The organism is Kribbella sp. NPDC056345 (genome assembly GCF_042262745.1).
Classification (GTDB): Bacteria; Actinomycetota; Actinomycetes; order Propionibacteriales; family Kribbellaceae; genus Kribbella.
In genome coordinates this window covers 803,234-860,904 of record NZ_JBHJQQ010000003.1, presented here as the reverse complement: position 1 = coordinate 860,904, position 57,671 = coordinate 803,234, and the positions used below count along the sequence as shown (strand labels likewise).

Annotated in this window: 48 protein-coding genes (2 of these 48 running past the window's edge); 39 read left to right on the top strand and 9 right to left on the bottom strand. The window is 68.5% G+C overall.

Annotated features, from left to right (window positions below; all coding sequences use genetic code 11):
- The 14 genes from ACFCV3_RS14690 to ACFCV3_RS14625 all read left to right on the top strand — a co-directional run.
- A protein-coding gene (locus ACFCV3_RS14690; RefSeq protein WP_376030308.1) for an amino acid adenylation domain-containing protein crosses the window boundary here: on the top strand, nt 1-9,938 show its 3' portion. It extends 8,428 nt beyond the left edge of the window; only the last 9,938 of its 18,366 coding nucleotides appear in the window; its start codon lies beyond the left edge, outside the window; the stop codon is at nt 9,936-9,938.
- Nucleotides 9,935-10,135, top strand: a complete 201-nt coding sequence (locus ACFCV3_RS14685; RefSeq protein WP_376030306.1) for an MbtH family protein — start codon at nt 9,935-9,937, stop codon at nt 10,133-10,135. Before ACFCV3_RS14690 ends, ACFCV3_RS14685 begins: the two co-directional genes overlap by 4 nt.
- Nucleotides 10,136-10,229: 94 nt before the next feature.
- Nucleotides 10,230-12,905, top strand: a complete 2,676-nt coding sequence (locus ACFCV3_RS14680) for a glycoside hydrolase N-terminal domain-containing protein (protein WP_376030305.1) — start codon at nt 10,230-10,232, stop codon at nt 12,903-12,905.
- Between the two features lie 34 nt (nt 12,906-12,939).
- Nucleotides 12,940-13,401, top strand: coding sequence for a hotdog fold domain-containing protein (locus tag ACFCV3_RS14675; protein ID WP_376030303.1), 462 nt, complete (start codon nt 12,940-12,942; stop codon nt 13,399-13,401).
- Between the two features lie 54 nt (nt 13,402-13,455).
- Nucleotides 13,456-14,619: an enhanced intracellular survival protein Eis gene (gene eis / locus ACFCV3_RS14670; protein ID WP_376030301.1), complete on the top strand. Its 1,164-nt coding sequence runs from the start codon at nt 13,456-13,458 to the stop codon at nt 14,617-14,619.
- A gap of 74 nt (nt 14,620-14,693) precedes the next feature.
- Complete coding sequence (gene ruvC, locus ACFCV3_RS14665) at nt 14,694-15,290, top strand: crossover junction endodeoxyribonuclease RuvC (protein WP_376030300.1); 597 nt, start codon at nt 14,694-14,696, stop codon at nt 15,288-15,290.
- A gap of 13 nt (nt 15,291-15,303) precedes the next feature.
- Entirely contained in the window at nt 15,304-15,906 is a 603-nt protein-coding gene (gene ruvA / locus ACFCV3_RS14660; protein ID WP_376030298.1) for a Holliday junction branch migration protein RuvA, read from the top strand.
- A gap of 3 nt (nt 15,907-15,909) precedes the next feature.
- A complete protein-coding gene (ruvB, locus tag ACFCV3_RS14655) occupies nt 15,910-16,965 on the top strand; it encodes a Holliday junction branch migration DNA helicase RuvB (RefSeq protein WP_376030297.1) in 1,056 nt (351 codons plus the stop codon).
- Between the two features lie 154 nt (nt 16,966-17,119).
- Entirely contained in the window at nt 17,120-17,581 is a 462-nt protein-coding gene (yajC, locus tag ACFCV3_RS14650) for a preprotein translocase subunit YajC (RefSeq protein ID WP_376030296.1), read from the top strand.
- Between the two features lie 80 nt (nt 17,582-17,661).
- A complete protein-coding gene (gene secD, locus ACFCV3_RS14645; RefSeq protein WP_376030294.1) occupies nt 17,662-19,383 on the top strand; it encodes a protein translocase subunit SecD in 1,722 nt (573 codons plus the stop codon).
- A complete protein-coding gene (gene secF / locus ACFCV3_RS14640; RefSeq protein ID WP_376030292.1) occupies nt 19,383-20,552 on the top strand; it encodes a protein translocase subunit SecF in 1,170 nt (389 codons plus the stop codon). The genes secD and secF overlap by 1 nt, the downstream gene beginning before the upstream one ends.
- On the top strand, nt 20,552-21,094 hold the full coding sequence (locus ACFCV3_RS14635) for an adenine phosphoribosyltransferase (protein ID WP_376030290.1): 543 nt from the start codon (nt 20,552-20,554) through the stop codon (nt 21,092-21,094). The genes secF and ACFCV3_RS14635 overlap by 1 nt, the downstream gene beginning before the upstream one ends.
- A 132-nt stretch (nt 21,095-21,226) precedes the next feature.
- Complete coding sequence (locus tag ACFCV3_RS14630) at nt 21,227-23,599, top strand: RelA/SpoT family protein (protein ID WP_376030289.1); 2,373 nt, start codon at nt 21,227-21,229, stop codon at nt 23,597-23,599.
- Between the two features lie 47 nt (nt 23,600-23,646).
- The gene (locus tag ACFCV3_RS14625; RefSeq protein ID WP_376030287.1) at nt 23,647-24,534 is read left to right on the top strand and encodes a hypothetical protein; all 888 of its coding nucleotides are present in this window, start codon (nt 23,647-23,649) and stop codon (nt 24,532-24,534) included.
- Here the strand turns inward: ACFCV3_RS14625 and ACFCV3_RS14620 are convergent.
- Nucleotides 24,531-25,430 carry a hypothetical protein gene (locus ACFCV3_RS14620; RefSeq protein WP_376030285.1) on the bottom strand — a complete coding sequence of 300 codons (900 nt, stop codon included), beginning with the start codon at nt 25,428-25,430 and terminating at the stop codon, nt 24,531-24,533. The two genes, ACFCV3_RS14625 and ACFCV3_RS14620, sit on opposite strands and share 4 nt — an antisense overlap.
- 165 nt (nt 25,431-25,595) lie before the next feature.
- On the opposite strand from ACFCV3_RS14620, the gene ACFCV3_RS14615 reads away from it, so the two are divergent.
- Genes ACFCV3_RS14615 through ACFCV3_RS14605 form a run of 3 tightly spaced genes read left to right on the top strand, consistent with a single transcriptional unit; the run spans nt 25,596 to nt 27,468 of the window.
- Nucleotides 25,596-26,177 (top strand): papain-like cysteine protease family protein, encoded by a 582-nt coding sequence (locus ACFCV3_RS14615; protein WP_376030283.1) that lies wholly within the window; start codon nt 25,596-25,598, stop codon nt 26,175-26,177.
- A 1-nt stretch (nt 26,178) separates the two neighbouring features.
- A complete protein-coding gene (locus ACFCV3_RS14610) occupies nt 26,179-26,934 on the top strand; it encodes a hypothetical protein (RefSeq protein ID WP_376030281.1) in 756 nt (251 codons plus the stop codon).
- An 18-nt stretch (nt 26,935-26,952) separates the two neighbouring features.
- On the top strand, nt 26,953-27,468 hold the full coding sequence (locus ACFCV3_RS14605) for a GNAT family N-acetyltransferase (RefSeq protein ID WP_376030279.1): 516 nt from the start codon (nt 26,953-26,955) through the stop codon (nt 27,466-27,468).
- Here the strand turns inward: ACFCV3_RS14605 and ACFCV3_RS14600 are convergent.
- Together ACFCV3_RS14600 and ACFCV3_RS14595 are read right to left on the bottom strand one after the other, a co-directional pair.
- Nucleotides 27,415-28,266: an endonuclease domain-containing protein gene (locus tag ACFCV3_RS14600; protein ID WP_376030278.1), complete on the bottom strand. Its 852-nt coding sequence runs from the start codon at nt 28,264-28,266 to the stop codon at nt 27,415-27,417. The two genes, ACFCV3_RS14605 and ACFCV3_RS14600, sit on opposite strands and share 54 nt — an antisense overlap.
- A 50-nt stretch (nt 28,267-28,316) precedes the next feature.
- On the bottom strand, nt 28,317-29,543 hold the full coding sequence (locus tag ACFCV3_RS14595) for a DUF349 domain-containing protein (protein ID WP_376030277.1): 1,227 nt from the start codon (nt 29,541-29,543) through the stop codon (nt 28,317-28,319).
- 237 nt (nt 29,544-29,780) lie between these two features.
- Between ACFCV3_RS14595 and ACFCV3_RS14590 the strand changes: the two genes are divergently transcribed.
- The 5 genes from ACFCV3_RS14590 to ACFCV3_RS14570 all read left to right on the top strand — a co-directional run bounded on the left by ACFCV3_RS14590 (nt 29,781) and on the right by ACFCV3_RS14570 (nt 35,696).
- Nucleotides 29,781-30,470 carry an MBL fold metallo-hydrolase gene (locus ACFCV3_RS14590; RefSeq protein WP_376030275.1) on the top strand — a complete coding sequence of 230 codons (690 nt, stop codon included), beginning with the start codon at nt 29,781-29,783 and terminating at the stop codon, nt 30,468-30,470.
- A 13-nt stretch (nt 30,471-30,483) separates the two neighbouring features.
- On the top strand, nt 30,484-31,812 hold the full coding sequence (gene hisS, locus ACFCV3_RS14585; RefSeq protein WP_376030273.1) for a histidine--tRNA ligase: 1,329 nt from the start codon (nt 30,484-30,486) through the stop codon (nt 31,810-31,812).
- Entirely contained in the window at nt 31,809-33,587 is a 1,779-nt protein-coding gene (aspS, locus tag ACFCV3_RS14580) for an aspartate--tRNA ligase (RefSeq protein ID WP_376030271.1), read from the top strand. The genes hisS and aspS overlap by 4 nt, the downstream gene beginning before the upstream one ends.
- A gap of 102 nt (nt 33,588-33,689) precedes the next feature.
- The gene (locus ACFCV3_RS14575; RefSeq protein WP_376030270.1) at nt 33,690-34,637 is read left to right on the top strand and encodes a glycoside hydrolase family 19 protein; all 948 of its coding nucleotides are present in this window, start codon (nt 33,690-33,692) and stop codon (nt 34,635-34,637) included.
- Nucleotides 34,638-34,742: 105 nt separating this feature from the next.
- On the top strand, nt 34,743-35,696 hold the full coding sequence (locus tag ACFCV3_RS14570) for a glycoside hydrolase family 19 protein (protein WP_376030268.1): 954 nt from the start codon (nt 34,743-34,745) through the stop codon (nt 35,694-35,696).
- A gap of 60 nt (nt 35,697-35,756) precedes the next feature.
- Here ACFCV3_RS14570 and ACFCV3_RS14565 read toward each other — a convergent pair whose 3' ends face one another.
- Genes ACFCV3_RS14565 through ACFCV3_RS14555 form a run of 3 tightly spaced genes read right to left on the bottom strand, consistent with a single transcriptional unit; the run spans nt 35,757 to nt 37,904 of the window.
- Nucleotides 35,757-36,599 carry a hypothetical protein gene (locus ACFCV3_RS14565; protein ID WP_376030267.1) on the bottom strand — a complete coding sequence of 281 codons (843 nt, stop codon included), beginning with the start codon at nt 36,597-36,599 and terminating at the stop codon, nt 35,757-35,759.
- The gene (locus tag ACFCV3_RS14560; protein ID WP_376030265.1) at nt 36,596-37,192 is read right to left on the bottom strand and encodes an RNA polymerase sigma factor; all 597 of its coding nucleotides are present in this window, start codon (nt 37,190-37,192) and stop codon (nt 36,596-36,598) included. The genes ACFCV3_RS14565 and ACFCV3_RS14560 overlap by 4 nt, the downstream gene beginning before the upstream one ends.
- Before the next feature lie 40 nt (nt 37,193-37,232).
- Nucleotides 37,233-37,904 (bottom strand): class I SAM-dependent methyltransferase, encoded by a 672-nt coding sequence (locus ACFCV3_RS14555; RefSeq protein WP_376030264.1) that lies wholly within the window; start codon nt 37,902-37,904, stop codon nt 37,233-37,235.
- A gap of 71 nt (nt 37,905-37,975) precedes the next feature.
- Here ACFCV3_RS14555 and ACFCV3_RS14550 point away from each other — a divergent pair, with 71 nt between their 5' ends.
- From ACFCV3_RS14550 to ACFCV3_RS14530, 5 genes are all read left to right on the top strand, one after another.
- Nucleotides 37,976-38,440 carry a helix-turn-helix transcriptional regulator gene (locus tag ACFCV3_RS14550; RefSeq protein WP_376030262.1) on the top strand — a complete coding sequence of 155 codons (465 nt, stop codon included), beginning with the start codon at nt 37,976-37,978 and terminating at the stop codon, nt 38,438-38,440.
- Complete coding sequence (locus tag ACFCV3_RS14545) at nt 38,437-38,865, top strand: VOC family protein (RefSeq protein WP_376030260.1); 429 nt, start codon at nt 38,437-38,439, stop codon at nt 38,863-38,865. The genes ACFCV3_RS14550 and ACFCV3_RS14545 overlap by 4 nt, the downstream gene beginning before the upstream one ends.
- 94 nt (nt 38,866-38,959) lie before the next feature.
- Nucleotides 38,960-39,829 (top strand): hypothetical protein, encoded by an 870-nt coding sequence (locus tag ACFCV3_RS14540; RefSeq protein WP_376030259.1) that lies wholly within the window; start codon nt 38,960-38,962, stop codon nt 39,827-39,829.
- Nucleotides 39,826-40,179, top strand: a complete 354-nt coding sequence (locus ACFCV3_RS14535) for a GntR family transcriptional regulator (protein WP_376030257.1) — start codon at nt 39,826-39,828, stop codon at nt 40,177-40,179. Before ACFCV3_RS14540 ends, ACFCV3_RS14535 begins: the two co-directional genes overlap by 4 nt.
- A gap of 130 nt (nt 40,180-40,309) precedes the next feature.
- Nucleotides 40,310-42,328: a GxGYxYP domain-containing protein gene (locus tag ACFCV3_RS14530; RefSeq protein ID WP_376030255.1), complete on the top strand. Its 2,019-nt coding sequence runs from the start codon at nt 40,310-40,312 to the stop codon at nt 42,326-42,328.
- A gap of 44 nt (nt 42,329-42,372) precedes the next feature.
- Here the strand turns inward: ACFCV3_RS14530 and ACFCV3_RS14525 are convergent, their stop codons facing one another.
- Entirely contained in the window at nt 42,373-43,599 is a 1,227-nt protein-coding gene (locus ACFCV3_RS14525) for a vanadium-dependent haloperoxidase (protein WP_376030253.1), read from the bottom strand.
- A 75-nt stretch (nt 43,600-43,674) separates the two neighbouring features.
- Entirely contained in the window at nt 43,675-44,208 is a 534-nt protein-coding gene (locus ACFCV3_RS14520) for a hypothetical protein (protein ID WP_376030251.1), read from the bottom strand.
- Between the two features lie 64 nt (nt 44,209-44,272).
- Here ACFCV3_RS14520 and ACFCV3_RS14515 point away from each other — a divergent pair, with 64 nt between their 5' ends.
- Genes ACFCV3_RS14515 through ACFCV3_RS14500 form a run of 4 tightly spaced genes read left to right on the top strand, consistent with a single transcriptional unit; the run spans nt 44,273 to nt 49,504 of the window.
- Nucleotides 44,273-45,079 carry a GNAT family N-acetyltransferase gene (locus ACFCV3_RS14515; protein WP_376030249.1) on the top strand — a complete coding sequence of 269 codons (807 nt, stop codon included), beginning with the start codon at nt 44,273-44,275 and terminating at the stop codon, nt 45,077-45,079.
- A 45-nt stretch (nt 45,080-45,124) separates the two neighbouring features.
- Nucleotides 45,125-47,764 carry an accessory Sec system translocase SecA2 gene (locus tag ACFCV3_RS14510; protein ID WP_376030248.1) on the top strand — a complete coding sequence of 880 codons (2,640 nt, stop codon included), beginning with the start codon at nt 45,125-45,127 and terminating at the stop codon, nt 47,762-47,764.
- 31 nt (nt 47,765-47,795) lie between these two features.
- Nucleotides 47,796-49,205, top strand: a complete 1,410-nt coding sequence (locus ACFCV3_RS14505) for a replication-associated recombination protein A (protein ID WP_376030246.1) — start codon at nt 47,796-47,798, stop codon at nt 49,203-49,205.
- On the top strand, nt 49,202-49,504 hold the full coding sequence (locus ACFCV3_RS14500) for a nuclear transport factor 2 family protein (protein ID WP_376030244.1): 303 nt from the start codon (nt 49,202-49,204) through the stop codon (nt 49,502-49,504). The genes ACFCV3_RS14505 and ACFCV3_RS14500 overlap by 4 nt, the downstream gene beginning before the upstream one ends.
- Here ACFCV3_RS14500 and ACFCV3_RS14495 read toward each other — a convergent pair.
- Entirely contained in the window at nt 49,501-49,911 is a 411-nt protein-coding gene (locus tag ACFCV3_RS14495; protein WP_376030243.1) for a SitI3 family protein, read from the bottom strand. The two genes, ACFCV3_RS14500 and ACFCV3_RS14495, sit on opposite strands and share 4 nt — an antisense overlap.
- Before the next feature lie 130 nt (nt 49,912-50,041).
- Between ACFCV3_RS14495 and ACFCV3_RS14490 the strand changes: the two genes are divergently transcribed.
- The 8 genes in view from ACFCV3_RS14490 to ACFCV3_RS14455 are tightly spaced (at most 13 nt apart) and all read left to right on the top strand, a layout consistent with a single transcriptional unit that may run on beyond the window.
- A complete protein-coding gene (locus ACFCV3_RS14490; RefSeq protein WP_132402025.1) occupies nt 50,042-50,452 on the top strand; it encodes a DUF948 domain-containing protein in 411 nt (136 codons plus the stop codon).
- On the top strand, nt 50,449-50,694 hold the full coding sequence (locus ACFCV3_RS14485; RefSeq protein ID WP_376030241.1) for a DUF6167 family protein: 246 nt from the start codon (nt 50,449-50,451) through the stop codon (nt 50,692-50,694). Before ACFCV3_RS14490 ends, ACFCV3_RS14485 begins: the two co-directional genes overlap by 4 nt.
- A 4-nt stretch (nt 50,695-50,698) precedes the next feature.
- The gene (gene alaS / locus ACFCV3_RS14480; protein ID WP_376030240.1) at nt 50,699-53,368 is read left to right on the top strand and encodes an alanine--tRNA ligase; all 2,670 of its coding nucleotides are present in this window, start codon (nt 50,699-50,701) and stop codon (nt 53,366-53,368) included.
- Between the two features lie 3 nt (nt 53,369-53,371).
- Complete coding sequence (gene ruvX / locus ACFCV3_RS14475) at nt 53,372-53,830, top strand: Holliday junction resolvase RuvX (RefSeq protein ID WP_376030238.1); 459 nt, start codon at nt 53,372-53,374, stop codon at nt 53,828-53,830.
- A complete protein-coding gene (mltG, locus tag ACFCV3_RS14470; protein WP_376030236.1) occupies nt 53,827-54,999 on the top strand; it encodes an endolytic transglycosylase MltG in 1,173 nt (390 codons plus the stop codon). Before ruvX ends, mltG begins: the two co-directional genes overlap by 4 nt.
- The gene (locus ACFCV3_RS14465) at nt 54,969-55,820 is read left to right on the top strand and encodes a shikimate dehydrogenase (RefSeq protein ID WP_376030234.1); all 852 of its coding nucleotides are present in this window, start codon (nt 54,969-54,971) and stop codon (nt 55,818-55,820) included. The genes mltG and ACFCV3_RS14465 overlap by 31 nt, the downstream gene beginning before the upstream one ends.
- Nucleotides 55,807-57,258, top strand: coding sequence for an FAD-binding oxidoreductase (locus ACFCV3_RS14460; RefSeq protein WP_376030233.1), 1,452 nt, complete (start codon nt 55,807-55,809; stop codon nt 57,256-57,258). The genes ACFCV3_RS14465 and ACFCV3_RS14460 overlap by 14 nt, the downstream gene beginning before the upstream one ends.
- Nucleotides 57,259-57,271: 13 nt before the next feature.
- A protein-coding gene (locus ACFCV3_RS14455; RefSeq protein WP_376030231.1) for a DUF2330 domain-containing protein crosses the window boundary here: on the top strand, nt 57,272-57,671 show its 5' end (the start). Its footprint extends 644 nt past the window's final position; the window shows 400 of its 1,044 coding nt (coding positions 1-400); its start codon is at nt 57,272-57,274; the stop codon falls past the right edge of the window.

Below are 57,671 nucleotides of genomic sequence, written 5' to 3'. Positions count from 1 at the left end.
TGGTCACGCCGTACCGGGGTCTCACGAACATGCAGCTCAACCACCAGAAGGAGATCTTCGACCCGGCAGTCGCCTCGGCCGGCGGACGGCAGCTGCGCATTGCGCACACCGTGTCGTTCGCTTTCGACATGTCGTGGGAAGAGCTGCTGTGGCTGGTCGAAGGCCATGAGGTGCACGTCTGTGACGAGGAGCTGCGTCGTGACGCCGAGGCGCTCGTTGCGTACTGCGAGCAGCACCGCATCGACGTCGTCAACGTCACTCCGACGTACGCGCGGCTGCTGATCGAGCAGGGTCTGTTGGAGGGCCACGTCCCGCCGCTGGTGCTGCTCGGTGGTGAGGCGGTCTCCGACACGGTGTGGAGCGTTCTGCGCGACACCGAGGGGACGTACGGCTACAACCTCTACGGTCCGACCGAGTACACCATCAACACCCTTGGTGGTGGCACGTTCGACAGCGCTACACCGACGGTCGGCAAGCCGATCCGCGGTACCCGGGCGCACATCCTGGACAGCTGGCTGCGGCCGGTACCGGACGGCGTACCGGGGGAGCTGTACATCGCCGGTATCGGTCTGGCGCGGGGCTACCTCGACCAGCCCGGTCTGACCGCAGAGCGCTTCGTAGCTGACCCATTCGGCGTGTCAGGTGAGCGCATGTACCGCACCGGCGACCTGGTGCGCCGGAACCCCGACGGCAACCTCGACTTCCTCGGCCGCACCGACGACCAGGTGAAGATTCGCGGCTACCGGATCGAGCCCGGCGAGATCGAGACCGTGCTCAGCCGGCACCCGCTCGTCGCCCAGGCCGCGGTGGTCGTCCGGGACGACCGCCTCGTGGGCTACGTCGTACCGGCTGCGGCCGACTCCGCGGAGCGGCAGGCTGCCGAGGCAGCGCAGGTCGACGAGTGGCAGGAGATCTACTCCGACGAGTACGAGGAGATCGGCACCGCTGTCTTCACCGAGCAGTACGACGGCTGGGACAGCTCGTACGACGGACAGCCGATCCCGTTCGAGCAGATGCACGAGTGGCGCGAGGCCACGCTCGCCCGGATCGAGTCGCTGCAGCCCCGCCGCGTACTGGAGATCGGTATCGGCTCCGGCCTGCTGCTGTCCCGGCTCGCACCAGCTGCCGAGTCGTATTGGGGTACTGACTTCGCAGCGCCCGTCATCCGCAAGATCGGCGCCGAACTGCGTGCCCACGACCCGGAGCTCGCGGACCGCGTGGAGCTGCGCTGCCGGCCCGCCGACGACCTGTCCGACCTGCCAACCGGCTTCTTCGACACGATCGTCATCAACTCGGTCATCCAGTACTTCCCGAGCATCGAGTACCTGACCACCGTCATCAACGGTGCGATGGACCTGCTGGCTCCTGGCGGCGCACTGTTCGTCGGCGACGTCCGCAACCTGCGCCTGGCCCGCACCTTCCACACCGAGATCCAGCAGGCCCGCGGAACCGCGGAGACCGAGCTGGAGCGCGCCGTCGAGCGTGGACTGCAGCTGGAGAAGGAACTGCTCGTCGACCCGGACTACTTCACGACTCTGGGCTATGAGATCGACCTGCGCACCAAACGCGCCCTGCACCACAACGAACTGAGCCGCCACCGGTACGACGTCGTCCTGTACGCCGGTGACCCGGATCTGCGCCTGTCGGACGTACCGACCGTCGAGTGGTCCACGGTTGAGACTCTGCGGGAACTCCTGTCCGACGGGAGAGCTCTGCGCGTCACCGGCATCCCCGACGGCCGGATCGGCGACGGGGTCGACCCGGAGGACCTGCACACACTGGGCCATCAGGTCCTGACCACCTGGTGCGGCCCGGCCGGAACGTACGACGCGGTATTCACGCCGGAGGCTCCCCGGCTGACCAGTGGGCTCTACCGCGCGGGTGGTGGCGCGGCGCCGTACGCGAATGACCCGACGGCCGCCAGGGAAGCGAGCGCGCTGGTACGGCGGTTGCGCGACGACCTGGGGAAGGAGCTGCCGGAGTACATGGTTCCGGCCGCATTCGTCACGGTCGACGGTCTACCGATGAACTCGAACGGCAAGCTCGACGTGCGTGCTCTGCCGGATGCTGAGCCCGCAGTCGCGCTGGGCGGTGGACGTGGTCCGCGCACTCCGCAGGAAGAGGTGCTGTGCCGCCTGTTCGCGGAGGTGCTCGGACTGCCCGAAGTAGGGGCCGAGGACAACTTCTTCGATCTCGGCGGGCACTCGCTGCTCGCCACTCGGCTGGTCAGCCGTGCGCGCACCGAGCTCGGTGCTGAGCTCGCCATCCGCGACCTGTTCGAGGCACCGACCCCGGCATTGCTTGCGGGACGCGCCGACAACGGCAAGCCCGCACGCCCGGCTCTGACGACGTACGGCGAGCGCCCGGAGTACGTCCCGTTGTCCGCAGCGCAGCGGCGGCTGTGGCTGGTGGAGCAGTTGGAGAGCGCTGGGGCGGCGTACAACTTCCCGTTGGTGTTCCGTCTGCGCGGGGCGCTCGACGTACCGGCATTGCAGACAGCGTTGCAGGATGTGGCTGCGCGGCATGAGTCGCTGCGGACTCTGGTTGGTGAGCACGACGGAGTGCCGTTCCAGTGGATTCGTGACCAGGCACAGCTGTCGTTCAGTGTTGTGGACTGTGCCGAGGGCGATCTGCCTGGGCTGGTCGAGTCGGCGCAGCGGCGAACCTTCGATCTGACGCGTGAGTTCCCCTTGCGGGCAGAGGTGTTCCGGGTCGGTGCGGAAGACCATGTCGTGGCTGTGGTCCTGCACCACATCACCACCGACGAGTGGTCCGACCGTCCGTTCCTGGCCGACCTCAACACGGCGTACGCCGCCCGCAGCGCTGGTAGCGAACCGGTGTGGGACGCGCTGCCGGTGCAGTACGCCGACTACACGCTCTGGCAGGAAGAGCTCTTCGAGCAGCTGGGTGAGCGTCAGCTCGCGTACTGGAGTGAGGCGCTACGCGGCGCCCCGGACGAGCTCACCCTGCCGCTGGACCGCCCGCGTCCGGCCGAGCCCAGCGGCGGCGGCGCCATCGTGCGCTGCGAACTGCCCGTCGAGACGGGGCGTGCGTTGCGTGAGCTGTCGACCAGCTCCGGCACCAGCATGTGGATGGTCGTGCAGGCTGCTACCGCCGCCCTGCTGCATCGGTTGGGGGCGGGCGACGACATTCCGCTGGGTGCGCCGATCGCGGGTCGGACCGACAGCGGTCTGGACGACCTGGTCGGCTTCTTCGTCAACACCCTGGTACTGCGGACCGACCTGTCCGGTGCACCGACGGTCCAGGAGTTGCTGGCGCGGGTCCGTGAGTCGTCGCTGGCTGCGTTCGAGCACCAGGACGTCCCGTTCGACCGTGTCGTCGAGGCGCTGAACCCGCCGCGGATCACCGGTCGTAATCCGCTCTTCCAGGTGATGCTCGGGTACCACCACCGGCCGGAGGGTGATCCGGAGGCTCTGCTCGGGCTGCCGGCGGAGTGGTACGAGATGGAGACCGGTGCGGCCAAGTTCGATCTGAACTTCACCTTCGTGGACGAGTCGGACGTGTCCGGCCGCCTCACGCTCCTGCTCGAGTACGCGACCGACCTAACCGATGCGGCTACCGCAGAGCTCCTGTGCCGCCGGATGGCGTCACTGCTCGAACAGGTCGTCGCTGACCCAAGCCGTCGTGTCGGCACGTTGGACGTGCTCTACGACGATGAGCGCGCCCTTGTCCTCCAAGGTTTCAACGACACCGCGCGTGCGGTCGTCGACACGACGCTGCCGGAGTTGTTCCGTGCGCAGGTGGCTCGTACGCCAGCGGCGACGGCGCTCGTCTATGAGGGCGAGGCACTGACGTATGCCGAGCTCGATGCGCGAGTGGAGACTTTGGCTCGCACGCTCACCGCGAACGGTGCACAAGCCGACACCATCGTTGCTGTGGCGTTGCCACGTTCGCTTGCGCTGGTGATCACCCTGCTCGCGGTACAGCGTGCTGGTGCTGCGTATCTGCCTCTGGACACCAGCTACCCGGCTGATCGGCTCGCCTACATGCTCGGAGACGCCGAGCCGGTCTGTCTGGTCACGGCTGATCTTCCAGCTACCGACATCGCTACGGTGCTGGTCGCGCTGGACGGCATGCCTGACCAGCCGGCTGACGCGCCGCTACCGCAGTCCTACGACCCGTTGCAGGCGGCGTACGTCATCTACACATCCGGTTCGACCGGACGGCCCAAGGGCGTCTCCGTCCCGCACCAGGCAATCGTCAACCGCCTGCTGTGGATGCAGGACACCTACCGGCTCGAGTCCACTGACCGGGTGCTGCAGAAGACACCTGCCGGGTTCGACGTGTCGGTGTGGGAATTCTTCTGGCCGCTCATCACAGGGGCCGCTCTGGTGGTTGCCCGGCCGGAGGGACACCAGGATCCGCTCTACCTTGCCGACCTGATCCAGCAGGAGCAGATCACTACCACCCACTTCGTTCCGTCGATGCTGCGCGCGTTCCTCGACGAGCCGGCGGCGGCGCACTGCGCTTCGCTGCGTCAGGTGATGTGTAGTGGTGAGGCTCTGCCTGCCCCGTTCGCCGCGCGCTTTGCCGAGGTCCTGCCCACCAGCAAGCTGCACAACCTCTACGGCCCCACCGAGGCCGCAGTCGACGTCACCTCCTACGAGGTCCCTGCTGCACCGACCACCGTCCCGATCGGCCACCCGGTCTGGAACACCCGCACCTACGTGCTCGACGCCGAGCTGAACCCGGTCCCGCCGGGTGTCGCCGGTGAGCTCTACCTCGCCGGTGTGCAGTTGGCACGCGGCTACCTCGGTCGCCCAGCCCTCACCGCCGAGCGCTTCGTCGCCAACCCCTTCGCCACCGGTGAGCGCATGTACCGCACCGGCGACCTCGCCCGCTGGCGCCAGGACGGCGAGCTGGAGTACCTCGGTCGTGCCGACGACCAGGTGAAGCTCCGCGGCTTCCGCATCGAACTGGGCGAGATCGAGACCGCGCTCACGGCTCACCCTGCAGTCGCACACGCCGCCGTCATCCTGCGAGACGAGCAGCTGGTCGCGTACGTCGTACTGTCCGCACCAGCCACGTCGTCAGAACTGCGGGCGCACGTCGCGGTGTCGCTGCCCGATCACATGGTCCCGGCCGCCGTGGTCACTCTCGACTCGCTGCCGTTGACTCCGAACGGGAAGCTGGATCGGCGGGCGCTGCCGGCACCGGACTTCGCGGCTGAGGTGGGGGACGCGCGACCGCGTACTCCGTTGGAGGAGACGCTGTGTGCGTTGGTGGCCGAGGTACTCGGCCTTGAGCGGGTGGGGGTCGATGACGACTTCTTCGCGTTGGGTGGGCACTCGCTGAGTGCGATGCGGCTGGTCAGCCGGCTTCGGGCGAGTGTCGGGGCAGAGGCGTCGCTGCGCACGATCTTCGACGCACCGACGCCGGCCAAGCTCGCCAAGCACCTTGGGACGGCTCACAGCGTCGTACGGCCTGCGCTCGACGCCGCGCGGTCGGTGCCGGAGCGGTTGCCGCTCGTGTCTGCACAGCAAGGGCTGTGGCTGCTGCACCAGGTGGAGGGGCCCAACCCGACGTACAACCTCCCGTCGGTCTGGCGGCTCACTGGTCGCCTCGACCGGGCCGCACTCGAGGCCGCACTGAACGACGTCGTCGCACGGCACGCACCGCTGCGCACGGTGTTCCCGGCCGTTGACGGCATGCCGTTCCAACAGGTCCTCGACCACGCCGAGCTCCCGCTCACCGTGGCGGACTACGGGGACCTGGCGACCGAGGCGGCGTACGCGTTCGACCTGGGCCAGGAGATCCCGGTGCGGGCGGTCCTGTTCGAGGTGGGACGGGACGAGCATGTGCTGTTGCTTCTGCTGCACCACATCGCCACCGACGAGTGGTCGGACCGCCCGCTGCTCGGTGACCTGTCCAGCGCCTATGCGGCGCGCGTCGAAGGCCGCAGTCCCGAGTGGGCGCCACTCCCCGCGAGCTACGCCGACTACACGTTGTGGCAGCAGGAGCTGCTGGAGGCGACCGAGAGCAGCCTGGTCGAGCACTGGACCCGGACGCTCGCCGGGCTGCCGGTCGAGCTGAACCTGCCCGTCGACCGTCCGCGTCCGGCAGAGTCGAGCGGACGAGGTGGCACGGTCGACTTCGCCGTCTCACCGGCTGTGGAGCGTGCACTGCGCGAGCTGGCACGTGAGCACGGCGTCAGCATGTTCATGGTGGCTCAAACTGCTGTCGCGGCGCTGCTGCACCGACTCGGGGCCGGGACGGACATCCCCCTCGGCGCCCCGGTGTCGGGCCGTGGCGACAAGGCGCTTGAAGACCTCGTCGGCTTCTTCGTGAACTCGCTCGTCCTGCGAACGGATCTGTCCGGCAACCCCACCTTCACCGAGCTGCTGACGCGGGTCCGCGAGACCGACCTGACGGCGTACGAGCACCAGGACCTGCCGTTCGAACGGCTCGTGAAGGCGATCAAGCCGGAGCGCTCGCTCGCCCGGCACCCGCTGTTCCAGGTGATGGTGGCCCACCTCACCAACCAGACCGAAGGCATGGAGCTGCCCGGCCTGTCCGTACGGCGCGAGTCGGTCGGCCAGGAGACCGCCAAGTTCGACCTCAGCTTCGACTTCGTCGAACAGGGCGAGGGCGACGGTATCCAGGGCTGGATCGAGTACAGCGCCGACCTGTTCGACCAGTCGACCGCAGAACTCCTCGGCCGTCGGCTGGAGTCCCTGCTGGAACAGGTCGTCGCCGATCCCACCTGCAGGATCAGCTCTCTCGACGTCCTCAGCACTGCCGAGCGGCAGACTGTTCTGGAGACCTGGAACGACACTGCGCTCCCGCCGGCCGAGCGGCTCGAGACCGTGCCCGCTCTGTTCGCCGCACAGGTCGCGGCGAGTCCAGACGCGGTTGCCGTCACCGACGACCACAACACCTGGACCTTCGCCGAGCTGGATGCGCGCACCGAGCAACTGGCCCGTGTGCTCGCCGGACAGGGCGCAGGCCCGGAGCGGCTCGTCGCACTGGCGTTGCCGCGCACAGCCGACTACATCGCCGCGATCCTCGCGGTGATGAAGGCCGGTGCCGGCTACCTGCCGCTCGATCCTGACCTGCCCGAGTCACGTCTCACCAGCATGCTCGCGGATGCCAGTCCGGTCCTGGTCCTGTCCACCACGGACACCGCCCTGCCTGCCACGGACATCCCTGTACTGCGTCTCGACGCGTTGGCCGGACTCCCGGAAGCGACGCCGACCGCCCCCGGCCCGGACCATCCGGCGTACGTCATCTACACGTCCGGATCGACTGGCCGGCCCAAGGGCGTTGTCGTCACCCAGCGCGGTGTCGCGAACCTCTTCCACAGCCATCGCCACGACCTGCACGATCTGGCGAAGGAACGGACCGGTCGCCAGCACCTGCGGGTGGCACATGCCTGGTCGTTCTCGTTCGACGCGTCGTGGCAGCCGCAGTTGTGGCTGCTGGACGGGCACGCCCTGCACATCGCGGACGACGAGACGCGACGCGATCCTGAACTGCTCACCGCATTCATCCGCGACCGTGGTATCGACTTCATCGAGGTCACTCCGTCGCTCCTGACCCAGCTGGCCGACAGCGGGCTGATCGGTCCGGACGGCGAGTGTCCGCTCGCCGTGGTGGGCTTCGGGGGCGAGGCGGTTCCGGAGTCGCTGTGGAGCCGGCTGGCTGCACTGCCGAACACCGAGGGCTTCAACCTGTACGGGCCGACCGAAGCGACCGTGGACGCACTGGTCGGACGGCTCAGCGACAGCACACGTCCGGTCGTCGGGCGGCCGGTCCACGGCTCTCGCGCCTACGTGCTCGACGCAGCGCTGAGTCCGGTTCCGCCGGGTGTCACCGGTGAGCTGTACCTGTCCGGCCCGGGTCTCGCTCGTGGCTACCTGGGCCGGCCGGAGCTGACCGCTGAGCGGTTCGTCGCCGACCCGTTCGGTACGCCGGGCGCCCGCATGTACCGCACGGGTGACCTAGCTCGCTGGACGCGGAACGGGCTGCTGGAATTCGCCGGACGTACCGACGACCAGGTCAAGATCCGCGGCTACCGGATCGAGCTGGCCGAGATCGAGGCTGTGCTCGACAGTCACCCGGCGGTCAGCCAGACCGTCGTGATCGCTCGCGACCAGCGGCAGCTCGTCGCCTACGTGGTCTCCGATGCGGACCCGGCCGAGCTCCGCGCGCACACCGCGGCAGCGCTGCCCGACTACATGGTTCCGGCGGCGGTCGTCGTACTGGATCGGCTGCCGGTGCTGTCTAACGGCAAGCTCGACCGGGCGGCCCTGCCGGCGCCTGACTTCACCCTGGCCGGTGGTGGGCGGACTCCGGAGAACGAGACCGAGTTCGTCCTGCGTGAGCTGTTCGGTGAGGCGCTGGGGTTGCCGGCCGAGGCGGTAGGGACTGAGGGCGACTTCTTCGCGTTCGGTGGCGACAGCATCATCGCCATGCAGCTGGTCGCACGGGCCCGCGCCCGGGGGCTGCGATTCACCCCGCGGCAGCTGTTCCAGCACCGCACAGTGGTCGCACTGGCCGCAGTGGCGGCGGTCGCCGACCACGAGACGGTCCACGACGACGACGGCGTGGGTCCGGTTCCGCTCACGCCGATCATGCGTGCCCTGCTGGAGCGCGGTGGCCCGATCGCGGGCTACCACCAGGCCGCCCTACTCCGCACTCCGGCAGAGCTCACTCAGGAAGGGCTGCAGGCCGTTCTGCAGGCTGTGGCCGATCGGCACGACATGCTGCGTGCCCGCCTGATTCGCGAGCCGGAGCCCGCGCTGTCGGTGCCGACGCACGCAGACGTCAGCACGTGGCTCACCCGAACCGACGTGCGCGGCGCCGACGAGGCAGCAATGTGTACGGCGATCTCTCAGCACGCGCTGACTGCGCAGGCGGGGCTTGATCCCGAGGCAGGCGCCATGGTCCGGGCAGTGTGGTTCGACGCCGGCCCCGAGACGCCGGGCCGGCTGCTGATCCTCGCGCACCACCTGGTGACCGACGGCGTGTCCTGGCGGGTACTACTGCCCGACCTCGCGACAGCCTGGTCCGCCGTACGAGAAGGCCGTACGCCGGAGCTGGCGCCGGTGGAGCTGTCGTTCGGCCGCTGGTCCCGTCGGCTCGCGGCACGGGCCGTGGAGCCGGCGGCTGAGGACGAGCTGCCGCTGTGGGCCTCGATCCTCGCCGAGGGCGCTGGTCTACCGCTCGCACGCCCACTCGACTCAGTACGAGACACCGTCCGCACCGCTGGCCACCTGTCACTGACGCTGCCCGCGGCCGTCACCGGTCCGCTGCTGAGTCGGGCCCCGGCCTCTTTCGGCGCCGGTGTGAACGATGTGCTGCTGACCGCGTTCGCGCTGGCCGTGGCTGAGTGGCGAGCGCGTCACTTCGGTACGGCGGCCGGTGCGCCCGTGCTGGTCGATATCGAAGGACACGGGCGCGAGGCGGAACTCGCGGGCGACGCCGATCTGTCGCGGACTGTCGGCTGGTTCACCAGCGTCGTACCGGTGCGGCTCGACCCTGCCGGGCAGGACGTAGAGGTGGCTCTGGGCCGCGTCCGGGACCAGCTGGCCGCACTGCCCACGGCTGGTATCGGCCACGGGCTCCTGCGCCACCTCAACCCGAAGACCGCACCCGTGCTGGCCGAGCTCGGCGAGCCGCAGATCGAGTTCAACTACATGGGTCGCTTCGACCTCCCGGAAGCGGCCGACTGGTCGCCGGCGCCAGCGGCCGAGGACAGCGCTGCGGAGCTGGACGCGGATCCGGACATGCCGATGTCACATGCGCTCACTGTGAACGCTCTGACCGCGGACCGTCCCGACGGCCCCGAGCTGATCGCGGAGTGGGCCTACGCCTCCGAACTTCTCACCGACGACGCAGTACGGGACCTGGCCGAGACCTGGTTCCGCGCATTGGAAACAGTTGTGCAGCTGGCAACGGAAAGGCAAGGACAGTGAGCAACCCCTTCGAGAACGCCGACGGCGTCTACCTCGTGCTGGTCAACGAGGAGGGCCAGTACAGCCTGTGGCCCGAGTTCGCGGAGACTCCGGCGGGCTGGACGGTCGCGCACGGGCCCGCCGGTCGCCAGGAGTGCCTGGACCACATCGAGACGCACTGGACGGATCTACGCCCGAAGAGTCTTGCCGAAGGGTAGACATCGGACCTTTCGTTCGGCATTCTCGCTCGGGAACTCGTGACTCCGCGCTGAAATGCGCGGAGTCGCCCGATCTCTTCGAGAGGCCCCGCCCATGCCTGAGCTGAGTCGTCGTGCTGTTCTCGCCGCTGGAGGTCTGGGGACCGCAGCCTGGGTGAGTGGGGTGAGCGTCGCGTCGGCCGGCCCGGCGTTGCCGACCGTCCGGCCGGGGCGGCTCGAGTACGGCGAGCCGGCCCATGCGTGGGAGTCGGGCGCGCTACCGATCGGCAACGGCCGTCTGGGCGCCATGGTGTTCGGCGGCGTCGGCCGGGATCGCATCCAGCTCAGCGAGCAGAGCCTCTGGGGCGGAGTCAACGACTACGACAACGGTCTGGCCGGAGTGGACGACAACGCGTTCGACACCTCGATGACCGGCTTCGGCTCGTTCCGGAACTTCGGTGACCTGTACGTCGAGTTCGGCGGCGGAGCGACCGAGCTGACCGCACCCGGTGGTCCCTACGAGACGTCCGCCGCGGAGACGGTGCAGCAGACGATCGACGGCCGCAACGACACCAAGTGGTGCGTGATCTCACCACCAGCCGCAGTCGTGTGGCAACTAGCCCTGCGGACCGCGGCCAGTGTCCGCGGCTATGCGCTGACCAGCGCGAACGACGTGCCGGCACGGGATCCGCAGGCGTGGGTGCTTGAGGGGTCGAACGACGGGCAGACGTGGACGGTGCTCGACAGACAGCAGTTGGCGGGACCGTTCACCGCCCGACTCGAGACCCGGCACTTCGACATCGCCACACCGGCGTCGTACCGGCACTATCGCTTCACGTTCACGCCGGTCGCCGGGGTGAGCCACTTCCAGGTCGCAGAGATCGCACTGGACGGTGTGGATCCACACGACGCTCCGCAGTTCACGGAGTACCGTCGTTCGCTCGACCTGGTGAGTGGAGTGCACAGCAGCGAGTACGTCGACGAGCGGGGCGTGCACATCCGCAGTACTGCCTTTGCCGGTGACGTGCTTGTTCTGCGGTACGTCGGACAGCTGTCGGGACGAGTGTCGTTGCTGGCCGGCCAAGGCGCGAAGACGGTCGCGGACCGGACCACGCTGAGGTTCAACGGTGCCATGGGCAACGGACTGCGGTATGCCGCTGAGGCCCGTGTCGTCACCCGAGGCGGATCGGTGACAACCGACGGCACGTCGATCGAGGTGAAGGACTGCCGCGAGCTGGTGGTCTATCTGGACGGCCGGACCGACTACGCGATGTCGGCGGCAGACGGGTGGCGCGGTAGCGCGCCAGCGCCCGCCGTACGAGGGTCTGTCGCGACCGCTGTCCGTCAGGGGGCGGATGCGTCGCTGAGCAAGCACCAGAAGGACTTCAGCGCTCGCATGCGTCGTGTTGCGGTGGACTGGGGGAGCACGGCTCCCGAGGTTGCTGCACTCCCAACAGGCCAACGACTTGCGCGGTATGCCGACGGTGGTGCGGACCCGTCACTCGAGCAGACCCTGTTCACGTACAGCCGTTACCTGCTGGCGTCGTCGTCGCGACCTGACGGGCTCCCGGCGAATCTGCAGGGACTGTGGAACGACCAGGACCAGCCTGCGTGGGCCTCGGACTATCACACGAACATCAATGTGCAGATGAACTACTGGGGCGCGGAGACGGCTGACCTGCCGGACTCGCATGAGGCCCTCACGCGTTTCATCGAGCAGGTCGCAGTCCCGAGCCGGGTGGCTACGCGGCACGCCTTCGGTGCCGACACCCGTGGCTGGACCGCGCGCACCAGTCAGAGCGTCTTCGGCGGCAACTCTTGGCAGTGGAACACCGTCGCGAGCGCCTGGTACGCGCAGCACCTCTGGGAGCACTACGCCTTCACGCAGGACCGCGAGTACCTACGCAAGCACGCGTACCCGCTGATCAAGGAGATCTGCGAGTTCTGGGAAGACCGTCTCGTCGAGGACGCCGACGGCCGGCTGGTGTCGCCCGACGGCTGGTCGCCGGAGCACGGTCCGCGCGAAGACGGCGTGATGTACGACCAGCAGATCATCTGGGACCTCTTCCAGAACTACCTCGACGCTGCGACCGTTCTGAACGTCGATGCGCAGTACCGCCGGACTGTCGCGGACCTGCAAGCTCGCCTGGCGCCCAACAAGATCGGTCGCTGGGGACAACTGCAGGAATGGCAGACCGACCGAGACGATCCGGCCGACATCCACCGGCACACCTCACACCTGTTCGCCGTCTACCCAGGCCGGCAGATCACCCCAGCCGGTACGCCGGAACTCGCAGCCGCGGCCCTGGTGTCGTTGAAGGCGCGCTGCGGTGAGAAGGAAGGTGAGCCGTTCACAGCGGCCACCGTGTCGGGCGACAGTCGCCGTTCGTGGACCTGGCCCTGGCGGTGCGCGCTGTTCGCCCGCCTCGGCGACGGTGAGCGCGCAGCGATCATGTTGCGCGGACTGCTGACCTTCAACACCCTCCAGAACCTGTTCACGACGCACCCGCCGTTCCAGATCGACGGCAACCTCGGAGTCTCCGGGGCAATCGTGGAGATGCTCCTGCAGAGCCACGGCGGTGAGATCGCGCTCCTGCCCGCGCTTCCCGCCGCCTGGCCCGACGGCTCCTTCCGCGGTCTCCGAGCACGAGGTGGCTACCGAGTCGACTGCACCTGGACAGCCGGCCAAGTCCGCTCGTTCCGAATCACCGCTGACCGCACCACCGCACGCCGTACCGTCCAGGTCCGAGTCAACGGAACCCTCCGGACGGTCAGACCCGAGGTGCCCTAGCGGCAATGCCTTACTCGTGGGTAACATGACCGGTATGGCGACTCAGGTGGTGGAGATGTGGGGCCGGCTCAAAGCGGTTCCGGGTGGGGACCGGGTGTTCTCGCGGGCCTTCACGTGGAAGGCGCCGTACTTCCGGTCGATTCGGCCACGGTTCGTGCAGGTGGGGGCGAACTACGCCTCGCTGGTGCTGCCGAAGCGGCGGGCGGTGCAGAACCACATCGGTACGGTGCATGCGATCGCGGTGTGCAACGGGCTGGAGGCGGCGATGGGTGCGCTGGCTGAGGCGACCGTCCCGGCCGGCAAGCGCTGGCTGCCGAAGGGGATGGAGGTCGCCTACCTCGCCAAGTCCACCTCCGACCTGACCTGCTCGGCCGAGACCGACCCGGACGACTGGACCAGCGGACCTGACGTACCGGTGCGTGTGAAGGCGACTCGTGACGACGGCACAGTGGTTGTCGAAGGCACCATCCACCTGTGGGTCACCGACCGCAAGTAGCACTGCCCGTATTCCTCTCGCTGGGATGACGTACGGCGTCGTAGGGTCGGGCGTGTGACGGATGCGCTGCGAGTGGTGGATGTTGCCGAGGAGAACCTGGACTCGGCATGGCAGGTACGGCAGAGGTCGTTCGGGCCAGGTGGGGACAAGGACGAGTGGCGGAAGACCGCGCTGGAGTTCGCGCGCGACGGCCGGTACCTCGGAGTTGTTGACGGAGATGAGCTGGTTGCGGCCGCGCGGATCTGGCCGTTCGAGCAGTGGTGGGGCGGCCGGCGGATCCCCATGGCCGGTGTTGCCGGTGTGGTCGTCGCCCCGGAGTACCGCGGTCGTGGAGTTGCCAGCCTGCTGATGCGTGCTGTGCTGAAGCGCAGTGTGGAGAAGGGCTATCCGCTGTCGGCGCTCTACCCGGCGACCACAGTGCTGTACCGGCACCTCGGATACGAGTTCGCTGGCGGGCGGTACCAGTTCACTTTCCCAGCAGCCGATCTGCGCACGCTGGGTGGTCGCGGAGTGCCGGTGCGCAAGGCCGGTAAGGAGGATGCGCAGCTCTTCATCGAGCTCGCCTCGAAGCTGCACGAAACCGACCGGTCGAACGGTCCACTGATCTGGCCGCTCCGTCAGGTCGAGTCGTGGCTGGGCGACGAGGACAACTTCGCGTATGCCGCCGAAGACGGCTTCGTCGTCTACAACTGGTCCGACGGGAACCTGTCCATCGACGAGATCGTGGCCGGCTCCGAAGAGACCGCCCGGGCGCTCTGGGCGACTGTCGGTTCCGGTGCGTCGATCGCGAAGAGCGTGCTGGTCCACACCGCACCGACCGACCCCGTGCACCTGCTCGCCGAGCACGAGGCCGAGGCCGAGTCGCGGGTCCAGCGCTGGATGCTGCGGCTCACCGATGCACCGGCCGCGATCGCACAGCGCGGGTACGCGGCAGGCGCCGTACTGGATCTTCCGCTGCATCTCGAAGATGCCGATCTGCCAGCAAATGCTGGGGATTGGCGGCTGTCGGTTGCGGACGGCACCGGTTCGCTGGTGGCTGCCGAGCCCGCCGCGGACGCGGTCCGGCTGGGTGCCCGTGGGCTTGCCGCGCTCTATGCCGGTACGCCGGTCGCTGCGCTCCGCGGAGCCGGACTGCTGTCCGGAGGATCGGCGGCGGCCGATGCTGCGCTCGACACCGCGTTCAGTGGGTCGACGGCGTACATGATCGACTACTTCTGAGCGGGCGGCGCGTCGATTTCCCGGCTGTCCGGACCGGCCGTTAGGGTTGTCGAACAAACGTTCGGAGGTAGTCCATGCGGGTGCTCGGCGTCGACCCTGGGTTGACCCGGTGCGGTCTCGGCGTCGTCGAGGGCACACCGGGCAGACCGCCCACGATGGTCGCCGTCGGCGTGATCCGGACACCGCCCGAGCTCGACGTCTCGCAACGCCTGGTGCGGATCGAGGCCGAGCTGATCGAGTGGATCACCGAGCACCGGCCGGATGCCGTCGCGGTGGAGCGGGTCTTCGCGCAGCACAACGTGCGGACGGTGATGGGCACGGCCCAGGCCTCCGGGGTGGCGATGGTGGTGGCCGCGCGCAGTGGCCTGCCGGTCGCGCTGCACACCCCGAGTGAGGTCAAGGCCGCGGTCACCGGGTCCGGTCGGGCCGGCAAGGAGCAGGTGACCACGATGGTCACCCGGATCCTGCAGCTGCCCGAGCGGCCGACCCCTGCCGACGCCGCCGATGCGCTGGCGCTGGCGATCTGTCACATCTGGCGTGGTGGGGTGGCGAGCAGACTGCAGCAGGCGGCCGCCTCGCGGTCGAATCTCGAGGCCGCGGCGCAGGCGCAGTCCCGGCTGCAGGTGGCCAGGCTGCGAGCCGCCGTTGCGGCGCAAGAGGGCAAGCGATGAGTGGAGGTGCGCGGTGATCGCGTTCGTGCGGGGCCCGGTGGCGGCCATCGGAGTGGACAGTGCCGTGATCGAGGTCGGGGGAGTGGGCCTGCAGGTGCTCTGTGACCCCGGCACGCTGGCGGGGCTGCGGCCCGGCCAGGAGGCCCGGATCGCGACCTCGATGATCGTGCGCGAGGACTCGCTCACGCTCTACGGTTTCGCCGACGACGACGCGAAGAGTGTGTTCGAGCTGCTGCTGACCGCGACCGGGGTCGGCCCGAAGCTGGCGCAGGCCGCGCTCGCGGTGCTCGAACCGGACCAGTTGCGCCATGCCGTGGCCACCGAGGACCTCGCCGTACTGGTGAAGGTGCCGGGGATCGGGAAGAAGGGCGCCCAGCGGATCGTGCTGGAGCTCAAGGACAAGATCGGTGCGCCGTCGCGGACGGTGACCGGGCGGCCGCTGCAGACCCAGGACGCCTGGCGGGCGCAGGTGCACGCCGGCCTGGTCGGTCTCGGCTGGTCCCCGCGGGATGCCGAGGACGCGGTCACCGCGGTGTCGCCGCTGGCCGCCGACAACCCGAATCCGTCGGTTCCCGACCTGCTGCGCGCTGCCTTGCGCGCGCTCTCCAAGGCGTAGTCGATGGAGGACAACAACGTTCGCCCGCTGGTCTCCGCCGACGCGGTGGATCTCGAGGAACGCAAGATCGAGTCGGCGCTGCGACCGCGCACGCTGGCCGAGTTCGGTGGCCAGCGCCGGGTCAGTGAGCAGCTCGAGCTCGTCCTGCACGCCGCCCGCGGCCGGAACCGGACCCCGGACCACGTGCTGCTGTCCGGTCCGCCCGGCCTGGGGAAGACGACACTGGCGATGATCATCGCCAGTGAGCTGGCGGCTCCGCTGCGGATCACCAGTGGTCCGGCGATCCAGCACGCCGGTGACCTGGCCGCGATCCTGTCCGGGCTCAACGAGGGTGAAGTGCTGTTCCTCGACGAGATCCACCGGATGTCGCGGCCCGCCGAAGAGCTGCTCTACATGGCGATGGAGGACTTCCGGGTCGACGTGATCGTCGGCAAGGGGCCGGGGGCGACCGCGATCCCGCTGGAGATTCCGCCGTTCACGCTGGTCGGGGCGACGACCCGTGCCGGGCTGCTGCCCGGGCCGCTGCGGGACCGGTTCGGCTTCACCGGGCACCTGGAGTTCTACGACGCCTCCGAGCTGGAGAAGATCGTCAACCGGTCGGCCGACCTGCTCGAGGTCGACATCACCCCGGAAGGTGCGGGCGAGATCGCGTCCCGGTCCCGCGGCACACCCCGGATCGCGAACCGGCTGCTCCGCCGGGTGCGCGACTTCGCCGAGGTCCGGGCGGACGGGATCATCACTCTCGCCCTCGCGAAGGCCGCCCTCGAGCTCTACGAGGTCGACAAGATGGGGCTGGACCGGCTGGACCGCTCGGTGCTGGACGCGCTGTGCCGGCGGTTCGGCGGTGGGCCGGTCGGTCTGTCCACGCTCGCCGTCGCCGTCGGTGAGGAGCGCGAAACGGTCGAGGAGGTGGCCGAGCCCTTCCTGGTGCGCTCCGGTTACCTGGCGCGCACGCCGCGGGGCCGGGTGGCGACCCCCGCAGCCTGGCGCCATATCGGGCTCAAGGTGCCGAAAGGTGCAACATTCGCGGACACGCTCTTCGACGACGAAGGCGAGTAACGTAAACGTGACCCGGTGTTGTGACGCACTTGTTGACGCTCAGGGTTAGACTCCCCGTTGGCCTGACCTGAGGTCATTCCGCTGCGACCTGCGCGCTTCTGCAGAGCGTGCCGGTAGCCCGTTTTCCCCGATCGACGAAGGATTCTGAGACCCGATGCAACTCCTCGCCGTACCGATGGCCTCTTCCGGGGGTGGCGGTATCACGCTGCTCATCCCGCTGATCCTGATCGTCGGAATGATCTGGTTCATGAGCCGCACGCAGCGTAAGCAGCGTGAACGCCAGGCCCAGACCGTCGCCTCCCTGGCCCCGGGCACCAAGGTGATCACCACCAGTGGCCTGGTCGGCATCGTGGAGGAGACCGACGACGACTACGTGACGCTGGAGATCTCCGACGGCGTCCTGGTCCAGGTCGTCAAGGCCGCGATCGGCCGGATCATCCCGGACGAGGACGTGACCGCCGACGAGGCCACCGACTCCACCGACGAGGCTGCCGACGCCGTCGAGGAGCCCGCCGCGGACAAGGACCCGGTCGACGTGCCGGACGCGGGCCGTGACAAGGCGGACGGCAAGGTGCAGGACGCACCGAAGACGCCGCCGACGCACACCGAGAACTGACCCCTCACTGACGGCCTGCGGCGCGCCCCGCGTCCACGAGACACCGGGGCGCGCCCAGAAGCACAAAGGTTGAATCTGACGTGGCAACGACGACGACATCCCGCCCCGGTCGGCTCCTGATTGCCCTGGGAGTCATCGTGGTCCTGCTGTTCGGGATCATGGCGCTCACCAAGACCTGGAAGCCCAAGCTCGGTCTGGACCTGCGCGGTGGCACCACCATCACGCTGACCGCCAAGAATCTGGCGGGCGGCGGTGACGTGACCCCGGAGCAGCTCAACGAGGCCAAGAACATCATCTCCCAGCGCGTGAACGGTGCCGGTGTCGCCGAGGCCGACATCACCACCTCGGGCAACGACCACATCACTGTGGCCGTGCCCGGCGCGACGCGGGACTCGTTGGTGGCCCAGGTCGGCCAGACCGCCTTGCTGTACTTCCGGATCGTGTACGACGCGCAGGCGGCGAACCCGATGCCGCAGCCGTCGACGACGCCGACACCCAGCGGGAAGCCGAGTGGCAAGCCGTCCACGACGCCGAAGCCGAGTACGTCGATCAAGCCCAGCGCCACCCCGAACGGCCGGGCCTGGAGCAGTGTGCTCGGCCAGGCCACGCCGACGCCCACCCCGAAGCCCAGCACGCCGGCGCCGAGCACTCCGCCGAGTGCCCCGGGTGCCCACAAGGGCGACCCGCTGACCTACGTCCCGGACGCAGCCGCGCAGGCGGCCTTCGCGGCGTACAAGTGCGGTGACAAGCAGGACGAGGACCCGGCCAAGCCGCAGTTCTCCTGTGACAAGGGCAAGACCTACAAGTACCTGCTCGGCCCCGCGATCCTGAAGGGCACCGACCTGTCGGACGCCTCGGCCGGGATCCCGCAGGGTGGCTTCCAGTGGCAGGTCAACCTGAACTTCACCGGTGAGGGTGGCGACAAGTTCCTCAAGGCCACCCAGAACATCTCCGCGCGCGGCGAGGGCCAGAACCTGTTCGCGATCGTCCTGGACGGCATCGCGATCTCGACCCCGAGCGTCTCGCAGCCGATCCCGGGTGGTTCGGCGCAGATCACCGGAACCTTCACCGAGACCGAGGCCCGCGACCTGGCCAACGTGCTCAAGTACGGCGCCCTGCCGGTCGCGTTCGACACCTCGTCGGTCGAGACGGTGTCGCCGCAGCTCGGTGGCGACCAGCTGACCGCCGGGATCTACGCCGGTCTGGCCGGTCTCGCGCTGGTCGTGCTCTTCTCGTTCCTGTACTACCGCGGTCTCGGCCTGGTGGTGGTGGCCTCGCTGGCCGTCGCCTCGGTGCTCACCTTCGCCCTGGTCGTCCTGCTCGGCAAGGCGATCGGGTTCACCCTGACGCTGGCCGGTATCGCCGGTCTGATCGTGGCCATCGGTATCACCGCGGACTCGTTCGTCATCTACTTCGAGCGGCTCCGTGACGAAGTGCGCGAGGGCCGCAGCCTGCGGTCGTCGGTCGAGACCGGCTGGTCGCGCGCCAAGCACACGATCATCGCGGCCGACTCGATCTCGCTGCTCGCCGCGCTGGTGCTCTACATCCTGGCCGTCGGCAGCGTCCGCGGCTTCGCGTTCACGCTCGGCCTGACCACCCTGATCGACCTGGTTGTGGTCTTCATCTTCACCAAGCCGCTGGTCACGCTGCTCGCCAAGACGAACTTCTTCGGTCACGGCCACAAGCTGTCCGGCCTGGATCCTGAACATCTCGGCGTCGAACGGCTACCGGGGCACTCCGCGGGGCCGGCCCCGCGGAAGAAGACGACCGCGACGCGCAAGCCGGTCGGAGGGGAGGTCTGATGTCGAAGCTCGGACAGCTCGGGAACGCACTGCACCGCGGTGACGTCTCCTACGACTTCATCGGCAAGCGCAAGGTCTGGTTCGTCGTCTCGATCGCCCTGGTGCTGATCTCGCTCGGTGGCCTGTTCGCCCGCGGCCTGGAGCTCGGGATCGAGTTCCGCGGCGGCGTGGAGTACGAGGCGAAGACCCAGATCACCAGCGGTACCGTCCAGAAGTTCACCGACGCGGTGAAGGCGGCGAACATCGAGGGTCTCGGTGACCCGGTCGTCACCACCATCAACAACGAGCGCGTGCGGGTCCAGACCAAGCCGCTCAGCCAGGACGACGTCCCGAAGGTCCGGGCCGTGGTCGCCAAGGAAGCCGGGATCAGCCCGGACCAGGTGACCTCGAACCAGATCGGCGCCTCCTGGGGCAACCAGATCGCGAACAAGGCGATCTGGGCGCTGGCGGTCTTCATCCTGCTGGTGTTCTTCGTGATCTGGGCGTACTTCCGGGAACCCAAGGCCTCCGCGGCCGCGATCATCGCCCTGGTCCACGACGTGCTGATCACGGTCGGCGTCTACGCGCTGATCGGGTTCGACGTCACGCCGGCCACGGTGATCGGCGTACTGACCATCCTTGGTTACTCGCTGTACGACACCGTCGTGGTGTTCGACAAGATCCGGGAGAACACCCGCGGGATCACCGGCTCGAACCGGTTCACCTACTCCGACGCCACCAACCTGGCGGTCAACCAGACCATCGTGCGGTCGATCAACACCACGCTGATCGCGCTGCTGCCGGTCGGGTCGATCCTCGTCGTCGGCACCTGGGTGCTCGGCAGCGGTCCGCTGAAGGACCTCTCGCTGGCCCTGTTCGTCGGTATCGCGGTCGGTGCGTACTCGTCGATCTTCGTCGCTCCGGCGCTGCTGGCCTCCTTCAAGGAGCGCGAGCCGGGGATGCAGGCGCTGAACCGCCGCGTCACCGCGAAGAAGGCCCAGAGCCAGGGCGGTACGGCGAAGAAGGCCGTCGAGAGCGAGCTGGTTCCGGCGGCACCAGGCGCCTCGCCGGTGCAGGACAGGCCGCGGGCGACCGGCTCGGTGCCGGCACCCTCGACGCGGCCGATGAACGCCGGTGGTGCCGGGCGGCCGCAGCCGAGCCGCAAGCCGCGGTCGAAGCGCGGTAAGTGATGTCGCGGACGTTGGAGCAGGTTCTGGCCGACGGCATCCGCGACATCCCGGACTACCCGCAGGAAGGGGTGGTGTTCAAGGACATCACCCCGCTGCTGGCCGACCACACCGGCTTCGGCCAGGTGGTCCAGGCGCTGGCGGCCGCGGGACAGGACGACGACGGTAACCCGGTGGTCGACAAGGTGGTCGGGATCGAGGCGCGCGGGTTCATTCTCGCCGCCCCGGTCGCGCTCGCCCTCGGCGCCGGGTTCGTCCCGGTCCGGAAGAAGGGCAAGTTGCCGGCCGCGACGTACGAGGAGTCGTACGCGCTGGAGTACGGCGAGGCGACCATCGAGGTGCACCAGGACGCGTTCACCCCGGGTGACCGGGTGCTGGTGATCGACGACGTACTGGCCACCGGTGGGACCGTCGAGGCCTGCCTGCGGCTGATCCGGCGCTGTGAGGCCGAGGTCGTCGGTACGGCGGTGCTGCTGGAGCTGTCGTTCCTGCCCTGGCGCGAGAAGCTGGGCTCGGAGCGCATCACTTCGCTGCTATCGGTCTGAATTCAGATAAACTCTGCGTGACGGGTCAATGACCCGGCGTGTTGTCCACAGGGTGTTTCTCTGTCGTTGGCCGGTGACCCCTAGACTGGTGCTCTGTCGGCGGAGGGACACAACGTGGGCGAAGACCCGGCGATGACGTCAGCGGTACCGAACGTAGTACCGCAGGAGCCTCCGCGCGCCCCGGCACCGGTGCGCCCGGCTCCCGTGTCACCGCCGCCGGCCGCCCAACCGCCGCGGATCGCCCCGGCCCGTGTCCGCGCCCGGCTCGCCCGCCTCGGCGGCACCCGGCACCCGAACCGGGCACCGATGCTCGAGCCGCTGTTCCGGGTGGTGCGCGCGACGCACCCCAAGGCCGACCTGGCGATGATCGAGCGCGCCTACCGGACCGCGGAGAAGTACCACACCGGCCAGCTGCGCAAGAGCGGTGACGCCTACATCACGCACCCGCTCGCCGTGGCCACCATCCTGGCCGAGCTCGGTATGACGGCTCCCACGCTCTGCGCCGCGCTGCTGCACGACACGGTCGAGGACACGCCGTACACGGTGGCCGAGCTGACCAAGGACTTCGGCCAAGAGATCGCCATGCTCGTCGACGGCGTGACCAAGCTGGACAAGGTCAAGTACGGCGAGTCCGCGCAGGCCGAGACGATCCGCAAGATGGTCGTCGCGATGGCCAAGGACATCCGGGTGCTGGTGATCAAGCTCGCCGACCGGCTGCACAACATGCGCACCCTGGGCTTCCTGCGCCAGGAGAAGCAGGAGCGGATCGCCCGCGAGACGCTGGAGATCTACGCCCCGCTGGCGCACCGGCTCGGTATGAACACCATCAAGTGGGAGCTCGAGGACCTGTCGTTCTCGACCCTGCACCCGAAGGTGTACGACGAGATCGTCCGGCTGGTGGCCGAGCGAGCTCCGTCCCGCGACGAGTACCTGGCGTCGGTGATCGACCAGGTCCACGAGGACCTGCGCGCCGCCAAGGTGAAGGCGACCGTCACCGGCCGACCGAAGCACTACTACTCGATCTACCAGAAGATGATCGTCCGCGGCCGCGAGTTCGGCGACATCTACGACCTGGTCGGTATCCGGGTCCTGGTCGAGTCCGTCCGCGACTGCTACGCGGCCCTCGGCATCCTGCACGCGCGGTGGAATCCGGTTCCGGGCCGGTTCAAGGACTACATCGCGATGCCGAAGTTCAACATGTACCAGTCGTTGCACACCACCGTGATCGGCCCGCAGGGCAAGCCGGTGGAGCTGCAGATCCGGTCCTTCTCGATGCACCGCCGCGCCGAGTACGGCATCGCCGCGCACTGGAAGTACAAGGAAGACCCGAACGCCCCGTCCCCCGAGGTCGGTGCACCGCCGACCACCGAGGTCGGCGCACCGAACGACATGCCCTGGGTGCGGCAGCTCGTCGACTGGCAGCGCGAGACCTCCGACCCGTCGGAGTTCCTCGACTCGCTGCGGTTCGAGATCAACAACTCCGAGGTCTACGTCTTCACCCCGCGCGGCGACGTGATGTCGCTGCCGACGGGCTCCTCACCGGTCGACTTCGCGTACGCGATCCACACCGAGGTCGGGCACCGCTGTATCGGCGCCCGCGTCAACGGCCGGCTCGTACCGCTGGAGAGCACCCTCGAGAACGGTGACGTCGTCGAGGTCTTCACCTCGAAGGCCCAAGGCGCCGGCCCCTCGCGGGACTGGCTGGCCTTCGTCAAGAGCCCCCGCGCGCGGAACAAGATCAAGCACTGGTTCTCCAAGGAGCGCCGCGACGAGGCGATCGAGCACGGTAAGGACGCGATCGCCAAGCAGCTCCGCAAGGAGGGTCTGCCGCTGCAGCGCCTGCTGTCGCACGAGACCCTGACCGCGGTCGCCAACTCGCTGCGGTACCCCGACGTCACCGGCCTGTACGCCGCGGTCGGCGAGAGCCACGTGAGCGCGCAGGCCGTCGTACGGCGTCTGATCGAGACGTACGGCGGTGAGGAGGGCGCGGCCGAGGACCTGGCCGAGGGCCTGCGGCTGCCGCAGTCGCGGGAGCGGCGGAAGCGGACTGCTCGCGGCGATGCTGGTGTCATCGTCAAGGGTGCGACCGACGTGCTCTCCAAGCTCGCCCGGTGCTGTACGCCGGTTCCCGGTGACGAGATCATCGGCTGGATCACCCGCGGTGCGGGCGTCTCGGTGCACCGGGCCGACTGCGCCAACGTGGAGAACCTGTCGACCCAGCCGGAGCGGATCGTCGAGGTCGAGTGGGCCCCGACCGCGCAGTCGCTCTTCCTGGTCGCGATCCAGGTCGAGGCACTCGACCGGGCCCGCCTGCTCTCGGACATCACCCGGGTGCTGTCGGACTACCACGTCAACATCCTGTCCGCGGCGCTCACCACGACCCGCGACCGGATCGCCAAGTCCCGCTTCACCTTCGAGATGGGCGACCCGACCCACCTCGGCCACGTCCTGAAGGCGGTGCGGTCGGTCGAGGGCGTCTTCGACGTCTACCGGGTGACGCAGTAGCTGCACGGTTTAGCTGCACGGCTTGTGCGGCCGGGGAGACTGCAGTCATGGTCTCCTCGGGTGAGTTCGGGCGGCGCGGACTGCTGATCGCCGGTGCCGGCTTGCTGGTTGGCTGCAGTCCGTCGGGCAACTCTGCACAGCCTTCTGCCCAGCCTCCATCCAGTACGCCGCCTTCCAGCACACCACCGCCTTCTTCCAGCACGCCGTCTGTTCCGGCGCTGCCGTCCGTGCGGCCGTGGGTGCCGGGGCCGAGTGAGGTGGCGCCGCAGGTGAAGCGGCTCGCGGTGGCTGCGGTGGTTGAGCAGTTGCAGAAGAACCAGTCGGTGGTCGAGGTGATCGACGCCCAGTACGGCGGGATCCTGAGCAGCAGCGCGAGTGTGCTGGTGCCGTGCCGGGTGTATTCGATCAGCGGTGGCCGGGTCGTGACCGGTGGTACGACGGTCGATGTCCGGCTCAGCCGGTCCGGCGACAACTGGCGGGTGACGTCGACCCACCCGGCCAACCCTGGTCCGGCGGCGGCGAGTCTCTCGGCGGTGGCCCGGCAGGTGCTGGCGAACCAGCAGATTCTGTTGCCACCGGCATCGATTGCGGATGTCCGGTCCGGGCAGGTCCGCGACAGCGTGCTGACCGCGATGCTCGAGCTGGCGAAGACCTACCGGATCGGCGTCAGCGTGATCCGCTCCGGGCACCCGATCAACGTGTTCGGCACCGACCGGCCGAGCGACCATCCCCGCGGCCGCGCGTTCGACACCTGGCAGATCGACGGCCACGCAGTCGTTTCCCCGACCACCTCGCGCAGCCTGATCTCGTCGTACATGAAGGCGTCCGAACGCGTTGGCTCACACAACGTCGGCGGTCCGGTGGTGCTCTCCGGCGCAGCCTTCTTCTCCGACCAGACCCACCACGACCACATCCACGCAGGCTTCCGAAGCTAGTCCCATTCCCAGGAGATGCCGAGCAGGCCGGGTTCGGTGGACGGCTCGATCAGGTGAGCGCGGCCGTCCGGAGTGAGCATCAGATCCTGTCGCAGTACGTCGGCGCCGTCGGCATGCCGATGACGGAACTCGTTCACGCGCACCGGGAGAGCGGCTCGGTCGAACTGGACCTCCAGCACGTAGTGCGTGCCGCCCCACTCGTCGAAGCGGTAGTAGTTCGACGACGGCAGGCCGGTGAGATCCTCGATCTCGTAGTGGACGACCGCCGTCTCGCCGGTCGCGAGGACGCGGTCGAGCAGCAGCTCGGCGAGCAGAGCGCCGGCCTCGGGGGCACGCGCGATCCGGCCGGTCCGGCAGCCGCTGAGGCCGTGGACGTTCACCTGACTGACGTCGCACCCTGCCTCGCCCTGGTGCGCGACGATGATCCGGTCGACCGGCTGGACCGCGACCACGCACTGCGTGACGCGGCGGTACTGGACGGCGCGATCGGGGCCGTGCTGGACCTCTTCGAAGATGGTGACGTTACGGAGGCGCCCGTGGGCGTCGCGGCGGAGCCGATCGAGCAGTCGGCCGAGAGCCTCGGCGTACTCGACGACGGCGTACGGGCGGTGGGATGCGACCAGATCGGATCGGGCCGGCGGAATGCGGACAGTCAGCCAGCCGGGTGGGACTTGGAGGAGCTCCTCGAGCGCGATGATGACGGCGAGCGATTCGTCGCGGGGGACCCGGCGGCCGCTCTGCCAGGTGCTCAGGGTGGCGATCCCGACGTGCAGGCCGCGGTCGGCCAGATGGGTGCGGATCCGGTTCAGTGCCAGGCCGCGATGGGCGATCGCCTGCCGGAGAGCGGCGGCGAACGAGGTGTCCGGGGTGACGGTGGGCACCGACGATCCGGTCATGCGGCTCAGTGTAAACGTTCACAGTACGCGGCGAAATTGCCCAGTCACGCGCTGTTCACGCCGCCTTGGTTGTTCACAGCCGATTTCCGGCCGGGAGTTACCGCTTGCCGGGACTGCGGAGCGTCCTGACCATTGACGCCACCACACCCCACTCAAGGAGGGTTCATGAGCAGGCTCCGCCCCCGCCGCTCCTGGTCATTGCTGCTGGCAACCATGCTGGGACTCGCCACGCTGGTCCCGCTGGCGCCGGTCGCCGCCGCCGCGCCCGGTAGCTACTACCTGAACGTGACCGGCCAGGCCCAGCAGAAGACGAACTGGTGCTGGGCCGCGACCGGTAACAGCATCGCGGCCTTCTACGGCAAGAGCTATTCGCAGAACCAGTTCTGCAACCTCGCGTTCGGCTACAGCCAGAACGCGACCTGCCCGAACAACCAGGCCACGCTGGGCAACGACCAGCGCGCCTTCAGTGCGATCGGGATCAGCTCCGGCAGCTACGTCTCGTCGACACTGAGCTTCAGCACCCTGGTCACCGAGATCGCCGCCGGCCGGCCGGTGATGACGCGGATCGGCTGGAGCTCGGGTGGCGGGCACATGATGGACATCATCGGGTACGACTCGTCCGACTCGACCATCAAGTACTACAACCCGTGGCCGGACGACCCGCGGTACAACTTCTCGACGTACAACTGGTACCGGTCCAACTCGCAGTTCACCTGGACGCACTCGCTCTACCGGATCGGAGCCTGAGATGGGCGGCCTCAAGCACTTCCTGTTCCGCGCGGCCGCCGTACTGGCTGCCGGTCTGGCTCTCTCACTGACCACCGCCGCCTTCGCGAACGCCGCCGGCCCGCAGCCGCTCCCCGCGAGCGAGTTGTCCAAGGCAACCAGCGCGGCCGGTTCACCGACCGCCCTCGGCCTGCTCTCCAAGGCCACCGCCGCATCCAGGTCCAAGGCGGGGAGCGTCGCTGTATCTGGTGACGCCCGGCCGATCTACGCCCTCAACCCGGCCTTCGTCCGCGACGCCTCCGCGCCGGTCGCCACCTTCTGGTACGCGGCCACCACCGCAACCCGCGGCACCGACCGCCTCACCGTGTACACGGCCCCTGACGCCAAGGGCACCTGGCAAGCCGTCAACGTGGCAACCGGTGACACGGAAGCCCGCATGTTCACGGCAGCCCGCGGCGCCCTCGTCTTCACCGAACCGCAGATCGGCGCCTGGTACGCCCTTGCAGGCAACCAGGTCCGGCCGCTCAACGACTCCGCCATCAATTCCGTCGGCAAGGCGCCCATCACCGTCGCTGCCTATCAAGATCTGGTCGCAACCCGCTACGCCGACAAGCTCCCCGGGTCGCAGTACAACGACAACGGCACCGCCGGCGGCTACGACACCCCCGCCACCGTCGCGACTTCCACTCGCAACCTCACAATCCCAGTCACAGCAGGCGGTCTGGCTCTCCTGGTCGCGACTGCCTTTCTCATCCGTCACCGCCGTCGTACCGCCTGACAGAGCTAAAATGAGCCGGTGACTCTGGCTCTGGTGGAACCCACTGTTGATCTGTACGGCGCCTGGTGGGAAGCGCACGAGGAATGGGGCCCGGGGCTGCACGAGGACGGCTTCGGGCTCGCGGCAGGGGATGAGGTCGATTCCCCTGCCGGGTTCACCGCGTGGGTCGAGCGGGTCAAGGCTGAGGACTCCACGTGTCGGTGGATTGTGGAGGACGGGCAGGTGCAGGGCGGAATCGCTTTGCGGCATCAGCTGAACGAGGCGACCGGGCACATCGGGTACGGCGTGAGGCCGTCAGCGCGGGGGCGTGGGCTGGCGACGTGGGCGCTGGGCGAGATGCTGAACGAGGCTCGCGCTCTGGGGATCGGGCGGGTGCTGCTGGTCTGCGTCGCCGACAACGAGGGCTCGCTGCGGACGATCGAGCGCAACGGCGGCGTGCTCGAGGGGATCCGCGGTGATGCGCGCCGGTACTGGATCGAGTTACCAGCGGCGGGGGAGTCGGGGGTGCTGACAGAGAAAGGCGCCGACGGTTAGCTCAAGGGCGGGGTAGGAGCCCCAGATGTCGGGGCGGCGGATCGGGATGATGTGCCAGCCGATGCGTTCGAGATCGGTACGGCGGGTGGCGTCGCGGATCTGCTGGCGGTTCGACGAGTGCCAGGCGTCGCTGTCGTACTCCAGCCCGAGCCGGCGGCCGTCGATCGGATGGTCGGGGTAGCCGAGGTCGAGCCGATACCGGTCGACCGGGACCTGCAGTTCGGGGCGCGGGAAGCCGGCGTCGAACAGGCGAAGCCGAAGCCACGACTCACCAGGCGACGCAGCTCGCCCATCGGCCAGGCGCAGCAGCAGTGCGGCGGGTGACCTGCTGTCGTGCGCGAAGTAGGCGATCGAGCTGTCGTGGAGCTCGTCGAGAGTGACTACCTGCCGGTGCAGTAGTGCGTCGAGTGCGGACAGCGCGAACGGGCGTGGCAGGCGCTGGGCGAGCTCGATCGCTGTAGCCGCCGGCGACGTCACCCTGAGACCGTGCAGCTCGACCGTTGGTCGTGGCTGGAACGTCCAGTGTGGCTCGAGCAGGGGCTCCGGGCCGAGCGTGGTCGACTCGATGCCGTGGAGCCAGGCGGCCATTGCCCCGCAGACCGTGGCCTCCGGAGGCACCACGAGCTGCAGGGCTTCCGCACGGAGCTTCCGACTGTCGGGGACGCGGACGTCGACGTACACGCCCTTCACCAGCTGCCTGATCTGCCCGCCGGACTGCAGCCATTTCAGCTTGCGCGGCACCTGGCGAGGCGTGAAGGGGCGGCCGGCGAAGACGTGCGGAGCGCCGTACTCGAACATCCCAACAGGATGACCCAGGTGTGGGGATCCTGTTGGGAGTTATCCACAGGTCAGCTGAACTCGGTGAGGGCGTTCTGGGCCTGGGTGAGCCACTCGCGGCGGGCTTCGATGGCTTCGCGGGCCTCGTTGGCCTTGCGGGTGTTGCCTTGGGCCTCGTGTTTGGCGGCCTGCTTCTCGAGGTCGGCGATCAGGGACTGGAGCTGCTTGACGGTGGCTTCGGCGCGGGCGCGGGCCTCCGGGTTGCTGCGGTTCCAGACTTCGTCCTCGGCCGACTTCACGGCCTGTTCGACGGCGCGCAGGCGGGCGTCGATGGGGCGCATGGAGTCGCGCGGGATCTTGCCGATCTGGTCCCAGCGGTCGAGCAGGTCGCGGAGCTGGTCGCGGGCGGTCTTGGCGTCGGTGACGGGGAGGATCGCCTCGATCTCGACCAGGAGGGCTTCCTTGGCGGCGAGGTTCTGGAGCTGCTCGGCGTTCTCCTCGGCCTGGATCGCGTCGCGGGCGCCGAAGAAGGTGTCCTGGGCGGCGCGGAAGCGGGCCCAGAGCTTGTCGTCGACCTCGCGTGGCGCGGGGCCGGCGGCCTTCCACTGGCGCATCAGCTCGCGGAAGCGGCCTGAGGTGGGGCCCCAGTCGGTGTTCGCGGACAGTGTCTCGGCCTCGGCGGCCAGGCGCTCCTTGACGGTCGCGGCCTCCTCGCGCTTCGACGAGAGCTCGGCGAAGTGCTGCTTGCGGTGCCGTGTGTACGTCGTCCGCGCGGACGAGAACCGGTGCCACAGCTCGTCGTCGCTGGCCTTGTCGAGCCGGGGCAGGGCCTTCCACTCGTCGAGCAGCTCGCGCAGCCGGGTGACGCCGTGCCGCCAGTCGGTGCCGGCGGCGATCGTCTCGGCCTCGGTGGCGATCTTGGTCTTGGCGGAGCGGGCCTCCTCGACCTTCGCGGCGCGCTCGGCCTTGCGCTTCTCGCGCTGGACGGCGAGCAACGGGGTGAGCGCCTCGAGCCGGGCCTTGAGCCCGTCCAGGTCGCCGACCGCCTGGGCCTCCTCGAGCGAGCTGTTGACCTTCTTCACCGCCGCCCGGGCGTCGTCCGGGGACACGGTGCCCGCCTGGACGCGCTGCTCCAGCAGCTCCACCTCGAACGCCAAGGCGTCGTACCGGCGGGTGTAGAAGGCGAGGGCCTCCTCCGGCTTCGCGTCCGGCCACTGGCCGACCGCGCGTTCACCGTCTTTCGTCTTCACGAAGACGGTCCCGTCCTCGGCTACCCGGCCCCAGCTCTCTCCGGCCACAACTCGCCCCTTCCGGCGGTATGTACTGCGCTCGTGCCCATTCTGGTCGGCCCCTGGTTCAACGGCTGCGAACAGGGCCCGGCCGGGCGCGTCGGGACCTGATCCCGGCGCTTATCCCTGAACAATCACAAACCTTCGGCCGTCACGCAATGCTGTTGCCTAACAATCCGGTTCGAACTCGGCATCCGGGCACCGGTAGCCTTGGGTGGTCCAGCAGTGTTTCCAGGAAGGTCTGTCGTGCTCATCGCCGGGTTCCCCGCGGGATCGTGGGGTACGAACTGCTACGTCGTCGCCACCGGCCAGGGCGCGGAATGCATCGTCATCGACCCGGGCCAGGACGCGACCGCCGCGGTCGAGCAGGTGGTCCGGGAGAACAAGCTGAAGCCGGTCGCCGTGCTGCTGACACACGGTCACATCGACCACATGTTCTCGGTGCTGCCGGTCTGCGGCACGTACGACGCCACGGCCTGGATCCACCCGGACGACCGGCACCTGCTGGCCGACCCGATGGCCGGGATCAGCCGGGAGACGGCGGCGATGCTGCTCGGCGGCAAGCACGAGTTCGCCGAGCCGGACGACGTCGCCGAGCTCAAGGACGGGCTGTCGCTGGAGCTGGCCGGCCTGAACTTCACGGTCGACCACACCCCGGGCCACACGCGGGGGTCGGTCACCTTCACCACGCCGTACCTGGGTCCTGAAGACGTGCCGGCGGTGCTGTTCTCCGGTGACGTGTTGTTCGCCGGGTCGATCGGCCGGACGGATCTGCCTGGTGGCGACCATCCGGCGATGCTGCATACGTTGGCCACCAAGATCCTGCCGATGAGCGACGAGATCGTCGTCCTGCCGGGTCATGGTGGCCAGACCACGATCGGCCGGGAAAAGGCGACCAACCCCTACTTGCAGGACCTGGAGATACCGAAATCATGAGTAAGGCCAAACTGTGAGCAAGATCAGTCCGCTCAGCGGGTTCCCGGAATTCCTCCCACAAGATCGCATCGTCGAGCTGGAGTTCCTCGACACCATCCGGGAGACGTTCGAGCTGCACGGCTTCGCGTCGGTCGAGACCCGCGCGGTGGAGCCGGTCGAGCGCTTGTCCAACCAGGGCGAGGACGCCGACAAGGAGATCTACGGCGTACGGCGGCTCGCGGCCGGCGAAGGCGAGGACGCGTCCCTCGGTCTGCACTTCGACCTGACCGTCCCGTTCGCGCGGTACGTGCTGGAGCACGGCGGCAAGCTCGCCTTCCCGTTCCGCCGCTACCAGATCCAGAAGGTGTGGCGCGGTGAGCGTCCGCAGGAGGGCCGGTACCGCGAGTTCACCCAGGCCGATATCGACATCGTCGACAGCGGTGAGCTGCCGAACCACTACGAGGTCGAGCTGCCGCTGGTGATCGCGGACGCGCTGCGCAAGCTGCCGGTGCCCGAGTTCGTGATCAAGGTGAACAACCGCAAGATCCCCGAGGGCTTCTACCGCGGTCTCGGCCTGGACGACGTCACCACCGTGCTCCGGATCGTCGACAAGATCGACAAGATCGGTCCGGAGAAGGTGGTCGAGCGCCTGGTCGAGTCCGGTGCGACGGACAAGCAGGCCCGGCTGGCGGTTCAGCTGGCTGACATCTCCAGCACCGACACGTCGTTCGTTGAGCAGGTGCGCGCGCTCGGTGTCGAGCACCCGACGCTGGACGAGGGGCTCGAGCAGCTCAGCCAGGTGATGGCCGCCGCGACCGAGCACGCACCCGGTCTGCTGCTGGCCGATCTGCGGATCGCCCGTGGTCTGGACTACTACACCGGCGCCGTCTACGAGATCTACCTGGTCGGCCAGGAGTCGTTCGGATCCGTCGGTGGTGGCGGCCGGTACGACGCACTCGCGTCGGACGGCAAGACGACGTACCCGGGTGTCGGGATCTCCATCGGTGTCTCGCGACTGGTGCACCGGCTGGTGTCGCAGGGACTGCTGAAGGGCAGCCGCAGTACGCCGACCGCCGTACTGGTCGCGTTGAACGCGGAAGAGGACCGGGCCGAGGCGATGCGGACCGCGGCACAGTTGCGGGGCCGGGGGATCCCGGTCGAGGTCGCACCCGCGGCGGCGAAGTTCGGGAAGCAGATCAAGTTCGCGGACCGGCGCGGGATTCCGTTCGTGCTCTTCAGCACCGAGAACGGACCGGAGATCAAGGACATTCGCAGCGGTGAGCAGGTGGCGGTCGACCCAGCCACCTGGGCGCCGCCGGCAGCCGACGTACGACCGAAAATCAACACTCAGGAGAACTCGTGATCCGTACCCATTCCGCAGGCTCGTTGCGTGCCGAGCACGCCGGGCAGACCGTCACGCTGGCCGGCTGGGTGGCGCGGCGGCGTGATCACGGCGGCGTGGCGTTCATCGACCTGCGCGATTCCAGCGGCACGGTCCAGGTCGTCATCCGCGACGAGGAGGTCGCGCACCCGCTGCGTGCCGAGTTCTGCCTGAAGATCGTCGGCGAGGTGAACGCGCGCCCGGAGGGCAACGCGAACCCGAACCTGCCGACCGGTGAGATCGAGGTCATCGCGACCGAGGTCGAGGTGCTGAACTCGGCCGACCCGCTGCCGTTCCCGGTCGAGGAGCACCACGCGACCCCGGTGAACGAAGAGGTCCGGCTCAAGTACCGCTACCTCGACCTGCGCCGCCAGGGCCCGGGTGCGGCGCTCCGGCTGCGCAGCCAGGTCAACAAGGCCGCCCGCGACGTGCTCGCGCAGCATGATTTCGTCGAGATCGAGACGCCGACGCTGACCAAGTCGACGCCGGAAGGTGCCCGCGACTTCCTGGTCCCGGCCCGCCTGCAGCCCGGCTCGTGGTACGCGCTTCCGCAGTCGCCGCAGCTGTTCAAGCAGCTGCTGATGGTGGCCGGCATGGAGCGGTACTACCAGATCGCGCGCTGCTACCGCGACGAGGACTTCCGCGCCGACCGGCAGCCGGAGTTCACCCAGCTCGACATCGAGATGAGCTTCGTCGACCAGGACGACGTGATCGCGCTGGCCGAAGAGGTGCTGGCCGCGCTCTGGAAGCTGATCGGGTACGACGTCCAGACCCCGATCCCGCGGATGACCTATGCCGAGGCGATGGCGCGGTTCGGTTCCGACAAGCCCGACCTGCGGATGGGCCTCGAGCTCGTCGAGTGCACCGAGTACTTCAAGGACACCCCGTTCCGGGTCTTCCAGGCGCCGTACGTCGGTGCGGTCGTGATGCCGGGCGGTGCGGACCAGCCGCGCAAGCAGCTGGACGCGTGGCAGGAGTGGGCGAAGCAGCGTGGCGCTCGCGGACTGGCCTATGTGCTCGTCGGCCAGGACGGTGAGCTCGGCGGTCCGGTCGCCAAGAACCTGTCCGAACAAGAGCGTGCGGGACTGGCCGACCACGTCGGTGCGAAGCCGGGCGACTGCATCTTCTTCGCTGCCGGTCCGATCAAGACCTCGCGGGCGTTGCTGGGTGCGGCCCGGTTGGAGATCGGCCGCCGCGGTGGCCTGATCGACGAGTCGGCCTGGTCGTTCCTGTGGGTCGTCGACGCGCCGCTGTTCGAGCCGGCCGACGACGCGACCGCTGCCGGTGACGTCGCAGTGGGTTCGGGTGCGTGGACGGCTGTGCACCACGCCTTCACATCGCCGAAGCCGGACTCGCTGGAGACGTTCGACACCGACCCGGGCAACGCGCTGGCCTACGCCTACGACATCGTCTGCAACGGCAACGAGATCGGCGGCGGGTCGATCCGTATCCACCGCGAGGACATCCAGAAGCGTGTCTTCAAGGTGATGGGCCTGACGGATGAGGAGGCGACCGAGAAGTTCGGCTTCCTGCTCGACGCGTTCAAGTTCGGCGCGCCGCCGCACGGCGGGATCGCGTTCGGCTGGGACCGGATCACCGCGCTGCTCGCCGGTACCGAGTCGATCCGCGACGTGATCGCGTTCCCGAAGTCCGGCGGTGGGTTCGACCCGCTGACCGCGGCCCCGGCGCCGATCACCCCGGCCCAGCGCAAGGAAGCGGGCGTGGACTTCAAGCCCTCCGCGGAGAAGAAGGCCTGACGCTGTTGCGTACTTGAGCAACCCGCGTACGGCGGTGCGAAGGTGGCGGTGCGGTGACCGGTGGTCGCCGCACCTCGCCCCTCCTACCGCCCAGGAGTTGCCATGCTCAAACGCGTTCTCGCGTCTGTTGTCGCTGTCGCCGCCGGCAGTTTCGCCATCACCGTTCCGGCGTACGCGGCCCCCTTCCAGACCACAGCGACCAATCTGAACATCCGGGCCGACGCCTATCTGTCGGCCGCCGTGGTCAAGGTGCTGGCCGGGCCGACGTCGGTCGAGGTCGACTGCCAGAAGTCCGGTGACTCCGTCACGGTCGGCTCCCGGACGACGACCTGGTGGGCCCGTCTGCCGGCTCATGGCGGCTACGCCACGGTCGCGTACCTCGACACCCCGGGCACGAAGCTTCCCGGCGTACCGGACTGCCCGCAGGATCCGCCGCAGACCGGTGACGTGACACTGGCCGACGTACAGGCCATGTTCGGTTCGCGGATCGCGAACCCGTCGCTCGTCCAGACCGGGCTGCCGTCGCTCAACCAGGCGATGCGGGACGCGCAGGTCAACACGGTGTATCGCAAGGCCGCGTTCCTGGCGACGTTGGTGCACGAGTCGCGGCTGGAGTACAACATCCGCGAGATCGGTGACACCCGGCTGTATGGCGGCCGCGGCTACATCCAGCTCACCGGTGACTTCAACTACCGCCCGGCCGGCCAGTGGCTCGGTATCGACTTGATCAACAACCCGGAGTTGGCTCGCGATATTCGCTACAGCGCGCAGATCGCTCGCTGGTACTGGACTGTCGCGCGCAACATCAACCCGTATGCCGACCAGCTGAAGATGGGCCGGGTCAACGCCGCGATCGGCTACCCGGTCGGCACCGAGGACCAGCGGCGGTGTGAAACCTTCCGCACCGCGATCACCTACCTGTCCGGCCAGCCGGCTCCCGCGGTGAACTGCAGCCGGACGGCGAAGATGTCCGGCGACACCACCAGGCTCACCCGCGCCCAGTTCGACGCGCTGGCCAGGGTCCCGGGAGCGCCCGGCACCGTGGGCTGATCAGCAGGGTCGAAAGGGTTGAGACCAGGCGGGATCTGGTGAAAAGTCACTGTGGCGTGTGACTCACAGGAAACATTTCACCGGATTCCGCCCCAGGAGCTCCCTATGGTTCTTCGCCGTCTCAGCACTCTGCTCGCCGGTCTCGTCATCGTGATGGCCGGTCTGGTCGCCGCGACCCCGGCGTACGCGGCCGTCTTCTCCACCTACGGCAGCGGCGTGAACGTCCGCGCCGACGCCTACCTGTCCGCAGCCATCGTCCGGACGCTGCCCGGGCCGACCCAGATCGACGTCGACTGCCAGAAGCGGGGCGACCGCGTCACCACCTCGGAAGGCACCAGCGAGTGGTGGGCACATGTCCCCGCACTCGGCGGGTACGTATCGGTCGTGTTCGTCGCGATCCCCGAGGACAAGCTGCCCGGCGTCGACGAATGTGGTGTCGACCCGGACCCGCCGACCGGTGACATCACGCTGGCCGACGTCCAGGCCATGTTCGGTTCGCGGATCGCAAACCCGACGATCGTGCAGGAGGGCCTGCCGTCGCTGAACCAGGCGATGCGGGACGCGCAGGTCAACACGGTGTATCGCAAGGCCGCGTTCCTGGCGACGTTGGTGCACGAGTCGCGGCTGGAGTACAACATCCGCGAGATCGGCGACACCCGCCCGTACGGCGGCCGCGGCTACATCCAGCTCACCGGTGACTTCAACTACCGCCCGGCCGGCCAGTGGCTCGGTATCGACCTGATCAACAACCCGGAGCTGGCTCGCGACATCCGGTACAGCGCCCAGATCGCCCGCTGGTACTGGACCGTCGCGCGCAACATCAACCCGTACGCCGACCAGCTCAAGATGGGCCGAGTCAACGCCGCGATCGGCTACCCGGCCGGCGACGAGGACGGCCGCCGCTGCGAAACCTTCCGCACCGCCATCGCCTACCTGTCCGGCCAACCGGCCCCCGCGGTGAACTGCAGCCGCACCGGCAAGATGGCCGAGGACACCACCAGGCTCACCCGCGCCCAGTTCGACGCCCTGGCCAAGGAAGCCAACGGCACCCGCGGCTGACCCACCGAACCACCCCACGACCCGGCCGGACCCCCCGAGGGCCCGGCCGGATCGTGTCGCTCAGCCGTACAACTTCGACCAGACCTGCTTCCCGTCCTTGTCGAAGGCTCGAGCGTCGACCTCCAGCCGGGTGTTGTCCTTCGGCACCCCTGACAGCTCTCCGACGAGATAGCCCATGTTGTCGGCCACCCTCATCGAGTACCAGGCTGATGCCCCGTTGACTCCCCGGATCCGGAGCTGCACGTGGTCGACCTCGTCCGCGGCACGGAACTGGTACTCGACGACGGCTGTGATCTCCGGTCCATCGCCCCGGTACGACGGACTCCAGGTGCCGGTCACCGGTTCCGTCTCGTTGTAGAAGCCGCCGCTGCCGTCCCACCAGGTCATCAGGCCGTTCAAGCAGTGGAAGGCCATCGAGCTGATGGTGCTCTCGAAAGACAGCACCATGTGCCGCCCGCCGGGTGATGCCGGGTCCTTGACCCAGCGCGCAGAGCGGATCGTCGCGGTGTCTACGTCCACCGGATCGAGCCAGGCGGGGGAGTTCCCGTGGGCGTCGATCTGCGGGGTCAGGCACTGACGCGCGGCTGCCCGGGCCTCACTGTCGCTGGCCGGACCGAGATCGGTGGACTCGATCGCGGACGCCTTGGCGGGTACCTGGCTGACCTTGGCCGGCCTGGCCGGCCTGGTCGGACCTGCCGGTTCCGGCTGTCCGCCGCCGGTGTGGCCCAGGTAGAAGACTCCGGTGGTGATCAACGCGCAGGCGCAGGCGGCGGCGAGGATCGGGGTCCAGGACTGCGTCCGGCGTTTGCGGGACTGACGAGCCTTGCGGACCAGGTCGTGCTTCACGTCTGCGGCGTACCCGGGGTCGAGTTGTTCGACCGGTGGGGGTGTGGTGAGGTTCATCGGGGGTCCTCCAGCAGGGCGGGCAGGCGGCGGCGGGCCCGGGAGAGGCGGGCCTTGACGGTGCCTTCGGCGACCCCCAGGACCGCCGCGGCTTCGGCGAGCGTCAGCTCTGCCCAATAGACGAGCTCGACGGTCTCGCGCTCGTGGGCCGGAAGGGCAGACAGGGCTGCCCGAACGGCCTGGATGTGTTTCTCGGAGTCGACGCGCGCAGCGACCGCCTCGGAGTGGTCCGGGTGGTCCAGGGGCGCTGGTTGGCGGAGCAGGAACTGTGCCAGCCGCCGTCTGGAGCGGACGCTGTTGCGCAGCTCGTTGCGGGCGATCGCCAGCAGCCAGGGCTTCGCCGTACCGTGCTGCAGCGGTCCGACGTCGGTGCGGCCGAACTGCTTCCAGGCGGTCACAAACGTCGCCTGTACGGCGTCATCGGCGTACGCGTAGGAGCCCGTATGCCGGACCGCGTACGCGTGCACGGCTGCGGCGTACCGGGTGAACAGCTCGCCCAGCGCCTCCGGTTCCTGGCGGCGCAGGGCGTCCCAGAGATCGTCGTCCCCGGTCTCCGGCGGAGGGCGATCGACCTGCCGCGAAATCGTCGTCATACCCATCAGGGTCCACAGCTCGGGGTGTGGTTGCCACCGGTTAGATCGGGCGGGCGCGCACCCAGCTGGTGTCCGGTGTGAGGTACTCCGCCAGTCGCAACCCGGCCTCGGTGAACTGACCGGCCAGCTGCTGTTCGGTGAGGTTCTGAGTCAGTACCCGCTGCGACCACGTCCGGCCGTTGCGGGTGTGCGTCAGCGTGGCAGCAACCTTGTTGCCGGGCAGGTGCTCGACCTCGGAGATCTCCATCCGGCCGCGCTCACTCACCAGTACGACAGGCTCGGCGAGTTGAGTAGGCAGCTGCTGCTGGATCAGCACCGAGCCGTCCGGGCGAACGTGGTGCGCGCAGGTCCGGAGCAACCGCAGCCGCTCTGCGTCGTCGGCGACGTTGATCAGATAGGACATCATCAGGACGACATCGAACCGCCGGCCGAGCCGCAGCTCGCCGATGGTCGACTGGATCGTCTCGGTCTCGGTGATCCGGGCGATCATCCCGGCCGACTCGTCGACCGCCACAACCTCGTGACCGCGGGCCAGCAACGGCTTGGTGATGCGCCCGGTCCCGCAGCCCAGCTCGAGAATGCTGCTCTTCGGATCGATCGCGTTGTCGATGAGTTCGTCCTCGCCGTGCGCCTCCGCCAGCTCGTACATCTCGATCGCGCTGCCGTCCGGCGTCTGTGGGCCTGGTCCGCTGCCACCTTGTCCGACTCTCATACTTCAAGTCTTCCAACCCCCGCCAAAGCGGCCACTCTTTCGGTCGACGCCGAAAGTACTACGCTCGGCAGATGGCCCACGGCGTACCGATCGAGCTGCTCGCGCACCTGCGCCGCGCCCGGGACGTTGCCGACCGCAACTATGCCGAACCCCTCGACCTGGCCGCACTGGCCGCGGCCGCCGGCGTCTCGAAGTACCACTTCCTGCGCTGTTTCGCCGCCGAGTACGGCGAGACACCCATGCAGTACGTCACCCGCCGCCGGATCGAACGCGCGGCAGACCTGTTACGCGCCACCAACCTGACCGTCACCGAGGTCTGCGAGCTGGTCGGCTACACCAGCCTCGGCACCTTCTCCCGCCGTTTCCGCGAACTCGTCGGCGTACCACCGACGACGTACCAGCGCACCCAGGCCGGTTCCCGGATCCCGGGCTGCTACGTGTTCATGCTCGGCCTCGACTCCGCAATTCCGGAGAAGCAACCACCGCCCGCCGGGACCTACCGTCGTGATGACACCAACCACGAGGAGACACCGTGATCACCAACGTGCACCTGGTCACCGTCTATGTCCACGACATCGACGAGGCCAAGGCGTTCTACACCGAGAAACTCGGCTTCACCCTCAAGAACGACATCACCCTCAGCGAAGACTTCCGCTGGGTCACCGTCCACCAGGCCGACCACCCGGAACTCGAACTCGCCCTGATGCTCCCCGGCCCACCCATGGACCCCGAGTCCGCCGACGCCATCCGCCGCATCATGGCCAAAGGCATGATGCACGGCGTCGGCCTGGCCACCGACGACTGCCACAAAACCTTCGCCGACCTGAAAGCCAAAGGCGTAGACCACATCCAGGAACCCTCCGACCGCCCGTACGGCGTCGAAGCCGTCCTCCGCGACAACTCCGGCAACTGGCTCGTCCTGGTCGAACAACGCCCGTACTCCCCGAGCGACTTTGCCTAGTACCCGCCGGCGTGCTCCGCAGCCTGCAGAGCCGGCTTGACAGCCACTTGTTTGTATCAATACATTTGGTACAAACGAGTGGAGGGAGCGGGGGATGCTGGCCATTCTGGGGCTTGCGATGGTGATCCTGGTGGTGGTGTGGTCGCAGCGGAAGAAGACGGCTCGGTCCGAGGTGAACCGGCTGATTCAGCACGGGGGGCTGCCGGCTGACCCCGATCTTGCCGAGTCGGCGATCGGGTGGTTCCAGCGCCGGGTCGGGATGCTCACCATGGGGTACCTGCTGGGGATCTTGGTGGGCGGTGTCGTGCTGCTGTTCAGCGGGCGGGCGTTCCGCTTCGGTCCGGAGACCGGCTCGGGTGCAGGCCTTGGCCCGATTGTGTGGGCGTTCGCGGCAGCGGCCTTCATCGGTGGTGGCCTGACTCTGCTGGACGCCTACCGGGCCGTGCGACGGTCGAAGGTCGACGGGCCCCGGACGGCGACGCTGCGGCCACGCCGCTTGGGTGACTACCTGACCCCGGTCGAGACGGCGATCCACTACGGGGTCGTCGCGATACCCCTGGTGTGCATCGGATTGGGAGTCGGCGTGCTCAGCTCGGACAATCGTCCGGCGCGCGGTTGGCTGCTGGTTGCGAGTGGTTCGGTTGCCGTGCTGCTGTGGGGCGTGGGTCTGGCTCTTGAGCGGATGGCGCTTCGGGTCAGCCAGCCGTCCGGGCGGCCGGCGCAACTGCTCTGGCATGAGGCGTACCGGGCGGCGACGCTGCGCGACCTTGGTACGGCGATCATCACGGTCAGCTGGCTTCTGGGGGCATCGGTGCCGTCGTCGTTCGAGTGGCAGGGGCACGCGATGTACTTCGGGGATGTCGCGTTCGGGCTGTTCGTGGTGTCGATGGGGCTTGTCCTGGTGCACTCCTGGATCCCCATGACCCCATGGGCTCTGCGCCGGGTACGGCGGGTTGCCGGATGATCATCTCGGTGGATCCGGCGGCAGCGAAACCGCCGTACGAGCAGGTGAAGGAACAGATCGACGGGCTGATTCGGCGGGGGGAGCTGGCCCAGGGGGTGCGGTTGCCGACGGTGCGGCAACTGGCGGGGGATCTGGGGCTGGCGGTCAACACGGTGGCTCGGGCCTACAAGGAGCTCGAGGCTGATCGGATGATCGAGACGCGGGGGCGGAACGGGACGTTCGTGCTGGCGTCGCGGAGTCAGGTCGACGACGAGGAGACGCGGGCGGCGGCGACGGTGCTGGCGCGGGCGGCCCGGCGGGCGGGGATCAGCCTGGCCGAGGCGACCGAGATCCTGCATCGCGCCTGGTAGAGATCCGATCTCCCGGAAACGATTCCAAATACCCAGGGCAACGTTGTAACGAGGCCTGTACACGCTCTCACGGGATTGCTACTGTCCGGCCAGATTTGACATCGATGTCAGCGACAGGGGAGTGGTCACGATGGTCTCGAGACGAACGTTCCTGGCGGGCAGCGGTGCAGTGACGGCAGGTGGGATCGGACTGGTTCCGGGCCTGACAAGCGCTGCGAATGCTGCACCATCGACGTCCGGCAGCCCCGCCCGGCTGCTGCCGGCCTTCAACCGCCCGAAGCACCTGCACTACGGCGATGCGAGCAAACTCAGCGGTCAGGATCAGACTTTGCTGACAACGTTGCAAGGCATCGTCAACCGCGCGCAGCCCGAGCTGTACTTCCTCTACGACACCGGCACCCAGAGCACGCCGGACACCAAGTGGCTGACCGACATGCGCCTGCCGACGACGCTCTACCGCAACCCGCTCGACCTGGTGGCGAAGTACCGGCACCGGGTCCGCGGTGCGATCGTCTACGACGCGGGCGTACCGGATTCGCTCAACGTCGCGACCACCCTGGCCGGCCTCGAGGACTGCGTGGTCGCGAACGCCGATCAGGCCAAGGCGCACGGCCTGAAGATCGTGCAGGACCTGCGCGGGAAGTTCGACGACGACCGGGTGAAGACGTACCGGTGGCAGCTCGACAACCTGTTCCCGCGGGTCACCCACAAACTGCTGGCCGGGCTGCCGCCGACCCGGGTGGTCGCGGTCGAGAACGTGCAGTGGCAGGAGATCGCCCGCGAGACCCGCCAGATCCGGGACTCGTCCAACCGCGGCAACTACGACCTGGACGTGTCGCCCAAGCTCGGCAAGGGCAAGGTGTACGTCCGGTGGCAGGACTCGTTCGGCGACGACGGCTGGGGACCGTCGGTCTCCGAGGTGTGGGTGAAGGCGAACGGCGTCGAGATCGCGCACTTCAAGCCAGGGACGCCGGAGGAGGAGCAGTACCTCTTCGACGGCGCGAACTCGAGTATCGGTGGTGAGGCCAACCGCTTCAGCGACGGCGGCGGCTACTACATCTACGCGTTCGACCCACCGGCCGGTACGACGTCCCTCGTGGTGACCGTGACGATGTGGAACCAGTACTTGGTCTCGATCACCGACACCGCGCCCACGCGGATCGAACCGTTCGCGTACTTCCGCGACTACGTGGTGGCCACCAAGGCCCTGGTGAGCTGGCTACCGCCGAGTGGGGCAACCGGTGAGCTGCTGATCGAGCACTTCGCCAAGTGGCCGACACTCGCGCCGTACATGGGCTGGTTCGCGAACGACGTCGCCGGTGAGTGGGACGGTGTCGACCTCGCGTCGAAGGGTGGTTCGCCGGTGATCGCGGCGGACTTCTACATGAACGGGACCGTGCATGCCGGGTTCACCGCACCGATCTCGGAGAAGGTCCGGCCGGTCCGGCGGATCAGCAAGCCGAAGAACAAGGTCTATCTGACGTTGACCTTCGGTGAGGGCGACAACATCCAGTACTGCCAGCGCCACATGCGCGACCTGTGGGACGACCCGAAGCGTGGCGAGGCTCCGGCGAACTGGACGATCAGTCCGATGCTGCTGGAGACCGGTCCGGGACTGTTCAGTCACTTCCAGCGGACTGCCACCGCCAACGACCTACTGGTCTGTGGACCGTCCGGTGCGGGCTACACCTACCCCGGCTCGTGGGTACCGAGCGAGTTCACCCAGTTCCTCAAGCTCACCGGCTCACAACTGCGCCGTACCGGCATGGATCAGGTGTACTCGTACAGCCACCGTGAGAACGACAAGTGGGTCGTGCTCTCGGAGGAGATCGCCGCCGGGTTCGCGAAGTACACGCCGCTGAAGGGCATCATGCAGACCTGGGACGGTGACCTGCTCGCGGTCCGCCAGGGCGGCCTGCCGATCGCCGGCCAGTGGGGTGCGCCGGGTAAGGCCGGCGAGTACAAGAGCGCTCTGGATGCTCAGCTCGCGAAGTGGGACGGTACGAAGCCGCTGTTCATTTCCGGCGGTATCAACGCTTGGAACTGGACACCGTCCGACATCGCCGAGCTGGCCGGTCTGCTCGACGACCGGTACGAGCTGGTGCTGGCCAACGCGTTCTTCGACCTGCTGAACCGCGTACTGCCGTAACAAGAGGCTCCGGCGGGCGCTCGGTGCGCCCGCCGGAGCAGCGGTCAGCGGAAGAGCTTGTAGGCGTTGTGGACGGTGTAGCCGGCGACCTCACGGCCCAGCGTCGCACCGACGGTGTCCGCCGTGCGGGTGTGAATGCCCGACCAGACGCGGGCGTCGACGTTCTCGACGGTGAGCTGTCGCCAGTTCGTGTAGGTGCGGGTCACGCCGGGAGCCGTCGGGCTGCCGATCGTGTAGGGCTTCGCCGTCCGCGGTCCCACCAAACTGGTCAGCACCTGCTCAGCGGAACCGGAGTACGTGGTGTGACCGCTGGGGTAGTCCGGGTGAGCCGGTGTGTTGTGCAGGGGCGTCCACTCTGCATCCACGGTCGCGCGCAACGCAGTCACCGGGCGCCAGCGCTGGTACGCGTACTTGGTGTCGGAGGTGGCGATCTGGGTGTCCACGGAGGCGACGTGGAACAGGGCGACCAGCTTGACGCGCTCGGCCAACGGGCGCTGCGCTGCCTCGGCTACTGCGACGCGTAGCGGTTCGGTGTAGAGCACGTACGACGAGCCGTACCAGAACTGCGCCGTGTCGGTCTGGGCCTGGGTACGGGTGGTGCTGTCGAGGGCCCCGTCGGCACGGACCTCGGCCAGGTCGCGGTTGTACCGCGGACTCCCCAGCGCAGGTGGCGGACCGGGCCGGAACTGGTCCGCGGTCTTCAGCAGGAACGGCTTCGCCAGCCGGTTGCCGTACTGCGTTCCGGGGCTGTACGTCGGCGGTGTCGGACGCCAGACGCCCGCGTCGCTGGATGGTGGTGTGAACGGTGCGTTGACCGACGCCGGGTCCAGTCCGTCGTTGGCGCGGGAGGCCAGGACAGCCTTGGCCTGCTGGCGTCCAGCCGCCGTACCGGCAGTCTCGTCAGCGCCGTCCGGGATCCGGTCGAGCGTGGTGGCGAGCGCCTCGTCGAGCTGCGCCTTGCGAGCAGGCATGAGCGTCACCAAGGTCTCGTGGACCGCCGCGGCCAGTGCGGCCTCTTTGTACGGCGTTGCTGCAGCAGGTGACCGCGTGAGCGCGCGACCGGCCGCGAGCCAGCCGATCGCCCAGGTGCGGTTGTTCGTCACCTGGGTCGGCGCGCCGGCCGCGGTGATCGTGCTCGCGGTGACGTCGTACCACTCGAGGGCGACGTCGACCGGCCGGGTGGGTGTGCCTGCTGCCGGTCCGGCAAGCACTGTGGACAGGATCAGGGCGGGAACGGCCGCCAGGACAAGGGCTTTGTGTTGGGTCGTCACCCGAGAAGCGTGACAGGTGACGGCCCTCCCCAAAGACCTATATCACTACTTGGGAACTAGACATTCAGCTTGACATCACCAGTGGTGCGCGACGTCGATCACCAGCCGGTCGGACAGCGTGATGACCCGGAACGGCAGCCGGGCGCGGACGCCGAGGCCGAGAGTCGTCTGGCCTTCGAAGCTTCCGGCGTACGCGACCTGCCGGAAGGTGTCGTAGCCGCGGACGTCCGGGGCCTTGAGCGGTTTGCTCGACGGTGCCCGGACGATGAGCTGCAGCTTCGCGCCGCCGCGCAACGGGACGACGAAGCCGGAGCCGTCCTGGGTGACGTTGCTGACGTAGCGAACGTCGTACCCCGGGGCTCGGCCTTGCAGGTCGACGACGAGCCGGTCGAAACAGGCATGCCGTCCGGTGCGGACGCCGACTGCCGGGGACTGGACCATCCGGGCGTTCGCTTCGGGCAGCGATCCCCAGCCGGACGGGCAGGCGGTGGTGGCAGCGACGGTCTGAGGGGCGGGGGACGAGCCGGGAGCAGCTAGCGCGGCCACGGGCAGTGCGGCCACCGCAAGCGCGGCGAGGATCGTCTTCGTGGGGATGTGGTTGATGTTCATGATGGTCCCCCTCTCAGGACTTACTCGTTGGACGCCGGCTGGGCGGGATTGGTTGACTGCGACGATGACTCCAGACGAACTGCTCGACGTGTTCCACCGCCGCATCCGGCTGCCGGACGCGGACACGATCCCCGGCTGGAAGGTCGAGCACGACGGCCTGGTGCACCGCTCGTACGTCGAGGGCCCGGAAGGCGCGGGTTTCGTCGAGACACCGCGCGGGCTGGGCGACGACCCGGACGCCGTCATCGCGGGTGAACTCGCGTTCTTCGGCGAGCGCGGATTGTCGTTCGAGTGGAAGACCTACGCGTACGACGAACCGGCCGACCTCGGTGAGCGGCTGGTCCGGGCCGGGTTCACTGCGGAGGAGCCGGAGACGCTGATCCTGGGTGAGGTCGACCGGATCCTCGAACGGCCGTCGGCGCTGCCGTCGAAGGCGGTCCTGCGTGAGGCCGAGGGGCCGGACGATTTCCACCGGATCGCCGTACTGATGGACTCGCTCTGGCACAACGGCCTGACCGGGGTCGAGGAACGGCTGGCGGCCGAGGCGCGGATGTTCCCGGAGCGGTTGTCGGTGTTCCTGATCGAGGACGCGCTGCGCGGTTCTGCCGGTCCGGTGGCCTCGGCGGCCTGGATCCGGTTCCACCCGGGCACCGGCTTCGCCAGCCTGTGGGGCGGCGGCACGCTGCCCGAGTGGCGGCGGCAGGGCCTCTACAGCTCACTGCTGGTGCACCGGGCCCGGTTGGCCAAGGAACGCGGGTACGAATTCCTCCGTGTCGACGCCTCGGAGGACTCCCGCCCGATCCTGCAGAAACTGGGCCTCTACGGCGTCACCACCACCACGCCGTACCAGTGGACTCCCGAGACACGCTGACCTGGTCGGCGGAACGACACGCCGAGGCTGTACGTTGCCGTCATTATGGCTCTGAAAATCACCTCGCGCTTTCGCCGCCTGCTGCAGCGTCCCGGATCGATCAACCTCGGCCCTTACGAGCGGCTCTCGCAGCTGGTGCTCGAGGCGGAGGAGACTGTCGAGCCGCTGACCGACGAGGAGCTGACCGAGTCCGTCAGTGAGCTCCGGACCACCGGTGGGCTGCACGAGGACGAGCAGATCGAGTTCCTGGCACTGGCGCGGGACGCGGCTCGGCGCACGCTGGGTGAGTCGGCGTTCGACGGCCAGATCGTCGGCGCGCTGGCGATGATGCAGGGCCGCGTGGTCGAGATGGCGACCGGTGAGGGCAAGACGCTCGCCGGTGCGTTCGCCGCAGCCGGGTACGCGGTCGGTGGTCGCAGGGTGCACGTGCTGGCGGTCAACGACTACCTGGCCCGTCGCGACGCGGAGTGGATGGCGCCGGTCTACGAGCTGCTCGGGGTGACCGTGTCGCACGTCGGCCAGGCCTCCACGCCGGAGGAGCGGCGGACGGCGTACCAGGCTGAGGTTTGTTACGTGCCGGTCAGCGAGGTCGGTTTCGACGTACTGCGTGACCGGCTCGTCAACGACGTGTCCGAGCGGGTCACTGCCGAGCCGGACGTGGCGCTGGTCGACGAGGCCGACTCGGTGCTGATCGACGAGGCTCGCGTACCGCTGGTGCTCGCCGGGGCGACCCGGACCGAGGAGCTGGACGACGACGTCGTACAGATCGTCCGCACGCTGCGCGCCGGGGTCGACTACGAGATCGACGGCGACGGCCGGACGGTCGCGCTGACGGATCGCGGGACCGACAAGGTCGAGAAGCTGCTCGGTGAGCGCGCAGCTGAGGTTGCCGCGGCCGACAAGGCCGCCGCCGCTGACGCCGCCGACGAGACCCCCGTGGACGACACCGTCGCGGACGACACCGCCGATGCCGAGGCGACCGATGCCGAGGCGACCGATGCCGAGGAGACGACCGGCGCGGACGACGAGGCCGAGGTCGAGGCGCCGAGTGTCAACCTGTACGACGACGAGAACCTCGACCGGCTGACCCAGATCAACGTCGCGCTGCACGCCGAGGTGCTGCTGCGCAAGGACGTCGACTACCTGGTCCGCGACGGCAAGGTCAGCCTGATCAACAACAACCGCGGCCGGATCGCCAAGCTGCAGCGCTGGCCCGACGGACTGCAGGCCGCCGTCGAGGCGAAGGAAGCCGTCCCGGTCAGCGACTCCGGTGAGGTGCTCGACAGCATCACCGTGCAGGCGCTGATCAAGGGCTACAAGTCGCTGTGTGGCATGACCGGTACGGCGGTCGTGGTCGGCGAGTCGCTCCAGGAGTTCTACGACGTCGAGGTGGCCGTCGTACCGCCGAACAAGCCGAACATCCGCAAGGACGCCGAGGACCGGCTCTACCTGACCGTCGAGCAGAAGAACGTCGCGCTCGTCGAGCACATCGCCGAGGTGCACGAGACCGGCCGCCCGATCCTGATCGGCACCCACAGTGTCGAGGAGTCCGAGCAGCTGAGCGACCGGCTCGAGGCCGCCGGGATCCCGCACGTCGTGCTGAACGCGAAGAACGACGCCGAGGAGGCCGCCATCATCGCCGAGGCCGGTGTCCCCGGCACGGTGACGGTCTCCACCCAGATGGCCGGTCGCGGTACCGACATCCGCCTCGGTGGCAAGGACGAGTCGCACGACAAGGACAAGGCCATCGAGCTCGGCGGCCTGTACGTCATCGGCACCGGCCTGCACGCCTCGCGCCGGCTCGACGACCAGCTGCGCGGCCGCGCCGGCCGCCAGGGTGACCCGGGCGGTTCGCTGTTCTTCGCCAGCCTCGGCGACGAGCTCGTCGTCCGGTACTCCGTTTCGTCCGGCCTGCGCCCGCACCCGGACGAGACCGGCCGCCTCAACGACCGCAAGTCCGTCGGCATGCTCGACCACGCCCAGCGGGTCGCGGACGGCGCCAACGCCGAGCTGCACCGTACGACGTGGCAGTACCACCGGCTCACCGGTCAGCAGCGGTCGATCCTGCTCGACACCCGCGAGAAGGTGCTGACCGAGGATCTCGCCGCGACCGAGCTGTCCGAGCGGGTCAAGGAGAAGTACGACGAACTGGTCGAGGAGCACGGCGAGGACAAGGTGAAGGACGCCGCCCGGCGGATCGCCCTGCACCACCTCGACCGCCGCTGGACCGACCACCTGGCCTTCCTGGCAGACCTGCGCGAAGGTATCCACCTGCGCTCACTGGCCGGCGGCATCGTGCACATGAAGCCGATCGACGAGTTCAACAAGTCCGCGATCGCGTCGTTCGACACGCTCATCGCCGACGCCTGGAAGGACGCCGCCGAGACCTTCGCCGAAGCCTCCATCACGGACTCCGGCCTGGACGAGGCAGCCTCCGGCGTACCGCGCCCGACCGCCACCTGGACCTACCTGGTCAACGACAACCCCTTCGGCACCGAGGCCGACCGGATCCTCGGCCGCCTCCGCAACGCCATCCGCCCGCAGTCCGGCGCCGAGCCCGAGGAGATCCTGCCCGAGGAGTTCGACGAGGACGACCTGCCGGAGGAACTCCGCGACGCCGACGACCTCCCCGAGGAACTCCGCGAGGCCGACGACGAGGACGATGACAAGGGCAGCAAGAAATAACTGTCCGTAGAGGTAGGTAGGCTCTCACCTTGTGAGTGAGGGCTTGTTCGATCTGCCGGGAGCTCCTGCGCCTGCGAGAGGCGGCGGGAGCCTGGCGGACGTGGACCATACGGCGGCACCACTGGCTGTCCGGATGCGTCCACGCAGCCTGGACGAGCTCGTCGGCCAGCAACACCTGCTGGCCCCGGGCTCGCCGCTGCGCCGACTGGTCGAGGGCGACCAGCCGATGTCGTTGCTGCTCTGGGGCCCGCCCGGCACGGGGAAGACCACGATCGCGGCCGTCGTCTCCCACCAGACGAACCGCAAGTTCGTCGAGCTGTCCGCGGTCACGGCCGGGGTGAAGGACGTCCGCCAGGTGATCGACGGCGCCCGACGCGACCTGGCCCGCCCAGGCGGCGCGGTCGAGACGGTCCTCTTCATCGACGAGGTCCACCGCTTCACGAAGGCCCAGCAGGACGCCCTCCTGCCCGGCGTCGAGAACCGCTGGGTCACCCTGGTCGCCGCCACCACCGAGAACCCGTTCTTCTCAGTCATCTCACCCCTCCTCTCCCGCTCCCTCCTCCTCACCCTCGAATCCCTCACCGACAACGACATCTCGGTGCTGCTGGACCGCGCCTTGGTGGACGAGCGAGGCCTGGCCGGCGAGTTCACCCTGGCCACAGACGCCCGCGACCACCTCCTCCGCATGGCCGGCGGAGACGCCCGCCGAGCCCTCACCTACCTGGAGGCGGCAGCAGGCGGAGCCCGCGCCAAGCAACCCACCACCACCCCCGGGACGACCACCCCCTTCCCCACCCCCTCCGCGACGATCGACCTCGAGACTCTCGAGACGGCGGTCGACCAGGCCGCCGTACGGTATGACCGGGCGGGGGACCAGCACTACGACGTGGCTTCGGCGCTGATCAAGTCGATTCGTGGTTCGGACGTGGATGCGGCGATGCACTACCTGGCGCGGATGATCGTGGCCGGTGAGGATCCGCGGTTCATCGCGCGCCGGCTGGTGATCTCGGCCAGTGAGGACATCGGCATGGGTGACCCGACCGCTCTCGGCGTCGCGGTTGCCGCGGCCGACGCCGTACAGCTCATCGGTATGCCGGAGGCGCGGATCAACCTGGCGCAGGCAGTCGTCGCGCTCGCCCTGGCCCCGAAGTCCAACGCCGTCATCACCGCCGTCGACGCCGCGATCGCCGACGTGAAGGCCGGCAAGATCGGCCCGGTCCCGTCCCACCTCCGCGACGCCCACTACGCCGGTGCCAAGAAGATCGGCCACGGCTCGTCGTACCAGTACTCCCACAACGATCCCCGCGGTGTCGTCGGCCAGCAGTACGCCCCCGACGTCATCGACGGCACCGACTACTACACCCCCACCCGCCGCGGTGGCGAAGCGGCGTACGCCGACCGCGTCGACGCCATCCGCAAGATCCTCAGGAATCGCAAATGACCCAACTCGACGACCACGTCACCGCGTTCAACCACGCAGTCACCACCGGCGACTGGGACACCTTCGCCACCCGCTTCGCCGAAGACGCCCGGATGACCTTCGTCGGCGTCCCAGCCGGCCCCTTCACCGGCCGCGCCACCATCGCCGCCGCCTACGCGGCAAACCCACCCACCGAAACCATGACCCTGCTCGACCCCGCCACCGGCCGCTTCCAATGGTCCGGCGGCGGCACCGGCACCATGCACGTGACCTGGGCCCCCAACGGCACCGTCCAAGAGCTCACAGTCGCCTTCGACTAGTCCTCCGGGTAGGGCATCGTCGCCCGGCGCTCGAACGGCCACGGCAGCAGCTCAGGCGCCCAGAACGACTCGCTGACCACCAACTGAGTTCCCCGGCGCAGCAGGAAGATCCGCTCGAAGTCCTGCTGCAGTACGGCGTCGCCCGCCTCCGCCGTCAGCAGCGTGACCACGTGTCCCGCGATCTCGTCGTACTGCGGCCCCGGCTCCTCGAACTTGTCGAGCCGGAACCCGACGCTGATCTCGGGCTCACCGAGCACCAGGTTCGGCCGGCTGACGGGGTGCACGGTGATCCGCAGGCCGGTCGCGGTCTTGTGGGTCGTGAGGTACCAGACCTCCGGCACCAGCAGCCGGCTGATCACCTCAGCGGGCGTCGCCGTACAAAGCTGAAACGTGTACTCGATCGCCACCCACTCACTCTAGAGCCGGTTTGGTGGGGGACTGTTATGTGGGGGATGGTGTCCTGGACGGTTGTGCGGTATGGGCGCGCGATAGGGTCGTGCGGTCCACGAGGTCGCAACGGAAGGTGGATCGTTTTCCATGAGCGTCGGTGAAGTCGCAGGGCTGATAGCGGCCTGTGCACTGCTCATCCTGGTGGGGTTGCTCGCCTATCCGATCCTGAAGCTCGGGAAGGTGCTGGACGAGACCCGGATCATGGTGAAGGGCGTCTCCGATTCCAGCGTGCCGTTGCTGGGTGAGGTCACCACGACGGTGGCCACCACGAACGCACAGCTGGCCAAGGTGGACACGATCACCGACAACGCGACCACGGTGACCACGAACGCGGCAGCGCTGGTGTCGCTGTTCTCGGCGACCGCGGGCGGGCCGCTGGTGAAGGCGGCGGCGTTCACGTACGGCGTGCGCCGGGCGCTCGGTGAGCAGCAGCGCAAGGACGTGAGCCGCCGGGTGAAGGACGAGATGAAGGCCGAGCGGAAGGCGCGGAAGCGGTGAAGCGGATCTTCTGGCTGATCGTCGGGATCGCCGTGGGTGTCTACGCGGTGACCCGGTTGAAGAAGCGGGCGCAGGTGCTCGCCCCCGAGTCCGTGCAGGAGTCGGCGGCCAAACTCGCCGCCGCGGTCCGGCACTTCGGTGACCAGGTCCGCGAGGGCATGGCGGAGCGGGAAGCAGAATTGAAGGACGCGTTGGGCATTGATGCAGACCCAGCAGGCGACACACGTAAGGACTACCGGTAACACCATGGAAACCAGTGAGATCAGGCGGCGGTTCCTGAGCTACTTCGAGGACCGCGGCCACACGGTGGTGCCGAGTGCGCCGCTCCCGTCGCCGGACCCGAACCTGCTGTTCAACGTGGCCGGGATGGCCCAGTTCGTGCCGTACTTCGTGGGCCAGCAGACGCCGCCGTACGCGCGGGCGACCAGTGTCCAGAAGTGTGTCCGGACGCTCGACATCGAAGAGGTCGGGAAGACCACCCGGCACGGCACGTTCTTCCAGATGAACGGCAACTTCTCCTTCGGCGACTACTTCAAGGAGCAGGCGGTCCAGTACGCCTGGGAGCTCGTCACGAAGTCGCAGGCCGACGGCGGCTACGGGTTCGACGAGTCCAAGCTCTACGCCTCGGTGTACTACGAGGACGACGAGGCGATCGACATCTGGAAGCGGGTCGCCGGCCTGCCCGACGACCGGATCGTCCGCCTCGGCATGAAGGACAACTTCTGGTCGATGGGCATCCCCGGCCCGTGCGGCCCGTGCTCGGAGATCCTGATCGACCGTGGCCCGGAGTTCGGCGCGGACCGGGACTGGGAGGCGGGCGACCGCTACCTGGAGTTCTGGAACCTGGTCTTCATGCAGAACATCCGCGGCGAGGGTGGCGGCAAGGAGGGCTACCCGATCCTCGGCGAGCTGCCGAAGAAGAACATCGACACCGGTCTCGGCCTCGAGCGGGTCGCGTACCTGCTGCAGGGCGTCGACAACATGTACGAGATCGACGAGATCTTCCCGGTGATCGAGCAGGCCTCGGAGCTGACCGGCCGCAAGTACGGCGTGGACCAGGTCGACGACGTCCGGTTCCGGGTCATCGCCGACCACGTCCGCAGTGCGCTGATGCTGATCGGCGACGGTGTCACCCCGGGCAACGAGCAGGGCGGTTACGTCCTGCGCCGGCTGCTGCGCCGCGCGATCCGCTCGGTCCGCCTGCTGGGCTACGAGGACCCGAGCCTGGTCGAGCTGCTGCCGGTCAGCCTGCAGCAGATGAAGAAGTCGTACCCGGAGCTGGAGGCCGACTTCGGCCGGATCAGCCAGGTCGCGTATGCCGAGGAGGAGGCGTTCCGCCGGACTCTGACGGCCGGTACGACGATCTTCGACCTGGCCGTGAAGGAGACCAAGGCCGGTGGCGCGCACCAGCTCGAGGGCGCGAAGGCGTTCCAGCTGCACGACACCTACGGGTTCCCGATCGATCTGACCGTCGAGATGGCTTCCGAGCAGGGCCTGAACGTCGACACCGAGGGTTTCCGGTCGCTGATGAAGGAACAGCGCGACCGGGCCAAGGCGGACGCGCGGGCCAAGAAGGCCGGTCACGCGGACACCACGGGCTACCGCGAGCTGCGGGAGGCCGGGGTCACCGAGTTCACCGGCTACCAGGAGCTGACCACCGATTCGCGGGTCCGCGGTCTGCTCCGCGACGGTGTGGTCGCGAACGCGGCCGAGCAGGGCGAGACCGTCGAGGTCGTGCTGGAGAAGACCCCGTTCTACGCCGAGTCCGGTGGCCAGATCGCCGACGAGGGCCTGATCGTGGCCGACGGCGTGAAGCTGAAGGTGCTCGACGTCCAGCGTCCGGTCAAGGGCCTGATCGTGCACAAGGTCGAGGTGGTCGAGGGCGTCCTGCGTCCGGGCCTCGACGTACAGGCCGAGGTCGACCACGAGTGGCGGGTCTCGGCCTGCCAGGCGCACTCCGGCACGCACGTCGTGCACGCGGCGCTGCGCCAGGTGCTCGGCCCGAACGCGCTGCAGAGCGGTTCGTACAACAAGCCCGGCTACCTGCGACTCGACTTCGCGTGGGGCTCGGCGCTGGACCAAGCCACTCGCTCCGAGATCGAAGAGGTCGCGAACCTCGCCGTACGGCAGGACCTGCCGGTCGCGGCGCAGTACATGACGCTGCCGGAGGCTCGGGAGTGGGGCGCGCTGGCGCTGTTCGGTGAGACGTACGACGAGCAGGTCCGGGTCGTCGAGATCGGCGGCCCGTGGTCGCGTGAGCTCTGCGGTGGCACGCACGTGAAGCACTCGTCGCAGGTCGGTGCACTGACCGTCACCAGCGAGTCCTCGGTCGGCGCCGGTGTGCGTCGTGTCGAGGCCCTCGTCGGCATGGAGGCACTGCGCTACCTGGGCAAGGAGCGGGCACTGGTCCGGCTGCTCAGCGAGAACCTGAAGGCCCGTCCGGAGGAGCTGGTGGCCAAGGTCGCCGACCTGTCCGACCGGCTGCGTGCGGCGGAGAAGGAGCTGCAGCAGATCCGCGCCGCACAGGTGCTGCAGGCCGCGGCCGAGCTGGCGAGCAGCCCGAAGGACGTCTTCGGCGTCCAGTACGTCGGTCACCGCGCACCCGACGGCGTGAACGGTGGGGACCTGCGCAAGCTGGCTCTCGACATCCGTGGCCGGATGGGCGAGGACAAGCCGGCCGTCGTGGCCGTCCTGAGCGTGAACGACGGCAAGCCCGGCATCGTGATCGCACTGAACGACACCGCTCGCGAGTGGCGGCTGTCGGCCGGCGACCTGGTCCGCGTCGCCGCCGAGAAGCTCGGTGGCAAGGGTGGCGGCAAGGCCGATGTCGCTCAGGGTGGTGGCACGGACGCGTCCGGTGCCGACGCCGCGCTGGCCGCTGTCGAGCACACCGTCGGTCACCTGGTGACGGGCTAGCACATGAGGCGAGGCGTGCGGATCGCGCTGGATATCGGAGATGCCCGGATCGGCGTCGCCAGCAGCGATCCGCACGGAATCCTGGCCACCCCGGTGGAGACGATCCGCCGGGGGCCCGGTGATCTGGGTAGGATCGCCGCACTCGCCGCCGAACTGGAGGCGTTCGAGATCGTGGTCGGCCTGCCGCGTTCCCTGTCCGGGGGCGAGGGACCGGCCGCGGTGAAGATCCGGGAGACGGCGAAGCAGGTGCAGGACTTGGTGCAGGTGGGGAACGCAGGGCTCGCGGTGCGCCTGGTGGACGAGCGGTTCACCACGGTCACCGCCGAGCGGATGCTGCGCGAGCGGGGGAAAAAGGGTGCCAAGCGGCGGGCCGTGGTCGACCAGGCCGCGGCGGTCGTGATTCTGCAACACGCGCTCGACCTCGAGCGGGAGACCGGGAACCCACCGGGGAGGGCCTTGTGACGAGACCGACGGTGGACGACGACGACCTGGACCTGGGGCTGCGTCCGGAGAGCCGCCTCGAGCGGCGCCAGAACCGCCGCAAGCAGCGGGCCCGCCGCGGCTTCGGCTGTTTCGCGGTGCTCATCTCGCTCCTGGTCGTGGGCTCCCTGGTGGCCGGCGCGGTGGTCGGCTTCGGCAAGGGCAAGGAAGCGCTGGAGAAGGTCTTCGCCGCCCCCGACTACGAGGGTGAAGGCACCGGCGTGGTCACGGTCGAGATCACCAAGGGCCAGAGCAATTCGTCGATCGCGGACACCCTGGAGAAGAAGGAAGTCGTCAAGAGCGCCAAGGCGTTCGAGCGGGTGGCCCGCAACGACAGTCGCTCGCTGCAGATCCAGGCCGCGACGTACACGCTGCGCAAGCACATGTCCGCGAAGGCCGCGCTCGAGCTGATGCTGAACACGGATGAGTCGATCAAGGTGCTGCGCTTCAGCGTGGCGGCCGGCAAGACCAAGGCCGAGGTGATCAAGATCCTCGAGGCCCCGAAGCTGAAGCTGCCGGCCGGTGCCGCGGCCGCCGCGATGGGCAAACCGACCACGCTCGGACTACCGGCGTACGCGCACGGCAACGCCGAGGGCTTCCTGTTCCCGGGCACGTACGACGTGCCGAAGGGTGCGACCGCGACCTCGATGATCAAGCAGATGACCGCGGAGTACGCGAAGAACGCGGCCGCGCTGAACTTCGTGAAGACGGCCCAGAGCAAGGACCTGGATCCGTACCGCGCGCTGATCGTGGCCAGCATCGTCCAGGGCGAGACGAACCGGAAGCAGGACTACGCGAAGGTCGCCCGGGTGATCTACAACCGGCTGCAGGCCGACATGCGGCTGCAGATGGACTCGACCGTGCACTACGCGGTCGGCCGCAGCGGCGGCGTCTTCACGACCGAGCAGCAGCGCGACGTCGATTCGCCGTACAACACGTACAAGTACAAGGATCTGCCGCCCGGCCCGATCAGCTCGCCGACCAAGGACACGATGCGGGCCGCGATCAACCCGGCCAAGGGCCCGTGGATGTACTTCACGCTGGTCAACCTGGACACCGGTGAGACCGCCTTCGCGACCACCTCGGCCGAGCACCAGGCGAACGTCGCCAAGCTCCAGGCGTGGTGCAAGGCCAACAAGGGCCGCTGCTGATGCGTTGTGCGGTCCTCGGGTCCCCGATCGCGCACTCGTTGTCGCCGGCGATGCACCGGGCCGCGTACGCCGCGCTCGGGCTGGACTGGCGGTACGACGCCTTCGAGGTGGCCGAGGACGAGTTGCGCGGGTTCGTCGCGTCGCTGGGTGACGACGTCCGCGGGTTGTCCCTGACGATGCCGTTGAAGCGGGTCGCCCTCGAGCTCGTGGACACGGTCGACCCGGTCGCGGAGCTGATCGGTGCCGCGAACACGATGCTGTTCGAGGCCGACGGATCGCGGTCCGCGCACAACACCGACGTACCGGGGCTGGTGAACGCGTTCGCCGAGCGCGGCATCACGGTGGCGGATTCCGCCCTCGTGGTGGGCGGGGGAGCGACGGCAGCGTCGACGCTCGCCGCCCTGCGCAGTATGAAGGTCAGCGAGGTGACCGTCGTCGTCCGCGACCCGTCGCGAGCCGAGCGGCTGCTCGACCTCGCCGCCGAACTGGGACTCCGGACTTCGGTTGCGGATTTTTCCCAGATCGAGCGAACCGGAGGGTTCGATCTGTGCGTCTCAACAGTGCCTGGTGGAGCAATCGATCCATGGGCGGACCACTTCGCGAACGTCGCCCCGGTGGTGTTCGACGTGGCCTACCACCCGTGGCCGACCCAGCTCGCCATCGCGGCGCACCGGATCGGTACAGAGCTGTTGAACGGGCTTGATCTCCTTGTGCACCAGGCGACTCTGCAAGTGGAGATGATGACTGGTAGGTCGCCGGCACCTCTGGCGGCCATGAGGGCCGCTGCCCGTGAGGAGCTCAACGATCGTGAGCCAGCTTGACCGCCGTACCGTTCTGAAGGCAGGCGGCGCCGTTGCCGCCATCGCCCTGACCACCGCTGGTGAAGCGCTGGCCAAGGCCACCGCCGCACCGAACTGGAACCGGCTGTCGAGATCGCTCCAGGGCGGCAAGCTGTTCATGCCCTCGACCCCCGGCTACGCCGCCGCGCATCAACTCTTCAACCCACGCTGGGATTCGGTGCAGCCGGCCGCGGTCGTCCGCGCCGCGAAGACTGCCGACGTGATCAGCACGATCAACTTTGCGCGGGACAACAAGCTCGTGCTGGTGCCGAAGGGCGGCGGTCACTCGTACGTCGGTGCATCCGTGATCAGCAAGGGCATCCAGCTCGACGTCGGTCCGCTGCGCGGCATGACGTACGCGAAGAACGGCGTACTGACCGTCGGAGCCGGTGCGTGCCTGTACGACGTCCACGCGTTCCTCGACAAGTACGGCCGCTCACTGCCGACCGGGACCTGCCCGACGGTCGGCGTCGCCGGGCTCACCCTGGGCGGCGGGATGGGGATCCACACTCGCGCGTGGGGTCTGACCTGTGACCGGCTGGTCGGGATGAGCGTGGTCACCGCCGACGGCAAGGCGCGCGTCATCAACACCAAGTCGGACCCGGATCTGTTCTGGGCGCTGCGCGGTGGCGGCGGTGGCAACCTGGCCGTTGTCACGTCGTTCCAGTTCGCGACGATCCCGGCCGCGAAGCTCGGGTTCTTCCGGCTGACCTGGCCGGAGGCTCGCGCGGCCGCTGTCGTCGCGGGCTGGCAGAAGTTCATCCAGAAGGCTCCGAGTACGGCGTGGGGCAACCTGCACCTCGATGCCAAGAGCAACGGAACCGTGTCGGTCCACGTGCTCGGTATCTCGACCACCGGCAACGCGGCCGCGGCGGCTGCCCAGCTGGAGTCGTTCGTCGGCTCGAAGGCAACCGCACGCTCGATCACCGTGAAGACGCACATGGAGGCGGTGAAGTACCTCGGCGGCGGCACGACCAGCCCGCGCACCGGGTTCCTCGCCGGTTCCGACGTACTGCGGGCGCCGATGAACGCCTCGTCCATCAACGCGCTGATCGGTGCGGTCAAGTCCGCAGCGCGCGCGAAGACTCCGGCCGCCGCGATCATCGACCCGCTCGGCGGGCAGGCCGCCAAGCAGCCGGCCGGTGGCGCGGCGTGGCCGTGGCGGTCCGCGCTCGGCGTCATCCAGTGGTACGTCGGGACGGCCGCGCACCCGTCGTCCGCTCAGCTCAAGGCCGCGCAGACCTTCATCGATCACGGTCACGGCGCGGTCCGCGCGTTCTCGGCCGGCGGCTACGCCAACTACGTCGAGGCCCGCCGCGGCGTCGCGACCTACTACGGCAGCAGCCTGCCCCGGCTGCGTGCGGTGAAAAAGAAGTACGACCCGCAAGGCTTTTTCCGCACTTCGTACACCTTCGTGTGACTAGTCTCCCGCCATGAAGCTGTGGCGGGTTGTTGCGGGAGTGCTGGCGCTCGGGTTTGTCGTGGCCGGGGTGACGCCCGCCTGGGCGTGCGCCTGCGGTGGATACTTGTCCGACGTGGAGTCGCGGGCCCAGGCGGCCGGTGAGAAGGCGCTCGTGCGGCACGACGGCCGCGGGACCGAGGAGATCACGCTGTCGATGGCGATCACCGGCGCGTCGAAGAAGGCCGCCTGGATCATGCCGGTCCCGAATCCGGCCAAACTCGAGCTGGCTGACACCGAGCTGTTCGGGCGGCTGCAGGTGCTGACCGCGGCGAAGGTCGTGAAGCGCACGACCTATTGGCCGTTCCGCGGTCTCCCACCGTTCGACCGGGACGGCGACGGCTCGGGCGAGGCCCCGACGGCTGCCGGTGGCG

Excerpts from the sequence above, each read along its gene's own strand:
- ACFCV3_RS14680 (WP_376030305.1), top strand. The coding sequence starts at position 10,230 with ATGCCTGAGCTGAGTCGTCGTGCTGTTCTCGCCGCTGGAGGTCTGGGG.
- ACFCV3_RS14675 (WP_376030303.1), top strand. The coding sequence starts at position 12,940 with ATGGCGACTCAGGTGGTGGAGATGTGGGGCCGGCTCAAAGCGGTTCCG.
- ruvC (WP_376030300.1), top strand. The coding sequence starts at position 14,694 with ATGCGGGTGCTCGGCGTCGACCCTGGGTTGACCCGGTGCGGTCTCGGC.
- ruvB (WP_376030297.1), top strand. The coding sequence starts at position 15,910 with ATGGAGGACAACAACGTTCGCCCGCTGGTCTCCGCCGACGCGGTGGAT.
- yajC (WP_376030296.1), top strand. The coding sequence starts at position 17,120 with ATGCAACTCCTCGCCGTACCGATGGCCTCTTCCGGGGGTGGCGGTATC.
- secF (WP_376030292.1), top strand. The coding sequence starts at position 19,383 with ATGTCGAAGCTCGGACAGCTCGGGAACGCACTGCACCGCGGTGACGTC.
- ACFCV3_RS14635 (WP_376030290.1), top strand. The coding sequence starts at position 20,552 with ATGTCGCGGACGTTGGAGCAGGTTCTGGCCGACGGCATCCGCGACATC.
- ACFCV3_RS14630 (WP_376030289.1), top strand. The coding sequence starts at position 21,227 with ATGACGTCAGCGGTACCGAACGTAGTACCGCAGGAGCCTCCGCGCGCC.
- ACFCV3_RS14625 (WP_376030287.1), top strand. The coding sequence starts at position 23,647 with ATGGTCTCCTCGGGTGAGTTCGGGCGGCGCGGACTGCTGATCGCCGGT.
- ACFCV3_RS14620 (WP_376030285.1), bottom strand. The coding sequence starts at position 25,430 with ATGACCGGATCGTCGGTGCCCACCGTCACCCCGGACACCTCGTTCGCC.
- ACFCV3_RS14615 (WP_376030283.1), top strand. The coding sequence starts at position 25,596 with ATGAGCAGGCTCCGCCCCCGCCGCTCCTGGTCATTGCTGCTGGCAACC.
- ACFCV3_RS14610 (WP_376030281.1), top strand. The coding sequence starts at position 26,179 with ATGGGCGGCCTCAAGCACTTCCTGTTCCGCGCGGCCGCCGTACTGGCT.
- ACFCV3_RS14600 (WP_376030278.1), bottom strand. The coding sequence starts at position 28,266 with ATGTTCGAGTACGGCGCTCCGCACGTCTTCGCCGGCCGCCCCTTCACG.
- ACFCV3_RS14575 (WP_376030270.1), top strand. The coding sequence starts at position 33,690 with ATGCTCAAACGCGTTCTCGCGTCTGTTGTCGCTGTCGCCGCCGGCAGT.
- ACFCV3_RS14570 (WP_376030268.1), top strand. The coding sequence starts at position 34,743 with ATGGTTCTTCGCCGTCTCAGCACTCTGCTCGCCGGTCTCGTCATCGTG.
- ACFCV3_RS14565 (WP_376030267.1), bottom strand. The coding sequence starts at position 36,599 with ATGAACCTCACCACACCCCCACCGGTCGAACAACTCGACCCCGGGTAC.
- ACFCV3_RS14560 (WP_376030265.1), bottom strand. The coding sequence starts at position 37,192 with ATGACGACGATTTCGCGGCAGGTCGATCGCCCTCCGCCGGAGACCGGG.
- ACFCV3_RS14555 (WP_376030264.1), bottom strand. The coding sequence starts at position 37,904 with ATGAGAGTCGGACAAGGTGGCAGCGGACCAGGCCCACAGACGCCGGAC.
- ACFCV3_RS14550 (WP_376030262.1), top strand. The coding sequence starts at position 37,976 with ATGGCCCACGGCGTACCGATCGAGCTGCTCGCGCACCTGCGCCGCGCC.
- ACFCV3_RS14540 (WP_376030259.1), top strand. The coding sequence starts at position 38,960 with ATGCTGGCCATTCTGGGGCTTGCGATGGTGATCCTGGTGGTGGTGTGG.
- ACFCV3_RS14535 (WP_376030257.1), top strand. The coding sequence starts at position 39,826 with ATGATCATCTCGGTGGATCCGGCGGCAGCGAAACCGCCGTACGAGCAG.
- ACFCV3_RS14530 (WP_376030255.1), top strand. The coding sequence starts at position 40,310 with ATGGTCTCGAGACGAACGTTCCTGGCGGGCAGCGGTGCAGTGACGGCA.
- ACFCV3_RS14520 (WP_376030251.1), bottom strand. The coding sequence starts at position 44,208 with ATGAACATCAACCACATCCCCACGAAGACGATCCTCGCCGCGCTTGCG.
- ACFCV3_RS14515 (WP_376030249.1), top strand. The coding sequence starts at position 44,273 with ATGACTCCAGACGAACTGCTCGACGTGTTCCACCGCCGCATCCGGCTG.
- ACFCV3_RS14510 (WP_376030248.1), top strand. The coding sequence starts at position 45,125 with ATGGCTCTGAAAATCACCTCGCGCTTTCGCCGCCTGCTGCAGCGTCCC.
- ACFCV3_RS14500 (WP_376030244.1), top strand. The coding sequence starts at position 49,202 with ATGACCCAACTCGACGACCACGTCACCGCGTTCAACCACGCAGTCACC.
- ACFCV3_RS14490 (WP_132402025.1), top strand. The coding sequence starts at position 50,042 with ATGAGCGTCGGTGAAGTCGCAGGGCTGATAGCGGCCTGTGCACTGCTC.
- alaS (WP_376030240.1), top strand. The coding sequence starts at position 50,699 with ATGGAAACCAGTGAGATCAGGCGGCGGTTCCTGAGCTACTTCGAGGAC.
- ruvX (WP_376030238.1), top strand. The coding sequence starts at position 53,372 with ATGAGGCGAGGCGTGCGGATCGCGCTGGATATCGGAGATGCCCGGATC.